This is a genomic window from Oceanimonas baumannii, assembly GCF_002245495.1.
GTDB lineage: Bacteria > Pseudomonadota > Gammaproteobacteria > Enterobacterales > Aeromonadaceae > Oceanimonas > Oceanimonas baumannii.
In genome coordinates this window covers 114,121-171,791 of the sequence record NZ_NQJF01000005.1, presented here as the reverse complement: position 1 = coordinate 171,791, position 57,671 = coordinate 114,121, and the positions used below count along the sequence as shown (strand labels likewise).

The 57,671-nt window shown below is 55.1% G+C and carries 49 protein-coding genes and 2 pseudogenes (2 of these 51 only partly in view); 28 read left to right on the top strand and 23 right to left on the bottom strand.

Annotation, left to right across the window (positions count from 1 at the left end):
- Positions 1-2,333, top strand: the 3' portion of a protein-coding gene (gene fdhF, locus B6S09_RS07445; RefSeq protein WP_094277872.1) for a formate dehydrogenase subunit alpha. 532 nt of this gene lie to the left of the window's left edge; 2,333 of the gene's 2,865 nt are visible here — the last part of the coding sequence; its start codon lies beyond the left edge, outside the window; its stop codon occupies positions 2,331-2,333.
- A gap of 31 nt (positions 2,334-2,364) precedes the next feature.
- On the opposite strand, the gene B6S09_RS07440 is transcribed toward fdhF, so the two are convergent.
- Complete coding sequence (locus B6S09_RS07440) at positions 2,365-3,483, bottom strand: FAD-dependent oxidoreductase (RefSeq protein ID WP_094277871.1); 1,119 nt, start codon at positions 3,481-3,483, stop codon at positions 2,365-2,367.
- A 104-nt stretch (positions 3,484-3,587) separates the two neighbouring features.
- On the opposite strand from B6S09_RS07440, the gene B6S09_RS07435 reads away from it, so the two are divergent.
- Entirely contained in the window at positions 3,588-4,478 is an 891-nt protein-coding gene (locus B6S09_RS07435; RefSeq protein ID WP_094277870.1) for a LysR family transcriptional regulator, read from the top strand.
- Positions 4,479-4,563: 85 nt separating this feature from the next.
- Here the strand turns inward: B6S09_RS07435 and B6S09_RS07430 are convergent, their stop codons facing one another.
- A complete protein-coding gene (locus B6S09_RS07430) occupies positions 4,564-5,376 on the bottom strand; it encodes a helix-turn-helix domain-containing protein (protein ID WP_094277869.1) in 813 nt (270 codons plus the stop codon).
- A gap of 190 nt (positions 5,377-5,566) precedes the next feature.
- Between B6S09_RS07430 and B6S09_RS07425 the strand changes: the two genes are divergently transcribed.
- A complete protein-coding gene (locus B6S09_RS07425) occupies positions 5,567-6,964 on the top strand; it encodes an aspartate ammonia-lyase (RefSeq protein ID WP_094277868.1) in 1,398 nt (465 codons plus the stop codon).
- Positions 6,965-6,994: 30 nt separating this feature from the next.
- Here the strand turns inward: B6S09_RS07425 and cuyB are convergent, their stop codons facing one another.
- Positions 6,995-7,705: a cysteate racemase gene (gene cuyB, locus B6S09_RS07420; RefSeq protein WP_094277867.1), complete on the bottom strand. Its 711-nt coding sequence runs from the start codon at positions 7,703-7,705 to the stop codon at positions 6,995-6,997.
- A gap of 275 nt (positions 7,706-7,980) precedes the next feature.
- On the opposite strand from cuyB, the gene B6S09_RS07415 reads away from it, so the two are divergent.
- The 5 genes from B6S09_RS07415 (at position 7,981) to B6S09_RS07395 (ending at position 15,090) form a co-directional block, all read left to right on the top strand.
- Positions 7,981-8,898 carry a LysR substrate-binding domain-containing protein gene (locus B6S09_RS07415; RefSeq protein ID WP_094277866.1) on the top strand — a complete coding sequence of 306 codons (918 nt, stop codon included), beginning with the start codon at positions 7,981-7,983 and terminating at the stop codon, positions 8,896-8,898.
- Positions 8,895-10,589 carry a transporter substrate-binding domain-containing protein gene (locus B6S09_RS07410; protein ID WP_228213378.1) on the top strand — a complete coding sequence of 565 codons (1,695 nt, stop codon included), beginning with the start codon at positions 8,895-8,897 and terminating at the stop codon, positions 10,587-10,589. Before B6S09_RS07415 ends, B6S09_RS07410 begins: the two co-directional genes overlap by 4 nt.
- Positions 10,586-12,007 (top strand): sigma-54-dependent transcriptional regulator, encoded by a 1,422-nt coding sequence (locus B6S09_RS07405; protein ID WP_208321707.1) that lies wholly within the window; start codon positions 10,586-10,588, stop codon positions 12,005-12,007. Before B6S09_RS07410 ends, B6S09_RS07405 begins: the two co-directional genes overlap by 4 nt.
- Before the next feature lie 310 nt (positions 12,008-12,317).
- A complete protein-coding gene (locus B6S09_RS07400; protein ID WP_094277864.1) occupies positions 12,318-13,595 on the top strand; it encodes a dicarboxylate/amino acid:cation symporter in 1,278 nt (425 codons plus the stop codon).
- A 343-nt stretch (positions 13,596-13,938) separates the two neighbouring features.
- A complete protein-coding gene (locus B6S09_RS07395) occupies positions 13,939-15,090 on the top strand; it encodes a BCCT family transporter (RefSeq protein WP_094277863.1) in 1,152 nt (383 codons plus the stop codon).
- Positions 15,091-15,410: 320 nt separating this feature from the next.
- Here B6S09_RS07395 and gbcB read toward each other — a convergent pair whose 3' ends face one another.
- A complete protein-coding gene (gene gbcB, locus B6S09_RS07390; protein ID WP_094277862.1) occupies positions 15,411-16,517 on the bottom strand; it encodes a glycine betaine monooxygenase reductase subunit in 1,107 nt (368 codons plus the stop codon).
- A gap of 292 nt (positions 16,518-16,809) precedes the next feature.
- On the opposite strand from gbcB, the gene gbca reads away from it, so the two are divergent.
- Positions 16,810-18,081 (top strand): glycine betaine monooxygenase oxygenase subunit, encoded by a 1,272-nt coding sequence (gbca, locus tag B6S09_RS07385; protein WP_094277861.1) that lies wholly within the window; start codon positions 16,810-16,812, stop codon positions 18,079-18,081.
- A gap of 1,223 nt (positions 18,082-19,304) precedes the next feature.
- Here gbca and B6S09_RS07380 read toward each other — a convergent pair.
- The gene (locus tag B6S09_RS07380) at positions 19,305-19,526 is read right to left on the bottom strand and encodes a hypothetical protein (RefSeq protein WP_134113970.1); all 222 of its coding nucleotides are present in this window, start codon (positions 19,524-19,526) and stop codon (positions 19,305-19,307) included.
- Between the two features lie 298 nt (positions 19,527-19,824).
- Between B6S09_RS07380 and B6S09_RS07375 the strand changes: the two genes are divergently transcribed.
- Entirely contained in the window at positions 19,825-21,408 is a 1,584-nt protein-coding gene (locus B6S09_RS07375; RefSeq protein WP_166670287.1) for a BCCT family transporter, read from the top strand.
- A 468-nt stretch (positions 21,409-21,876) separates the two neighbouring features.
- Complete coding sequence (gene gbdR, locus B6S09_RS07370; RefSeq protein ID WP_094277859.1) at positions 21,877-22,929, top strand: choline metabolism transcriptional regulator GbdR; 1,053 nt, start codon at positions 21,877-21,879, stop codon at positions 22,927-22,929.
- A gap of 627 nt (positions 22,930-23,556) precedes the next feature.
- Here the strand turns inward: gbdR and B6S09_RS07365 are convergent.
- Positions 23,557-23,847, bottom strand: a complete 291-nt coding sequence (locus tag B6S09_RS07365; protein ID WP_094277858.1) for a GIY-YIG nuclease family protein — start codon at positions 23,845-23,847, stop codon at positions 23,557-23,559.
- A gap of 852 nt (positions 23,848-24,699) precedes the next feature.
- Between B6S09_RS07365 and B6S09_RS07360 the strand changes: the two genes are divergently transcribed.
- From B6S09_RS07360 to B6S09_RS07320, 9 genes are all read left to right on the top strand, one after another.
- Positions 24,700-25,680, top strand: a complete 981-nt coding sequence (locus B6S09_RS07360; protein ID WP_094277857.1) for a dipeptidase — start codon at positions 24,700-24,702, stop codon at positions 25,678-25,680.
- 28 nt (positions 25,681-25,708) lie between these two features.
- The gene (locus tag B6S09_RS07355) at positions 25,709-26,239 is read left to right on the top strand and encodes a 4-vinyl reductase (protein WP_094277856.1); all 531 of its coding nucleotides are present in this window, start codon (positions 25,709-25,711) and stop codon (positions 26,237-26,239) included.
- Between the two features lie 297 nt (positions 26,240-26,536).
- On the top strand, positions 26,537-28,600 hold the full coding sequence (dgcA, locus tag B6S09_RS07350; protein WP_094277855.1) for a dimethylglycine demethylation protein DgcA: 2,064 nt from the start codon (positions 26,537-26,539) through the stop codon (positions 28,598-28,600).
- 45 nt (positions 28,601-28,645) lie between these two features.
- Positions 28,646-30,586, top strand: a complete 1,941-nt coding sequence (locus B6S09_RS07345; protein ID WP_094277854.1) for a (Fe-S)-binding protein — start codon at positions 28,646-28,648, stop codon at positions 30,584-30,586.
- Positions 30,579-31,796: an electron transfer flavoprotein subunit alpha gene (gene etfA, locus B6S09_RS07340; protein ID WP_094277853.1), complete on the top strand. Its 1,218-nt coding sequence runs from the start codon at positions 30,579-30,581 to the stop codon at positions 31,794-31,796. Before B6S09_RS07345 ends, etfA begins: the two co-directional genes overlap by 8 nt.
- Positions 31,786-32,565 carry an electron transfer flavoprotein subunit beta gene (gene etfB / locus B6S09_RS07335; protein ID WP_094277852.1) on the top strand — a complete coding sequence of 260 codons (780 nt, stop codon included), beginning with the start codon at positions 31,786-31,788 and terminating at the stop codon, positions 32,563-32,565. The genes etfA and etfB overlap by 11 nt, the downstream gene beginning before the upstream one ends.
- A gap of 152 nt (positions 32,566-32,717) precedes the next feature.
- On the top strand, positions 32,718-32,876 hold the full coding sequence (locus tag B6S09_RS07330) for a YqaE/Pmp3 family membrane protein (protein WP_094277851.1): 159 nt from the start codon (positions 32,718-32,720) through the stop codon (positions 32,874-32,876).
- Between the two features lie 24 nt (positions 32,877-32,900).
- Complete coding sequence (locus B6S09_RS07325) at positions 32,901-33,668, top strand: NAD(P)-binding domain-containing protein (protein WP_094277850.1); 768 nt, start codon at positions 32,901-32,903, stop codon at positions 33,666-33,668.
- Positions 33,669-34,110: 442 nt separating this feature from the next.
- On the top strand, positions 34,111-34,461 hold the full coding sequence (locus tag B6S09_RS07320; RefSeq protein ID WP_094277849.1) for a DUF4112 domain-containing protein: 351 nt from the start codon (positions 34,111-34,113) through the stop codon (positions 34,459-34,461).
- Here the strand turns inward: B6S09_RS07320 and B6S09_RS07315 are convergent.
- The 4 genes from B6S09_RS07315 to B6S09_RS07300 all read right to left on the bottom strand — a co-directional run bounded on the left by B6S09_RS07315 (position 34,454) and on the right by B6S09_RS07300 (position 37,728).
- Positions 34,454-34,804, bottom strand: a complete 351-nt coding sequence (locus tag B6S09_RS07315) for a DOPA 4,5-dioxygenase family protein (RefSeq protein ID WP_094277848.1) — start codon at positions 34,802-34,804, stop codon at positions 34,454-34,456. The two genes, B6S09_RS07320 and B6S09_RS07315, sit on opposite strands and share 8 nt — an antisense overlap.
- Before the next feature lie 177 nt (positions 34,805-34,981).
- Positions 34,982-35,464, bottom strand: coding sequence for a methylated-DNA--[protein]-cysteine S-methyltransferase (locus tag B6S09_RS07310; protein ID WP_094277847.1), 483 nt, complete (start codon positions 35,462-35,464; stop codon positions 34,982-34,984).
- Complete coding sequence (locus tag B6S09_RS07305) at positions 35,461-36,822, bottom strand: DNA-3-methyladenine glycosylase 2 family protein (RefSeq protein WP_208321706.1); 1,362 nt, start codon at positions 36,820-36,822, stop codon at positions 35,461-35,463. Before B6S09_RS07305 ends, B6S09_RS07310 begins: the two co-directional genes overlap by 4 nt.
- A 96-nt stretch (positions 36,823-36,918) precedes the next feature.
- Entirely contained in the window at positions 36,919-37,728 is an 810-nt protein-coding gene (locus B6S09_RS07300; protein ID WP_094277845.1) for an AraC family transcriptional regulator, read from the bottom strand.
- A 134-nt stretch (positions 37,729-37,862) separates the two neighbouring features.
- Here B6S09_RS07300 and B6S09_RS07295 point away from each other — a divergent pair, with 134 nt between their 5' ends.
- Complete coding sequence (locus B6S09_RS07295) at positions 37,863-38,750, top strand: DMT family transporter (RefSeq protein WP_243832803.1); 888 nt, start codon at positions 37,863-37,865, stop codon at positions 38,748-38,750.
- An 18-nt stretch (positions 38,751-38,768) separates the two neighbouring features.
- On the opposite strand, the gene B6S09_RS07290 is transcribed toward B6S09_RS07295, so the two are convergent.
- The 8 genes from B6S09_RS07290 to B6S09_RS07250 all read right to left on the bottom strand — a co-directional run bounded on the left by B6S09_RS07290 (position 38,769) and on the right by B6S09_RS07250 (position 43,857).
- Complete coding sequence (locus B6S09_RS07290; protein ID WP_094277843.1) at positions 38,769-39,287, bottom strand: GrpB family protein; 519 nt, start codon at positions 39,285-39,287, stop codon at positions 38,769-38,771.
- 64 nt (positions 39,288-39,351) lie between these two features.
- Positions 39,352-40,134: an alpha/beta fold hydrolase gene (locus B6S09_RS07285; RefSeq protein ID WP_094277842.1), complete on the bottom strand. Its 783-nt coding sequence runs from the start codon at positions 40,132-40,134 to the stop codon at positions 39,352-39,354.
- A gap of 25 nt (positions 40,135-40,159) precedes the next feature.
- A complete protein-coding gene (locus B6S09_RS07280; protein ID WP_094277841.1) occupies positions 40,160-40,669 on the bottom strand; it encodes a GNAT family N-acetyltransferase in 510 nt (169 codons plus the stop codon).
- A 608-nt stretch (positions 40,670-41,277) separates the two neighbouring features.
- Entirely contained in the window at positions 41,278-41,730 is a 453-nt protein-coding gene (locus B6S09_RS07270; protein WP_094277840.1) for a carboxymuconolactone decarboxylase family protein, read from the bottom strand.
- A gap of 46 nt (positions 41,731-41,776) precedes the next feature.
- On the bottom strand, positions 41,777-41,893 hold the full coding sequence (locus B6S09_RS18785) for a DUF1294 domain-containing protein (RefSeq protein ID WP_094277839.1): 117 nt from the start codon (positions 41,891-41,893) through the stop codon (positions 41,777-41,779).
- A gap of 50 nt (positions 41,894-41,943) precedes the next feature.
- Positions 41,944-42,537 carry a DUF4304 domain-containing protein gene (locus tag B6S09_RS07260; RefSeq protein WP_134113969.1) on the bottom strand — a complete coding sequence of 198 codons (594 nt, stop codon included), beginning with the start codon at positions 42,535-42,537 and terminating at the stop codon, positions 41,944-41,946.
- An 89-nt stretch (positions 42,538-42,626) separates the two neighbouring features.
- Positions 42,627-43,022, bottom strand: coding sequence for a hypothetical protein (locus B6S09_RS07255; protein ID WP_094277837.1), 396 nt, complete (start codon positions 43,020-43,022; stop codon positions 42,627-42,629).
- A gap of 115 nt (positions 43,023-43,137) precedes the next feature.
- Complete coding sequence (locus B6S09_RS07250) at positions 43,138-43,857, bottom strand: hypothetical protein (RefSeq protein WP_094277836.1); 720 nt, start codon at positions 43,855-43,857, stop codon at positions 43,138-43,140.
- 150 nt (positions 43,858-44,007) lie between these two features.
- Between B6S09_RS07250 and B6S09_RS07245 the strand changes: the two are divergent.
- A pseudogene (locus B6S09_RS07245) lies at positions 44,008-45,181 on the top strand (IS4 family transposase).
- Positions 45,182-45,258: 77 nt separating this feature from the next.
- Here B6S09_RS07245 and B6S09_RS07240 read toward each other — a convergent pair.
- The gene (locus B6S09_RS07240) at positions 45,259-45,933 is read right to left on the bottom strand and encodes an HNH endonuclease (RefSeq protein WP_243832802.1); all 675 of its coding nucleotides are present in this window, start codon (positions 45,931-45,933) and stop codon (positions 45,259-45,261) included.
- Positions 45,934-46,112: 179 nt separating this feature from the next.
- On the opposite strand from B6S09_RS07240, the pseudogene B6S09_RS18645 reads away from it, so the two are divergent.
- Positions 46,113-46,285 (top strand): annotated as a pseudogene (locus B6S09_RS18645) (IS4 family transposase); the annotation flags it as partial.
- Between the two features lie 101 nt (positions 46,286-46,386).
- On the opposite strand, the gene B6S09_RS07235 reads toward B6S09_RS18645, so the two are convergent.
- From B6S09_RS07235 to B6S09_RS07215, 4 genes are all read right to left on the bottom strand, one after another.
- Positions 46,387-48,255: an AAA family ATPase gene (locus B6S09_RS07235; protein ID WP_134113968.1), complete on the bottom strand. Its 1,869-nt coding sequence runs from the start codon at positions 48,253-48,255 to the stop codon at positions 46,387-46,389.
- Positions 48,252-48,752, bottom strand: coding sequence for an ABC-three component system middle component 2 (locus B6S09_RS07230; RefSeq protein ID WP_134113967.1), 501 nt, complete (start codon positions 48,750-48,752; stop codon positions 48,252-48,254). Before B6S09_RS07230 ends, B6S09_RS07235 begins: the two co-directional genes overlap by 4 nt.
- Positions 48,745-49,848 carry an ABC-three component system protein gene (locus B6S09_RS07225; RefSeq protein ID WP_094277833.1) on the bottom strand — a complete coding sequence of 368 codons (1,104 nt, stop codon included), beginning with the start codon at positions 49,846-49,848 and terminating at the stop codon, positions 48,745-48,747. The genes B6S09_RS07230 and B6S09_RS07225 overlap by 8 nt, the downstream gene beginning before the upstream one ends.
- Before the next feature lie 1,067 nt (positions 49,849-50,915).
- The gene (locus tag B6S09_RS07215) at positions 50,916-52,295 is read right to left on the bottom strand and encodes a DEAD/DEAH box helicase (protein ID WP_094277831.1); all 1,380 of its coding nucleotides are present in this window, start codon (positions 52,293-52,295) and stop codon (positions 50,916-50,918) included.
- 397 nt (positions 52,296-52,692) lie between these two features.
- Between B6S09_RS07215 and B6S09_RS07210 the strand changes: the two genes are divergently transcribed.
- From B6S09_RS07210 to gcvA, 5 genes are all read left to right on the top strand, one after another.
- Positions 52,693-53,724 carry a sensor domain-containing diguanylate cyclase gene (locus B6S09_RS07210; protein WP_094277830.1) on the top strand — a complete coding sequence of 344 codons (1,032 nt, stop codon included), beginning with the start codon at positions 52,693-52,695 and terminating at the stop codon, positions 53,722-53,724.
- 172 nt (positions 53,725-53,896) lie between these two features.
- The gene (locus tag B6S09_RS07205; protein WP_243832801.1) at positions 53,897-54,175 is read left to right on the top strand and encodes an ankyrin repeat domain-containing protein; all 279 of its coding nucleotides are present in this window, start codon (positions 53,897-53,899) and stop codon (positions 54,173-54,175) included.
- A complete protein-coding gene (locus B6S09_RS07200) occupies positions 54,172-55,362 on the top strand; it encodes a cyanate transporter (RefSeq protein ID WP_094277829.1) in 1,191 nt (396 codons plus the stop codon). The genes B6S09_RS07205 and B6S09_RS07200 overlap by 4 nt, the downstream gene beginning before the upstream one ends.
- 207 nt (positions 55,363-55,569) lie before the next feature.
- Complete coding sequence (gene dddP / locus B6S09_RS07195; RefSeq protein WP_208321705.1) at positions 55,570-56,916, top strand: dimethylsulfonioproprionate lyase DddP; 1,347 nt, start codon at positions 55,570-55,572, stop codon at positions 56,914-56,916.
- Positions 56,917-57,117: 201 nt separating this feature from the next.
- On the top strand, positions 57,118-57,671 hold the 5' portion of the coding sequence (gene gcvA, locus B6S09_RS07190) for a transcriptional regulator GcvA (protein ID WP_094277828.1). It continues 385 nt past the right edge of the window; the window shows 554 of its 939 coding nt (coding positions 1-554); it begins with the start codon at positions 57,118-57,120; its stop codon lies off the right edge, out of view.

Here is a 57,671-nt window from a genome sequence, read left to right as displayed (position 1 = left end):
CCTGCGCCGAGGTGCAGGGCACCTTCGCCCTGACCCTGGAAGGCCGGGGTTTCGACTCCAAGGTGTCCACCGGGCGGGACAACGACTTTTTGAGCTCCGACTGCGTGTCCTGCGGTGCCTGTGTGCAGGCCTGCCCGACCGCCACCCTTACTGAAAAATCGGTGATCGAGCAAGGCCAGCCGGAGCACAGTGTGATCACCACCTGCGCCTATTGCGGCGTAGGCTGTTCGTTCAAGGCGGAGATGAAGGGTGATCAGCTGGTGCGCATGACCCCCTGGAAAGGTGGCCAGGCCAACCACGGTCATGCCTGTGTGAAGGGACGCTTTGCCTTTGGTTATGCCACCCACAAGGATCGGCTGACCAAACCCATGATCCGGGACGCCATTGACCAGCCCTGGCGTGAGGTGGAATGGGAGGAGGCCATCGGCTTTGCCGCCCGCCGCCTGCGCGAGGTACAGCAGCAGCATGGTACGCACAGTGTGGGCGGTATCACCTCGTCCCGTTGTACCAATGAAGAAACCTATCTGGTGCAGAAGCTGGTGCGGGCTGCGCTCGGCACCAACAATACCGACACCTGCGCCCGGGTCTGCCACAGCCCCACCGGCTATGGCCTGAAGATGACCCTGGGCGAATCGGCGGGCACCCAGGACTTCGACTCCGTGCTGCAGTCCGACTGCATTCTGGTGATCGGTGCCAATCCCACCGATGCCCACCCGGTGTTCGGATCCTTGCTGCGCAAGCGGCTGCGCCAGGGGGCTCAGCTGATAGTGGCGGATCCGCGTCATATCGACTTGCTGGATACCCCGCATACCGCTGAGCCGTTGCATCTGCCTCTTCGCCCCGGTGCCAACGTGGCCCTGGTGAATGCCCTGGCCCACGTGATCGTGACCGAAGGGCTGGAAGACAAGGAGTTTATTGCCGGACGCTGTTCCCCCGAGGAATATGCGGCCTGGCGCGAGTTTATTGCCGATCCGGGCCATGCCCCCGAGGTGATGAGCGCGGTGATTGGTGCCCCGGCCGAGCGTATTCGTGACGCTGCCCGGCTTTATGCCGGTGCCGGCAACGGTGCCATCTATTACGGCCTGGGCGTGACCGAACACAGCCAGGGCTCCACCACGGTGATGGGTATTGCCAACCTGGCCATGGCCACCGGTAACATCGGCCGGCCCGGGGTAGGGGTGAATCCGCTGCGGGGTCAGAACAACGTGCAGGGCTCCTGCGACATGGGCTCCTTCCCCCATGAGCTGCCGGGCTACCAGCCGGTGACCGATGCCGCGGTGCGGGCCAGCTTTGAGCAGGCCTGGGGTGTTGAGCTGCACGGCGAGCCGGGGTTGCGCATTCCGGGGATGTTTGACGCCGCCATTGAAGGGCGTTTCAAGGCCATGTATGTACAGGGTGAGGACATTGCCCAGTCGGATCCGAACACTCAGCATGTGGAAGCGGCGCTGCGTTCCCTCGACTTGCTGATTGTGCAGGATATTTTCCTCAACGAAACCGCCAAGTTCGCCCATGTGATCCTGCCCGGCAGTACCTTCCTCGAGAAAAACGGTACCTTTACCAATGCCGAGCGGCGCATTAACCGGGTACGCAAGGTCATGCCCCCGCTGGCGGGCAAGGAAGACTGGCAGGTGACCCAGGAACTTGCACAGGCCCTGGGTTACCCCATGCACTATGAGCATCCGTCGGAGATCATGGCGGAGATTGCTTCGGTGACACCGTCCTTTGCCGGGGTCAGTTACCCCAGACTGGAAGAGCTGGGCAGCATTCAGTGGCCCTGTAATGACCAGCATCCTTCCGGCATGCCGGTGATGCACGGCGACAGCTTCCCCATCGGACTGGGTCGCATGGTGGTGACTGAGTTTATGCCGACCAGCGAAAAGGTGAGCGAGGCGTTTCCGCTGCTGCTGACCACAGGTCGCATTCTCAGTCAGTACAATGTGGGGGCCCAGACCCGGCGCACCGAGAACAACGTCTGGCATGGGGAAGATGTGCTGGAAATTCATCCGCACGACGCCGCTGCCCGCGGTATCCAAGATGGTCAGCCGGTGACCATTGCCAGCCGCACCGGTAATACGGTGCTTCGGGCAGAGCACAGCCAGCGCATGCAGCCCGGGGTGGTGTACACTACCTTCCACTTCCCGCACAGCGGGGCGAACGTGATCACCACCGACAACTCGGACTGGGCTACCAACTGCCCGGAATACAAGGTGACGGCGGTGCAGGTGAGCGGTACCAGTGACCGGGCCCTGTCGGACTGGCAGCGCCGGTTCGAGGCCTTCACCGAGCAGCAACTGGCCTTTGCGGGACAGGGGCAGACGGTTGAGGAGCACTGAATAAGAAACGCCGGCGAAAGCCGGCGTTTTTTTATTCCTGGACGGTCAGTCCTTGCATCCAGAACTGGCTTAGCTGCTCGGCGGACAACGGCGATGCGGTCGGGCTGGCCCCGGCATCACCAAAAATCTGCTGTGCCACTTGTCTGCCAACGGTCTGGGCCGCCGAGGTTTTGATGGTACGTCGTTGGTAAAATGTGGTCAGAATATGTTCCGGCTCATGTTCTTGTTCCAGAAGCAGGGCAAGGTGCCAGGCATCTTCCAGCGCCTGAGCGGCGCCCTGTCCTGAGGTCGGTAATGACGCATGGGCAGCATCCCCGATGATGACGACATTGCCGTGATGCCAGCGGGGAAGCGGGTCAATATCATGCACAAAAATACGGTTCAGTGAGGCCGGCTCACAGCCATTCAGCACATGTTGTACCGGCCCGGACCAATGCCGGAAACGCTGGTGAAGTTCATGGTACCAGGCAGAAAGGGGACGTTCTTTGTCCAGCTCTGCACGCCATGCTCCTGCCCAGTAACACCAGTCGCCCTTAACAGGCACAATGCCAAAGCGCTCACTGGCACTGCGGTAGTCATGAATAGCGTTATCAGTCAGGGTTTGCTGCACCTTACTGATGCCAATAATGTTAACAAAGCCCTGGTAGCGGGGGGGCACGTCATCCTGGTATAGCGCCCGGCGTACTACCGAGTTCATGCGCCCATCAGCACCGACCACCAGATCGAACTCCTGCCGTAATGCCTCAATGCTGTGTGTGGTGACAGGGCTGTCAAAGTGGATGGTTACTCCCACTGCGTCCAGCGCCCTGGCCAGTATGTTCATCAGATCACGGCGCAATATGGTGATGGTAGGGAAGCCACTCAGCAGGTTGACTTCTTCAATATCAAACTCGGCCATCCGGCTTCCGGACTGATCAAACTGGCGCATAAAACGGGGTGCACCACCCATGTGCTCAAGCTCTTGTTTCAGCCCCATCTGCTGTAAAACAAACATGGCATTCGGCCATAAGGTGACACCGGCACCGATGGTCGAGATGCTGCTGTGGCGTTCATACAGGCTTACCTGACAGCCCCGCTGTCTGGCAAGAAGTGCCAGAGCCATTCCGGCTACGCCAGCTCCGACAATGGCAATACGTCTGATGTTGTTCATCTGTTCTACCTCGCTTATCACGTCAGGCAGAAAGTCTTACAAAACTATTTTTCAGGATAAACCTGCTATTGTTGCGTTATCAATCCCATTTTGTGAGTTAATAAATGATTGACAGAGTCGAACTGCAGTGGCTGCTTAGCTTCCAGGCCGTATATGAACAACTGAGTTTTAAGCTGGCGGCAGAGCAACTGCAACTGCCTGCATCCAATGTCAGTCGCCATGTTGCCTTGCTGGAAAAGCAGCTGGGCCTGCGGTTACTGGAGCGCACTACCCGCAGGATGATCGCCACCGCAGCCGGCAGGCAGCTTTATCAGTCCGTCAGGCCGCTGACACAGGCAATGAATGATGCGCTGGAAGATGTGTCTCAGTACGGTGATACGCTGTCTGGCCATCTCAAAATTATCATGCCCGATCTTCCCTTTCTGGCCGGTATCATTGCCGATTTTTGCCTGCAACATCCTCAGATACAGTTGAGCTGTGATACTCATTTAAACCCTTCTGAAGGGCTGCTGGAGGGCTTTGATCTGGTGCTACGCTTTGGCCGGGGCCCGCTGGAAGATTCTGGCTGGGTGGCCAGGGAAATCCTGCGCTGGCCCAGTGTGGTGGTGGCCGCACCGCAGCTGCTTCAAGGCCAGCCCGTGCCGGTATCATTGGATGAGCTGAGCCGCGCTCCCTGTATTACCACCTTATCGGTGCTGCAGGGGTTGCCCTGGCGGTTCAAGCATGAGCAGACGGTTCAGGTGCAGTCCGGCTACAAGGTTAACAGTGGCCACATGGCCAAAGCGGCCGCCCTTAAGGGGCTTGGCTTTGCCATTTTACCGGCTCATGCCTGTCAGTCAGAGATAGCTAACGGCGAACTGGTTCATATTGAGCTGGACAGTGAGCCGGAGGATCTGGTGCTGTATGCGTTTTATTCGGGCAGAAAATACCCGCTGGAAAAAGTGAAAGTGTTTCTGGAGCACCTTCAATCGCGAATCGGGGAGCTGACTGCCTGAGGCAAGGAAGGCAAGGTGCAAAACCGTTTTCTGCAAAGGAATTATGGGATGAGGCGGGCCGCTGTGATAGCGGCCCGGATGCCTGTCAGAAATAGTGCCGGGCCCGAAAATGGTGCTCACCCGGAGCCATTTCGTTGTTGATGGCATTGAGAATGGAGCCGGAGATCTGACCGCTGTCGGCGTCAAAGGTGCTGCACAGGGCCAGGGTATGGCGAATATCCACGCGCCGGCCCAGGTATTCCAGCACCACCCGGGTGCAGCTGGGAATGCGCTCGCCGCTGGCGGAGGCCCCCAGGCGCAGACCGCTGATCCGGCCGACACGGCTTTTAAAGGTCGGGATCAAAATGGTCTGGGTAATCTGATTGCCGGTGAGCGACTCGTAATCCACCAGAAAAATACGGTCTGCCAGCAGGTGGGCCATGCCCAGATATTTGCTGTGATACACCCGCTCTCCCGGTGCCTGCTGCAGGCGCTCGGTGCGCTGGTAATAGACGCTGTCTCCCTGGCGCTCCAGGCACAGCAGGTTGCGTAGAATCTTGCCCGGAAACGCCATGGAGTAGTGGTATTCAAAGTAATAGCCAAGATACTTCTCCAGCCCCCGTGAGTTGCTCTGCAGCAGGCTCAGGTGGCTTTCTTCCGGACGTTCTGCCTGGGTTTCCTGCGGCTTGGGGCGTACCTGGATTAACAGTTCGAACTGGCTGTGGGGCATCAGTATTTCATGCTCTTCCACCCCAAAAAAATCACACAACCGGCGCAGGCTGTGGGCCGATGGTTTGTAACGGCCGCTCAGATAACGGTTGAACTGGGGCCGGTTGATCCCGAGCCGGCGACAAACCTCGGCCACCGATTTGTAGTAACTGCAGAGCAGGCGCAGGTTTTTGGCAAAATCTTGGTGCATAGGGGCTCCCTGAAACTGCGGTCAGTGTACCTAAAGTCATTTTTCTGCAACAGAGTGCACCAGTCTCTTTTTGGTGTACTCAGTGCGCCATTCAGCGCCAGTTTGAGACAGTGCGTCAAATTTTCAGCCGCCGCGTGCCTTGCTGTAATAGGGCTCTGTAACAGTAGATTTCCGACAGAGCAGGTAAACCATGCAAACACGTATCGAGAAGGATTTATTGGGTGAGCAGCCGGTACCGGCACAGGCCTGGTATGGTATTCAAACCCAGCGGGCACAGCAGAATTTCACCATTACCGGCGTGCCTATCAGCCACTTTCCCGAGCTGATCCGTTCTCTGGCCATGGTCAAGGCGGCCGCTGCCCGGGCCAACCGGGATCTGGGTCAGCTGGAGTCACATAAGGCCGAGGCCATTGACGCTGCCTGCGCCGATATCATCGAGGGTGCCCTGCACGACCAGTTTGTGGTGGATCTCATTCAGGGCGGGGCGGGCACTTCCACCAACATGAATGCCAACGAAGTGATCGCCAACCTGGCGCTGAGCAAACTGGGTCATGACCGGGGAGAATACAGACACCTGCATCCCAACAACGACGTGAACTGCTCCCAGTCCACCAACGACGCTTATCCCACGGCGGCGCGTCTGGCCATTGTGTTTGCCGCCCAGCCGCTCAAGCAGGCCATTGCCGGCTTGCAGCAAAGCCTGGCCGACAAGGCCGGCGAATTTGCCCACATTCTCAAAATGGGCCGCACCCAGATGCAGGACGCCGTGCCCATGACCCTGGGCCAGGAGTTTGAGGCCTTTGCCGTGAATCTGGGTGAAGAAGAAGCCCGCATCGACGATGCCTGCCGGCTGCTGTGCGAGGTTAACCTGGGCGGTACCGCCATCGGTACCGGCATTAATGCCCACCCCGATTATGCGGTGCTGGCGGTGAATCACCTGGCCGAGGTGTCCGGTCAGCCGGTGAGCCTGGCGCATAACCTGGTGGAAGCCACCTCCGATATGGGTGCCTTTGTGACTTTCTCCAGCGTGCTCAAGCGACTGGCGGTAAAGCTGTCCAAACTGAGCAACGATCTGCGTCTGTTGTCCAGCGGTCCGCGCACCGGCCTGGGAGAAATCCGGCTGCCGGCCATGCAGCCCGGTTCATCCATCATGCCGGGCAAGGTGAATCCGGTGATCCCCGAGGCGATGAACCAGACTGCGTTTCAGGTGATGGGTGCCGATCTGGCGGTGACCCTGGCGGCCGAGGCCGGCCAGCTGCAGCTGAATGCCATGGAGCCGCTGATCATCTATAACCTGCTGAACTCCAGCTGTATGCTGGGAGAGGCCATTCACATGCTGGATACCCGCTGTGTACGTGGCATTGAGGCCAATGAAGCCCAGTGCGCCGCGCATCTGCATAACAGCATAGGCATTATTACCGCCCTGGTGCCTCACATTGGCTACGACAATGCCAGCCGTATTGCCAACCAGGCGCTGACCAGCGGGGCGACCGTGGCCGAGCTGGTGCGCCAGGAACAGCTGCTCAGTGAAGAGCGTCTGGCGGCCGTGCTCAGCCCGGCCTCCATGGTGACGCCCTGTGTTGCCTGAGGCAGTCTGAAAACCGTGGCGGCGTGATAATTACGCCGCTACAGCCAATTTCTGCTGCTGGTGCCATTGCACACAGGCGGCGGCCAGGGCCTTGGTGGCGTCCACACCCAGGTGAGCATGGGCCGAGCCAAGGGTGTCCAGCGCAAAGGGAATCTCGGTGCAGCCGAGGATCACCCGCTCTACGCCCAGCTGCAGCATGGCGGCCATACAGTCGTCCAGCATGCGGGCGCCTTGCTCAACAGCACCGGACTTCACCAGATAAATGCCTTCCATCACCCGGCGTTGCAGATCGGCGGGCGGGGTGGTCAGCTCAATGCCGTATTCCGCCAGTTCCCGGCCATAAAAGCCGGCCTTGAGGGTGCCGTCGGTGGCCAGCAGGCCAACGGAGCGGACCTGCTCCCGTGCCAGCATGTCGGCGCAAACGCGGGCAATATGCAAAATGGGTACGCTGCTTTCCCGGGCCAGTGGTTCATACCAGTAATGGGCGGTATTGCAGGGGATCGCGATACAGCCGGCGCCGCCGTTGATCAAGGTGTTTAACCCCTGCAGCAGTGCCTCCAGCGGAGACTCCTTGTCTTCCAGCAGGCAGGCGGTGCGGTCCGGGATTTGCGGCACGGAATGGACCAGCAGCGGCAGATGATCCTGATCCTGGGTGGCCGGGGTCTGGTTGATGATTTTGGTGACAAAGTCGACGGTGGCCAGCGGCCCCATGCCGCCCAGTATACCGATAAGGGAACTCATTAGGATGTCTCCAGGCTGTTTTCTGGCAGCCTAAAACAGCCGGGAATGGCACCGACAATGCCGTTTGAGTACGCCCTATGCCTATTCTGTATAACAGGCCCTCAGGGGCTTGAAGATCAAGGAGATAAGCACACTATACCGATTTATTATGGGCAGGCATGTAATTGGCATGGCGCAACATGGTCCTGAAAAACGGCGTCACTGGATGATATAATGCTGCGAAGAAAGGTCAGCAGATGACCACCCGCAGTTATTGGTGATCCGGGGACGGGGACATGAACATAGAAACAAAATGGCTGGAAGATTTTCTTTCCCTGGCCCACAGCCAGAGCTTTTCCCGCTCTGCCCGGGAACGACACATGACTCAGCCTGCTTTCAGCCGGCGAATCCGGGCACTGGAAGACGCATTGGGCTGCGAGCTGGTAGATCGCTCCAGCACGCCAGTACAGCTTACCGATGAAGGTAAGCTGTTTCGCATCACCGCCCGTAACCTGGTCACCCAGCTGAGCGACAGCATCAGCCATTTACGCTCCATGAAACAACGGGGCGGCTATAGTCTCGATTTTGCCGTGTCGCACACCCTGTCACTCTCCCTGTTTCCAGCCTTTCTGCATTCGTTTCGCCGGGAGCTGGAGGGGATCAGCACCCGCCAGCTGGTGGCCAATGTGGATGACAGTGTGCAGGCGCTGAAAAACGGCATCTGTGATTTTCTGCTGGCCTTTGAAGACCCTACTCTGGCACCAGCACAGTTTCACCGCTTTGAGCTGCAAACGGAACAGCTGGTGCCGGTGTGCCGGGCAGACGAAGAAGGTAAACCGGTGTTCAATCTGGAGGCGGCCGGGCCGGTTACCCTGCCTTACCTGGGCTACCCGAAAGACATTTTCCTCGGGCGCTGTGTGGAGCGGTTGCTGCGCGACCAGCCACGTTCGCTCCGGCTGCAGCAGGCATTTGAGTCCTCTCTGGCCGACAGTCTGAAGGTCATGGCCATGCAGGGCATGGGCATTGCCTGGGTGCCAAGCTTTGCCATCCGGGAAGAGCTGCGCCAGGGGTTTCTGGTTATCTGCGGTGGCAGTCGCTGGCAGCTGCCGCTGAATGTATGCCTTTATCGTTGTCGCCGGCCCCTGTCTGATACCGCCGAGGCCTTCTGGCAGGTATGCGAACGCAGTTATGGCCGGCCGGAGCCCATGGCGTGACGTGGACTGTAAGGGTGCATCCGCTCCTTGTTGTGTTTGTACTGTGGGGGCTGAGTCTGAACGCTGCCATGGCGGCAGATCTGCAGGAAGACGCCGTCATCCGGGTGGGGGGCGACCACTATTATCCTCCCTACGAGTTTATCAACCAGGACGGCGAGCCCGACGGTTACAATGTGGAGCTGACCCGTGCCATTGCGGACGTAATGGGCATGGAGGTCGATATTCAGCTGGGTGACTGGAACCAGATGCGTCAGGCGCTGGAGGAAGGGGAGCTGGATGCGTTGCAGGGCATGGTGTCTTCCAGCGAACGGGCCGGTCAATACAGGTTTTCCCCGTCTCATGCCATTGTGCACCAGTCGATTTTTGCCCGTAAAGGCACTGAAAAAGCCATCGGACTGGCCGGGTTGCGGGGCAAGGAAGTGATCGTGCAACAGGGGGGGATAATGCACGATCATCTGGTGAACAGCGATGTGGGGGCCAGGCTGGTGCTGGTAAATACCCATGCCTCCGGGCTGCGGCTGCTGGCGTCGGGTAAGCATGATTATGCTCTGGTCGCCAATTTACCGGGGCTGTATCTGGGGCGCGAGCTGGCACTTTCCAATATCGAGCCGGTGGGTCAGCCTTTCCGGTCGCAGCGCTATGGTTATGCGGTCCTGAAAGGGAATGAGGATCTGCTGGCGCGATTCAGCGAAGGGCTGGCGATTCTCAAAAATACCGGGCGTTATCAGCAGATTTACGATAAATGGCTGGGGCCGCTGGAGCAGGGGGGCTGGCCCTGGAAAAATATCGGACTGGCTGCGGGCCTGGTGTCGGCAGTGTTACTGGTGGTACTGGGAGGCATTGTCATATGGAATCGTATGCTGGCCCGGGAAGTGACCCGGCGCAGTGAGGCGCTGCAGTTGCAGCATCAGCAGCTGATCCAGGCCGATAAAATGTCTTCCCTGGGCATACTGGTGTCCGGCGTGGCCCATGAAATTAACAACCCCAGCAGCCTGCTGCTGTTAAATGTGCCGGTGCTGAAGGACGCCTTCCAGGACATGGAAGCGTTGCTGGAAGAACAATATCGGGAGCAGGGCGACTTTTATCTGGCCGGGCTGCCCTACAGCCGTATGCGTGAAGAGCTGCCCGCCATGCTGGATGACATGCAGGCCAGCGCCGGACGCATCCGGCGCATTGTGGACGATTTACGGGACTTTGCCCGTCAGGGGCCGGCTGAGCTGAGCGAAACCGTGGATCTCAACCGGCTGGTGGCTACGGTGATCCGTCTGGTCGATAACACCATTCGCAAGTCCAGCTATAAGGTTAACGTGCACTATGAGCCGGATCTGCCTTGTTTCAGAGGCAATGCACAACGTATTGAGCAGGTGGTGATCAATCTGCTGGTCAATGCCTGCCAGGCCCTGACCAGTCCGGAGCAGGGACTGTGTATTGCCACCGGATACCGGGCCGCGAGCAATGAGCTGACGCTCGACATTACCGATCAGGGATGCGGCATTGAGCCGCACAATTTGTCCCGTCTGAAAGACCCGTTTTTTACGACCAAGCGTGAGCAGGGGGGCATCGGGCTGGGTTTGTCGGTGTCTGCCGGCATTGTGCAGGATCATGGCGGCCGGCTGGAATATGAGTCCGAGCCGGGCAAGGGAACCCGCGCTATCCTGATCCTTCCTGCGATTAAAGGAACTTCATCGTGATCAAGAACAATCTCTATCCCGGTTTCGGCGTTCTGCTGGTGGATGATGAGGCCCCGTTTCTGCGCAGCCTCAGCATCGCCCTGGAACGGCGGGGCGGGATTAACCATATCTATCGTTGCGAAGACAGCCGGGAAGTGATGGGCATCATTGCCCGGGAGCCCATAGGGCTGGTGTTGCTGGATCTGACCATGCCACACCTGTCGGGGGAGGCGCTGCTGCAGCAGATAGTGGAGGAATATCCCGGGATTGCGGTGATTATTGTCAGTGGGCTGAATCAGCTGGAAACGGCGGTCAACTGTATTCGTCTCGGGGCTGATGACTATTTCGTCAAAACCACGGAAGAAGACCGCCTGATCGGGGGCATTCGCCGGGCCATTGCCAGTCAGGAAATTCGGCTGGAAAATCAGGAAATGCGCCGGCGCTTTCTTACCGATACGCTGGAGCGGCCCGAGGTATTTTCCGGCATCATTACCCAAGACAAGGGCATGCGCTCGGTGTTTCAGTATCTGGAAGCGATTTCAGTCAGCAGCCAGCCGGTCTTGATCTGCGGTGAGAGCGGGGTAGGGAAAGAGCTGATAGCTCACGCCATTCATACGCTGGGTAACCGTAACGGGCCCGTGGTCAGTGTGAATGTGGCGGGCCTGGATGACAATGTGTTTGCCGACACCCTGTTCGGCCACCACAAAGGGGCGTTCACCGGGGCCGACCGGGCCCGGGCCGGTATGATAGAGCAGGCTGCTGGCGGCACCCTGTTTCTGGACGAAATCGGTGATTTGAGCCTGATCTCTCAGGTTAAGTTGCTGCGGCTGCTGCAGGAGGGTGAGTACTACCCTCTGGGCAGCGACAGGCCCAGGCGTATTCGTGCCAGGGTGGTGGTCGCCACTCATCAGGATCTGGCCCGCAAACAGCAGGAAGGCAGCTTCCGTAAGGATCTCTACTACCGGCTGCGAACTCATCAGGTGGATATTCCGCCGCTGCGCCAGCGTAAGGAGGACATTCCCCTGTTGCTGGAGCATTTTCTCGCCGAGGCGGCGGCGGAGCTCGGAAAAGCGGTACCCACCGTGCCCGGAGAGCTGTCGGTGTTGCTGGCCAATTATGCATTCCCGGGCAACGTGCGGGAATTGCGGGCACTGGCGTTTGATGCCATGAGTCGGCACAAGTCGAAAATGTTGTCGATGGAGGTATTCCGGCAGGCCCTGGGGCAGCAGGTTGCGCCGCTGGTGCAGGAAGACGAGGCCGGCCCCGATCCTTTCCGCCAGATGCAGACTTTGCCCAGGCTGAATGAAGTGGGGGATCTGCTGGTGGTTGAAGCCATGCGTCGCTCGCAGGGAAACCAGTCCCTTGCTGCCCGTTTGCTGGGCATTTCCCAGCCGGCTCTGAGCAAACGACTGAAAAAATCGGCAGTCGACGAAGCCTGATAACCCCTATAACCCGGGTGATGGGTTATAACCCGGGTTTCTTTTTTATCTCATTGAAAATAATGCCTTTTAATTTCTCTGGTGGTTTTTGTTATAACTTTGGTTATACCCCTTCTTCATTGTTTCGTCATTTTACATTCATTAAAAATTAATTATAAAACAGTTGCTTAATTGTTTTTTGAGAGGGTGGCATGGTGCTTGCTTTTACGGTGTCAGGAATTGGCGAGTGAACGCCAGATACCGATGGCCCGGACCTTGACTCTGATCGTGTCCGGCTGCACTCCTCGACATCAAAAACAAGGAACCGATGATGGAACAAACAATGGCAAAACAGGGCCGTTCCGGCTTTTGGAGCGGACTGGCACTCTGGAAAAAGATTATGGTAGGCATGGTGCTGGGCGTGATCGCCGGCACCGTGATGGGCCCGGATGCCGAGGTGTTAAAGCCGATTGGCACACTGTTTATTAACGCAATTAAAATGCTGATCGTACCACTGGTATTCTGCTCTCTGGTGGTGGGCGTGACCTCCATGCAGGATACCAGCAAAATGGGGCGTATTGGCCTTAAGTCGGTTGTCCTCTATCTGGCCACCACGGCTGTGGCCATCAGTATTGGTCTGGCGCTGGCGTTGCTGTTTACTCCGGGTGCTGGCATGAACATGACCATCACCGAGCCGGTAACGGCGAAAGAAGCCCCTTCCATGGTGGATACCCTGCTGGCACTGATCCCGCAGAATCCCATCGGTGCCATGGCGGCAGGCAACATTCTGCAGATTATTGTCTTTGCGCTGGGGCTGGGTATTGCCCTGACCCTGTGTGGCGAGAAGGCGAAGCCGGCTGTGCAACTGTTTGAAAGCCTGGCTGAAGGCATGTACAAGCTGACCGAAATCATCATGAAACTGGCCCCTTACGGTGTGTTCGGTCTGATGGCCTGGGTATCGGGCAAATACGGCCTGGAAGTGCTGATGCCGCTGATTAAGGTCATTGCCTTGGTGTACATCGGTTCACTGATCCATGTACTGGTATTCTACAGTGGCATGATTAGCATTCTGGGGCGTCTGAATCCGGTTCGTTACCTGAAAGGGCTGATCAACCCGGCGGCGGTGGCTTACACCACCACCAGCAGCTCAGGTACACTGCCGGCCACCATCAAGGCTGCCCGTGAAGAAATGGGGGTATCCCAGGGTGTGTCCAGCTTTGTACTGCCGCTGGGGGCCACCATTAATATGGATGGCACGGCGCTGTATCAGGGCATCTGTGCGGTATTTGTGGCGCAGGCTTTCGGTGTTGATCTGTCTGCTGCCGATTATGTTCTGATCATCATGACGGCCACCCTGGGCTCCATTGGTACTGCAGGTGTGCCTGGTGCCGGTCTGATCATGCTGTCACTGGTGCTGACCACTGTGGGTCTGCCGCTGGAAGGCCTGGCCATTGTGGCGGGTATTGACCGTATCCTGGATATGGCCCGGACCAGTGTGAACGTGTGTGGTGATCTGATGGTGTCCGTGCTGATCGGCAAGAGCGAAAAAGAGCTGGACGAAACCGTGTATAACCGCACCACGCCGGCAGGTGAGACGGTGCAGGGATAATGTCCCCCTTGTTGCAGTAACCCATAACGGGACGGAGGCCAACTCCGTCCCGTTTTTTATTGTCAGTCCCCATACTCTTCCGGCTGGCAGCCGCGTATTCGCGGTCTGTTACACAGACCCTGCCGGCTTTCCTCTCAAAAACCTTTTCCCGGGCCCTGATTTCCCTCTTGTCGCGGATAGGTACGCCTCGGGTCGCAATGGGAACATTCCGATCCTGTCCTGCCTCTACAGTGATATGTTAATTGAACGTTCAATTAATGAGGGGCGAAATAAGAAACACATACAGGGTTACCATGCGTTTGAGCATGCATTGATTGATGGAACCAACAAAAGAGGATTCTCCATGGATATGGTGTTGTCTGTTGCTATTGTGCTGACACTGGCCGCGTCGGCCTGGGTATTGCTGCGTTACGGTCGGGTGCGTTGCCGGGGCGAAATGCCCACCTCCCTGTTTACCTTTATTGCCATTCTGTTTACCTCGGGCCTGGATGTGGGCCTGGTGATGTTTCCGCTGACCGAATTTCCCGTTTATGCCAGTGAACCGGAATATGGCTTTGCCAATCCGCTGGCTATCGAGTTCGGCTTCTGGGGCTTTCTGGTCTGGGCCTTTTACTTTCTGACGACCTTTTACTTCGTGCTGGTTGAGCCCAAGGTACGCTTGTTTGAGCTGCCGTTGATCAAGTTCATCAACAACCTGGTGATCATTGGTACCTGTGCCTTCACCGGCTATCTGTTCCTGAGTTACCTGCCAGATTACATTGACGGCATTCCGGCCGCCCTGCGCTACGGTCTGGTGGCCCTGGTGGTGCTGTGTGCCGTCTGGTCGAGCTCGGACGTGCGTTATGTGAAGTTTCTGAGTGTGGCGTCAACCTGGTTGTTTGTGGTGCTGATTGGTTTTATGTGGTGGAATTCGGGCTCTGGACCGGTGGAGCTGGGAAGTACCGTAGCCGGCATCGGTGAATATTTTGCCAACATTCATGAGTTTGTTACTCCTATTACCGACTATCATGCTTTTTACCTGTTCTGGTGGTTCTCCTGGAGCATTATGATCGGCCAGTTTGTGGCCCGCTTTTCCGGTGGTCTGCTGGCCTGGCAGTTGTGCATTGCCATGCTGGTGGTGCCTTCCATTCCCATTGCCATCTGGTTCTCGGTACTGTACCTGCACTTCAGCCACACCATTGCCATTGGCGGGCCGCTGAAGCTGGGGATGGTGGTAGTCGGGGTGATCTTTGTAATCAACTCGCTCGACTCGCTTATCCGCTTGTATACCACCAACCTTAATCTGGAGCCTGACCGGGTTGGCTTGCCGCGCTATGTGGCCAGCAACTGGATACTGATGTTTGGCCTGGTTCTGTTGTTTCAGTTCACGCCGCTTAAGATTGAATGGATAGGCCTGGTGGTGATTGGCTTGTATGCCCTGATTGCCGTTTTGCTGTGGCAGCGGCGTCACCAGCCCCTGGTGATTGCTGCACCGGCAGCGGCCAGAAACGGCTAGCCGGACCTTCACCGATGGAACCAAGGGCCGCACATGCGGCCCTTTCTGTTTTAATCCTGCCTGTTATGCTCGTTGCCGTTATCCGGCATCTGTGCTCAGTCCCCCTTACCCTGGTTGACCCTGACAGGCGGAAGGGCAGTGGTGCTTGTGATGGCGGAGAGCCGGGCATGGTACTGCACCGCCGGCCGCAATTACCCCAATAATGGGGGGGAAGGGATAAAAAAGCGGCAGCGTGAAGACGCAAAAAAGCCTGAGCCAATATAGCCGGCTCAGGCAAAATGGGCGGACCTGTAAGTCCCTTCGAACAGGTTTAGCCGTACTTAAAACGCCACATCCACATCACCCTCGGGCACGCTGCAGCAGCTCAGCACATAACCGTCGGCAATATCTTCGTCGGTAATGCCGCCATTGTGCTCCATGCTGACCTGCCCTTTGGTAACTTTAACTTTGCAGGTGCCGCAAATGCCCATGCCGCAGGCCTTGGGAATGTGCAGGCCCACCTGGGCGGCGGCGCTGTGCAGGGTTTCGCCGGGTAAAATGCTGGCCTGTAAATCGCTTTCCAGGAAAGAGATACTTAACCGATCCTCGGTGCGCTCCAGCTCCTCTGCCAGCTCTGATGCTTCCTGTGCCAGCTGCTCGACGTCTTCGATGACCTCAACCGGTGTCGCACCGAAGCTTTCTTCGTGATAGTGCTCCATGTCGAATCCGGCATCCTGCAGCAGGTTGCGTACCGCCTTCATATAAGGGGCCGGACCGCAGCAAAACACTTCCCGCTCCATAAAGTCGGGGGAAAGCTGGGCCAGCATGGTGCGGTTCAGGAAGCCCCGGTATCCGCTCCAGGTTTCGCCGATATCAGTACGCTCACAAATCAGGCTCAGCTGAATATTGGGTAACCGTGAGTCCATGTGCTGCAGTTCACGGTGAAACACCAGATCTTTAGGGGTGCGGGCACTGTGTACAAACTGAATATCCACCTCGGCATTGGTATCAAACCACCAGCGCAGCATCGACATCACCGGAGTAATGCCGACGCCACCGGAGAGCAGCAATACCTTCTCGTTGGGAAAGTCGATGCAGTTGAAATTACCCACAGGGCCATGAACGGCCAGGGCGTCGCCTTCCTTCAGGTTGTCGTGCAGCCAGTTTGATACCACGCCACCCGGTACCCGCTTGACGGTGATGGAGAAGCTGTAGGGAACCGAGGGTGAAGAAGCGATGGTGTAACTGCGCATGACCGTCTGTTCGTCAATTTCCAGCTCCAGGGTAACGAACTGGCCGGGTTTGAAGAAAAACAGCAGCGGGTTTTCTGCGGTAAAGCAGAAAGTGCGTACATCCCAGGTTTCCTGAATCACGCGCACACAGCGCACCGGGTGGCGACCATTACTCCAGGTCTGAGTATTAATGGGGGATAAGAAGTCCTGATTCATCGCTGTTCTCCGATGCGCGTTGAATGAATAACCCGTTTCTTTATGCGGCTCATTTTTGATGAGAACGGACCAGCAGAATTGCCTGAAAACGACATGGATATATCCGTTCCCCCCGCCTGGAGACGGGGGCATCCCTGTCCTGGCCGGGCAGGTCGGAAACAGGCGTGGCAGGCGTCGCTTTCAGGCAATCCGGATCGCATAACCTTGGTAACAATGAGGTCAACTGTGACCACCGGCAGTGAGCCGTCAGTGGGATTTTACGCACTTGATAAATATGAAGGAGGCAAGACAGATGGAGCAGATCAACACCACCCTGATAGGTAGCCAGCTTGGCGATACTGTTCAGTTGCTGCGTCAGCGTCGGCCGGGCTATTCCCTTCCTCAGGCCTGTTACAATAGCCCGGAAGTGTTTGCCGCCGACATGGAGCAGATTTTCTGCAAGGAATGGCTGTATGTGGGGCTGACCTGTGAGATTCCCCAGCCGGGCAATTTTATTACCCTGGAAGTGGGTAATAACCCCATAACTATCGTGCGTAACAAGCAGATGGAGGTGCAGGCGTTTCATAATGTGTGCCGGCACCGGGGATCGCGTATTTGCCTGCCCAAGCAGGGCAAGGTTGCCAAGATGGTCTGTCCTTATCACCAGTGGACTTATGAACTGGATGGTGAGTTGCTCTATGCCGGGAATGATATGGGAGATCAGTTCAATAAAGCGGATTTCCCCCTGAAAAAAGTGCATACCAAAACCGCCGGCGGCTATATCTTTATCAGCCTGGCCGACGAGCCGCCTGCTATTGACGATTTTCTTGCTGAGCTGGCCCGTTATCTGGAGCCCTACGATCTGGAGAATGCCAAGGTGGCGGTGCAGTCCGAAATTCTGGAAGACGCCAACTGGAAGCTGGTGATTGAGAACAACCGCGAGTGTTATCACTGTGCCGGCTCACATCCGGAACTGCTTAATACCTTGCTGGAGTGGGACGATACCACCGATCCTCGCGCCAGCGATGCCTTCAAGGCTCACGTTGCGCGCAAAGCGGAAGAGTGGGATGCCGAAGGTATTCCGCATGAACACGTTTCTTTCGGTTTGCGCAACCGCATGGTGCGTATGCCGCTGGCCGAAGGCAAAGTGGCCATGACCATTGATGGCAGCCCGGCCTGTGCAAAAACGCTGGGTCGGGTGCAGAACCGGGATCTGGGATCATTGCGGATTCTGCATCTGCCCAATTCCTGGAACCATGGCCAGGGTGACCACCTGATCACTTTCCAGGTCATTCCGGTGGGCCCTCAGAAGACCAAAGTGATCACCAAATGGGTGGTACACAAGGATGCAGTGGAAGGTGTGGATTACGATGTTGAAAAACTGCGCCGGGTATGGGACGCCACCAATGCCCAGGACCGGGCTCTGGCCGAGGAGAACCAGCGCGGCATTAACTCCATGGCGTATGAGCCGGGCCCGTATTCGCCCACCTATGAATTCGGGGTGGTCAACTTTGTTGACTGGTATGCAGATACTTTTGTGGCCAATGCCGAGGGACAGCGGCTGTCGGTGAAACTGCCGGAGTAAGCAGACTTCGTATCAGCAGAAAGGGGAGCCAGTGGCTCCCCTTTTTTGTTTTGCCGCTACCGCGAATGAATGTTATCCCGATGCAGGCGGGGCCACACCTTGATGCAGGTTGGACACTGTAGTCCCCCGGATCTTCGCTTTTGCGGAGATGACCAAGGTTTGGAAAGTCGCCGTCGCTCCCGCGAAGGCGGGGCCCATACGGATCTGCAGACAACGCTGGGGATTCAGGTTAGTGCACTATGCTCTGGATGCCCGTACGCACGGGCATGACAAGAGTGGTTCCGTTGCTCCCGCGAAGGCGGGAGCCCAGTGCAGATCTGCAGACAACGCTGGGGATTCAGGTCAGCGCACCATGCCCTGGACGTCCGTACGCACGGGCATGACAAATAGGTCGTCGCTCCCGCGAAGGCGGGAGCCCAGTGCGGTTCTGCAGACAACGCTGGGGATTCAGGTCAGTGCACTATGCCCTGGATACCCGTACGTACGAGCATGACAAGAGTGGCTCCGTCGCTCCCGCGAAGGCGGGAGTCCAGTGCAGATCTGCAGACAACGCTGGGGATTCAGGTCAGCGCACCATGCCCTGGATGCCCGTCTGCACGGGCATGACAAGAGTGGTTCCGTCGCTCCCGCGCAGGCGGGAGCCCAGTGCGGATCTGCAGACAACGCTGGGGATTCAGGTCAGTGCACTATGCTCTGGATGCCCGTACGCACTGGCATGACAAGAGTGGTTCCGTCGCTCCCGCGAAGGCGGGAGCCTAGTGCAGATCTGCAGACAACGCTGGGGATTCAGGTCAGTGCACCATGCCCTGGATGTCCGTACGCACGTGCATGACAAATAGGTCGTCGCTCCCGCGAAGGCGGGAGCCCAGTGCGGATCTGCAGACAACGCTGGGGATTCAGGTCAGTGCACTATGCTCTGGATGCCCGTACGCACGGGCATGACAAATAGGTCGTCGCTCCCGCGCAGGCGGGAGCCCAGTGCAGATCTGCAGACAACGCTGGGGATTCAGGTCAGTGCACTATGCTCTGGATGCCCGTACGCACGGGCATGACAAGAGTGGTTCCGTCGCTCCCGCGAAGGCGGGAGCCCAGTGCGGATCTGCAGACAACGCTGGGGATTCAGGTCAGTGCACTATGCCCTGGATGCCCGTACGCACGGGCATGACGGGGTTAAGTTTTGTTATCTTCGCGAAGGCGGGAGCCCAGGCAGGGGGCCTGACTTTCTACCTCAAACTCTTCTCCACCAACGCCAGTACGTCCGGGTGCAGCAGGGCCCGCTGGGCCAGCAGAACCTCCAATCGTTCCCGCCACAGAGCGCCCTCGGGGCCGCTCAGTGTATCTGCCAGCAGGGCAGAGCAATCGGCCAGCCGCACCGGGGGCGTCAGGCCCCAGGCTTGCAGCCGGGAGAGGAAATCCTGCTGGTCAATAAGATCGCTGATCATCATGGTTCAGGCCCTTTCAATTGACAAAAGCTCAGGCTAATACCGGTCGGGAATAACGGCAAGAGCAGTTGCGACATGCTGTCGCAATGAAAACAGAGTGTGACGTTCGGGACGGGACTGGTTAATTAGATGTCGCATTGGGGAAGTTTTAATCAGCCGTTAGCTGTTGTTATAGGAACCGGTAGTGCACCGTTTATGCCTTTACGGGCGGGCGGTAATACCTGCAGTCGCGACCTGACCACGGGAGCAAGGTGGTCAAATCGCGTCTGATTTATAACTAATCCGACGGAGATCTCTTGCTATGGTTGGCAAAGACGGAATTTTGAAAGGAATGAGTCCGGCGGCAACGATCAGCTCCATGTTGATCGTTACCCTGTTTGTTTTGGGCGGTGCCCTTTACCCGGATTCTGCTGCCGGTTTGTTTGATACCGTATCAGGCGGCATATTGTCTAATTTCAAGTGGTACTACATCGCCATTGTGGCACTGATGCTGGTGTTCTGCGTGGTGCTGGCCTGCAGCCGGTTTGGCCGGCTGCGTCTGGGCAGTGATGACTCCCGGCCGGAATATGGCCTGTTTTCCTGGTTTGCCATGTTGTTCAGTGCCGGCATGGGGATAGGTCTGGTGTTCTGGTCTATCGCCGAACCTATTTACCACTTTCAGAGCAACCCCTTTATCACTGAGGGACTGACGCCGGAAGCAGCAGAAGTGGCGATGCGACTGACCTTCTTCCACTGGGGCCTGCATCCCTGGGCGATTTATGTGGTGGTCGGGCTGGCGCTGGCATATTTTTCCTACCGGCAGAATTTGCCGCTGACTATCCGCTCGGCATTGTATCCGCTGATTGGTCAGCGTATTTATGGCTGGATGGGACATACCGCCGATACCCTGGCGGTATTCGGCACCGTGTTTGGTGTGGCCACATCCCTGGGCCTGGGGGTCAGCCAGATTAACACCGGCCTGAACCACCTGTTTGGTATTGAAGTGAATATCACCAATCAGCTGGTGCTGATTCTGGTTATCTCTGCTATTGCCACTGTGTCGGTATTGTCCGGTATCGGCCGGGGGGTGAAGTGGCTGTCAGAGATTAATATCTGGCTGACAGTGGCAATCCTGCTGTTTTTGCTGGTGTACGGTCCGACCCGCTACCTGCTTCAAAGTTATGTGCAGGGCGTGGGGGATTACCTGGCTCATGTTGTTCCGCTCAGCACCTGGACCGACGCCAGCAAAGACGGTCAGTGGCAATCATGGTGGACAGTATTTTACTGGGCCTGGTGGATGTCCTGGTCTCCGTTTGTCGGCATGTTTATTGCGCGTATTTCCAAGGGCCGGACCATCCGCGAGTTTATCTGCGGTGTATTACTGGTGCCAACGCTGCTGGGCATGCTGTGGCTGACCTTGTTTGGAGGCTCGGCCCTTTACCTGGAGCTGACTCAGACCGTGACCAATGCGGCAGGTGAAGTAACAGCGGCCATCGGCCAGGCCGGAGTGGTAACGGCGGTCACCGAAAACGTGACCACTGCGCTCTATGCCACACTGACGCTGCTGGACGACGGCGCTATGGGTTACCTGGCCTCGGTACTTGCAACGGTGCTGGTTGCGCTGTATTTCATCACTTCGGCCGACTCCGGTACCCTGGTGGTCACGACTATTCTGTCGATGGGGAATGAGCATCCGCCCCGTAGCCAGCGAGTGCTGTGGGGCATGGCGGTCGCTGCCGTGGCGGCTATTCTGATGCTGGCGGGCGGGCTTAAGGCCTTGCAAACCGCCGCTATTATTGCCGCTTTTCCGTTTTCAGCGGTGATCATGATAATGATGTGGGGGCTGTTCCGGGCGTTACATCAGGAAATGCCGGTTGAAGAACCGGTGACTGTACCGGTGAAGTAGCTTCTGCCTGCCGGTTCTGCACGATAAGGGAGCAAGGCGCTGCACCGGTGCGCTGTAATGGGGAACCTTGATGTAGCCGTTTTGTTTCATAGTAAACCTTATTGTTAACATTTATCTCTTTCAGCCTAAAAAAGCCGTCCCGAAGGGCGGCTTTTTTATTGTTTGGTTGAGTGAATACTTATGGCATGAAAGTTGCCCGTAACTCTACTTAACTCCATGTGGTAACGGAATTTTAAAGGGAGGGGCAAGGCATGAAGGGGCTTAATTTGTTACTTATGAGCCGAGTCACAATGTGTTTACATTTTTACGGTGGCATCGACGTTAAAGATACTTAATAACGTCCTGTTGTTATATATTGTTTAAATGTTTGCATAACTGATGTAAATGATGTCGTCGTGATAACGCTGGGTTGTCAGCAACAGTTCGGAGGTAACTCCTCTGACTGCAGCGGAGGCAGGAGGAAGAGCAATGAGTCAGGTACAACGTGTCGGTTTTTTGCTGGTGGAAAACTTCACCATGATTTCCCTGGCGTCGGCCATTGAGCCGTTGCGTATGGCCAACCAGCTGTCGGGGAAAGCCTTGTACGAATGGGTGATGCTGACGGAAACCGGCGCACCGGTACGGGCCAGTGACGGTGTTCAGGTTACGCCGGATCATGCCATTCACGACTGTGGTCATCTTGACATGATGCTGTTGTGCGGTGGGGTCGGGGTTGCTAATGCCCGCAGCCGCCCACTACGCAGCTGGTTGCAGCAGCTGGCTCATCGCAAGGTCAAGCTGGGGGCCGTCTGTACCGGCAGCTTCTTACTGGCTGATGCCGGTGTGCTGGAAGGCTATCGCTGCACCATTCACTGGGAATACATGGCCGCTTTTCAGGAGGCCTTTCCCCGTCAGGAAACCAGTAATGCCCTTTATTGTATCGACCGTGACCGGCTGACCAGCAGTGGCGGTACCGCGCCCATCGACATGATGATGCACCTGATTGAAAAAGAGCACTCCAGCGCTCTCAGTACCGCCATTTGCGATATGTTCCTGTGCGAGCGCATTCGCGATGGTCAGGAAGAGCAGAAAGTGTTACTGCGTCACCTGGTAGGGCCGGCCCAGCCCAAACTGGCAGAGGTCGTTGCGCTGATGGAAGCGAATCTGGAAGAGCCCATTACTCTCGACGAACTGGCCCATTATGTAGGGCTGTCACGGCGGCAGGTTGAACGGCTGTTTCAGCGTCATGTGAAGTGCTCACCGTCGCGTTATTACCTGAACCTGCGTCTGAAGCGGGCCCGCCAGTTGCTGCGCCAGACGTCACTGGCGATCATTGATATTGCCACGGCCTGTGGGTTTGTATCCATGCCCCATTTCAGCAAATGCTACCGGGAATGCTTCGGCGTGCCACCCCGGGACGATCGCTCGGGGCGTCCTGCACCGGCGGTGGTACAGGCCACGCCGGATTTGTCCGACATTACACTTAACCAGTGTTTTGACACCGCCCGTGGGGAGCCAACGTTCGCCTCGGTGACGCTCTGATAGTGGCTTGTTTGGTCATGCCCGTGCAGAAACGTCATCCCCGCGAAGGCGGGGGCGACGAGGGAAGTGCTGGGCGGACGTTTGTGTGCTAGTGCGACGTTTTCCCCGTCATGCCCGTGCAGACGGGCATCCAGAGCATAGTGCGCTGACCAGAATCCCTAATGTTGCCTGCAGATCCGCACTGGGCTCCCGCCTGCGCGGGAGCGACGAGGGGGATACGGGGCGACGTTTGTGTGCCGGAGCGACGATTTCCCGTCATGCCCGTGCAGACGGGCATCCAGAGCATAGTGCGCTGACCAGAATCCCTAATGATGTCTGCAGATCCGCACTGGGCTCTCGCCTGCGCGGGAGCGACGAGAGGGATGCGGGGGCGGACGTTTGTGTGCCGGAGCGACGATTTCCCGTCATGCCCGTGCAGACGGGCATCCAGAGCATAGTGCGCTGACCAGAATCCCTAATGTTGCCTGCAGAACCGCACTGGGCTCCCGCCTTCGCGGGAGCGACGAGGGGGATGCGGGGGCGGTTTGTGTGCCGGAGCGACGTCTTCCTTGTCATGCCCGTGCAGACGGGCATCCAGTGCACTATGCTCTGGCATTGAGTACTACGGCAGGCTGCAGAAATGGCAGCTCAAATAATCTCCTCCCACAAATCCCGCCAGCCGGGGTTCTGTACTTCAATCAGTCGTATTTTCCAGGCCCGCTTCCATTTCTTGAGCTGCTTCTCGCGCGTGATGGCAGAATACATATCGTCGTGAAGCTCAAAGTAAACCAGCCAGTGCAGCCCGTAACGGGCTGAGAACCCTTCCACGGCTCGTTGCCGATGCTGCCAAATCCGCTGCACCAGATTGCTGGTGACCCCGATATAAAGCGTGCCGTTACGCTGGTTGGTCAGCATATAGACCGCCGGCTGTTTATGCATGGCGATGACCCGATATAAAGAGGGTGCTTTCCAGTTTAGCTGGTGGATGGAGGGAATATCCTCTTTCCGTCATGCCCGTGCAGAAACGTCATCCCCGCGAAGGCGGGGGCGGGCATCCAGGGCATGGAACACTGAGCTGAATCCCTAATGTTGCCTGCAGAACCGCACTGGGCTCCCGCCTTTGCGGGAGCGACGAGGGGTATGCGGGGCGACGTTTGTGTGCCGGAGCGACGTCTTCCTTGTCATGCCCGTGCAGACGGGCATCCAGGGCATGGGGCACTGACCAGAATCCCTAATGATGTCTGCAGATCCGCACTGGGCTCTCGCCTGCGCGGGAGCGACGAGGGGTATGCGGGGGCGGACGTTTGTGTGCTAGTGCGACGTTTTCCCTGTCATGCCCGTGCAGGCGGGCATCCAGGGCATGGTGCACTGACCAGAATCCCTAATGTTGCCTGCAGAACCGCACTGGGCTCCCGCCTTCGCGGGAGCGACGAGGGGGGTGCGGGGGCGGACGTTTGTGTGCCGGAGCGACGCTTTCCCGTCATGCCCGTGCAGACGGGCATCCAGGGCATGGAACACTGAGCTGAATCCCTAATGTTGTCTGCAGATCCGCACTGGGCTCCCGGCTCCACGGAAGCGACGAGGGAGGGCGGGGACGGGTATCCAGCGCATGCAGCACACCACGCTGACTCCGCAGAAATGCACGGCTTTCCGTATTCCATATAAACCATGACGTTTTTGAGTATGCCTCCGTCGTTTTCAGCCACAGCGCACGGTGGCGTGCGGGCTAGACTGCCTCTGAATTCGGTGAGTCAGACATCACCGTGTAACAGATGCAAGGAAGGTCCGGCTATGCAAAACGCAGCAGAATTACACAACCAGGCCATCGTTATCGACGGTCTTATTATCGCCAACTGGGGGCGGGAACTGTTTGAAGACATGCGCCGTGGCGGCCTGACTGCCGCCAACTGCACTGTGTCGGTATGGGAAGGGTTTCAGGCCACGGTGAACAACATCGCCGCCTTTAACCGCCATTACCAGGAACACGCCGACCTGATCCGCCCGGTACGTACCACCGCCGACATTCTGGCCGCCAAGGAAGAAGGCCGCACCGGCATTATCCTTGGCTTCCAGAACGCCCATGCGTTTGAAGATCAGCTGGGTTATGTGGAAATCTTCAAGCAACTTGGCGTAGGCATCGTGCAAATGGCCTACAACACCCAGAACCTGGTAGGCACTGGCTGTTACGAGCGCGACGGTGGTCTGTCAGGGTTCGGTCGTGAAGTTGTGGCCGAGATGAACCGGGTTGGCATGATGTGCGACCTGTCTCATGTGGGTGCCAAGACCTCAGAAGAAGTGATCCTCGAGTCCAAAAAGCCGGTGTGCTACTCCCATTGCCTGCCCGCCGGACTGAAGGATCACCCGCGTAACAAGTCGGACCAGGAGTTGCGCTTTATTGCCGAGCACGGCGGCTTTGTGGGGGTGACCATGTTTGCGCCCTTCCTGAAAAAGGGCATTGAGTCCACCGTGGATGACTATGTTGAAGCCATTGGCTATGTGCTGGATCTGGTGGGTGAAGACGCCATCGGCATCGGTACCGATTTTACCCAGGGCCACGATCAGGACTTCTTCGAATGGCTGACCCACGACAAAGGTTACGCCCGCCGGCTGACCCGCTTTGGCGAAATCATCAACCCGGAAGGCATCCGCACTATTGGTGAGTTCCCGAACCTGACCGAGGCGTTGCTGCGTAATGGCTATTCCCCGCGTCTGATTGAAAAAATAATGGGTGGTAACTGGGTCCGCGTTCTCAAGGACGTCTGGGGCGAATAACACAGCAAGGAAGCAAGGGAGAATCACAATGTCAGTACATGCACCTGAAATGCCGATAGAAGTGGACACCGATACCGGTGTCTGGACCACCGACGCCCTGCCCATGCTGTATGTGCCGCGTCACTTTTTCGTTAATAACCACATGGCCATTGAGGAAGAGCTGGGCCCTGAGCGCTATGCCGAGATCCTGTATAAGGCGGGCTACAAGTCGGCCTGGCACTGGTGTGAAAAAGAGGCCGAGTGTCACGGCATCAGTGGTGAGGCGGTGTTTGAGCATTATATGAAACGCCTGTCCCAGCGGGGCTGGGGTCTGTTCACCATTGAGCAGCTCGATATTGCTGCCGGCACCGCCCGGGTTCGCCTGGACCATTCAGCCTTCGTTTATCAGTACGGCAAGGTAGAGCGCATGGTGGATTACATGTTCACCGGCTGGTTTGCCGGCGCCATGGATCAGATTGCTCAAAGCCTGGGCTATCCGGTGCGCACTCAGGCCCGTCAGGTGCAAGGCGCGTCCCAGAGTGGGTGCGATTACGGTCTGTTTGAGGTGAGCCCGCTGTAAGGCTTCTGGCCCGAGCCGCCTGGGGCATGGACTCCCGCCTGCGCGGGAGTGACGGAAGGGGCGCGGGAGTGACGAGAGGGGACGTGGGAGTGACACCCTAGCCGTCATGCCCGCGAAGGCGGGCATCCAGGGCGGAATGCACGGGTTCAGGCTCTGGGGTTGCCCGTATGGACTCCCGCCTGCGCGGGAGTGACGGAAGGGGCGCGGGAGTGACAAACAATAGCAGGCGCTCACAGGAGCGGTTTTAATTTTCAGCGGGCCGGTTCAAGGCACGCAGCAGTACAAGAGGATTCCAGGATGGGACAGTTCGACGCCTTGTTTCAACCCATGAACATCAACAAGCTCACCATTCGTAACCGGGTGGTGAGCACGGCGCATGCCGAAGTGCATGCCACCGACGGTGGCATGACCACCGATCGCTATGTGAAATATTATGAGGAAAAGGCCAAGGGTGGCCTGGGTCTGGCCATTTGTGGCGGCTCCAGCGTGGTGTCGATCGACAGTCCCCAGGCCTGGTGGAGTTCGGTTAACCTGACCACCGACCGTATTATTCCCTATTTCAAGAATCTGTCTGATGCCATGCACAAGCACGGCGCCAAGATCATGATTCAGATTACCCACATGGGACGCCGGTCCCGCTGGGATGGCTACAACTGGACCACTCTGCTGTCGCCCTCCGGCATCCGTGAGCCGGTGCATCGTGCCACCTGTAAAACCATTGAGCCGGAAGACATTCAGCGCATTATCGGCGACTTCGCCCAGGCTGCACGCCGGGCCAAGGAAGGTGGTCTGGACGGGGTGGAAGTGTCTGCCGTACACCAGCATCTGATCGATCAGTTCTGGAGCCCGCGGGTCAACAAGCGCACCGATGAATGGGGCGGCAGCTTTGAAAACCGCATGCGCTTCGGTCTGGAAGTGCTCAAGGCCATTCGTGCCGAAGTGGGCCCCGACTTTGCTGTGGGCATGCGCATCTGTGGTGACGAATTTCATCCCGATGGCCTCAGTCACGACGACATGAAGCAGATCGCCAAATACTACGACGACACCGGCATGGTGGATTTCTTTGGCGTGATCGGCTCCGGTTGCGACACCCACAACAGTCTGGCCAACGTGATCCCGAACATGAGCTATCCGCCCGAGCCCTTCCTGCATCTGGCGGCGGGCATCAAGGAAGTGGTCACCGTGCCGGTGATCCACGCGCAGAACATCAAGGATCCCACACAGGCCCAGCGCATTATTGAAGGCGGCTATGTTGATTTTGTGGGCATGACCCGGGCGCATATGGCCGATCCGCATCTGATTGCCAAGATAAAACTGGGTCAGGTGGATCAGATCCGCCAGTGCGTTGGTGCCAACTACTGTATTGACCGTCAGTATCAGGGGCTGGACGTGCTCTGCATTCAGGCACCGGCCACCTCCCGCGAATACATGGGTATGCCTCATATTATTGAGAAAACCGACGGCCCTATCCGTAAGGTGGTGGTGGTTGGGGGCGGCCCCGGCGGCATGGAAGCGGCCCGGGTGGCGGCCGAGCGTGGCCATAATGTGGTGCTGTTTGAGAAAGCTCCCGAACTGGGTGGTCAGATCACCCTGGCGGCCAAGGCCCCGCAGCGGGATCAAATTGCCGGTATTACCCGTTGGTATGCCCTGGAGCTGGCCCGTCTCAAGGTGGATCTGCGTCTGAACACCGCTGCCGACTTACCTGCCATCATGGCCGAGCAGCCCGATGCCGTGATCCTGGCCGTAGGCGGAACCCCCTTCCTGGAGCAGGTTCCTGAGTGGGGCGCCGACGAAGGCCTGGTGGTAAGCAGCTGGGATATCCTGTCCGGCAAGGTTGAGCCGGGCAAGAACGTGCTGGTATACGACACCATCTGCGAATTCTCCGGTATGTCGGCGGCCGATTATCTGGCCTCCAAGGGCAGCCTGGTGGAGCTGGTGACCGACGACATCAAGCCCGGCGCGGCCATTGGTGGTACTACCTTCCCCACCTATTACCGTTCGCTGTATGAGCGTGAGGTGATCATGACCTCCGATCTGGCGTTGCACAAGGTGTACCGCGAGGGCGACAAGCTGGTGGCGGTGCTGGAAAACGAATACACCTTCCAGAAAGAGGAGCGGGTGGTGGATCAGGTGGTGGTGGAGAACGGCATTCGTCCCGACGAGCGCCTCTACTACGAGCTGAAGGGCGATGCCGTGAACAAGGGCCAGATTGATCTGGAGGCCCTCTATGACGGCAAGCCCCAGCCGGCGCTGGCCCAGCACGGCCAGGGTTACCTGCTGTATCGCCTGGGTGACTGCGTGTCTCAGCGCAACACCCACGCCGCCATCTACGACGCCCTGCGTCTGTGTAAAGACTTCTGAGTCAGGGGCCGGGGGTAACAACCCCGGCCCTGTGAGGTGCCCGCTATGTTCGAGCCTGTGATCCCTTATTTGTTAACGCTGGCCTTTGCCCTGGCCGCCATCGGTGCCCTGCGCCGGGTGCGGCTGTGGCGTCGGGGCCAGACCAGCCCCGTGCCCTTCTGGCAAGGGCTGGCCGCCATGCCGCGTCGCTATCTGGTGGATCTGCACCATGTAGTGGCGCGCGACAAGTATATGTCCAATACCCATGTGGCCACCGGCGGCGGCTTTGTACTGGCGCTGGTACTGGTGGTGCTGGTGCACGGCCTGGGCCTGCACAGCGCCTGGCTGGTGTGGCCGCTGCTGGGAGCCAGCCTGCTGATGACCGTTGGTGCCCTGTTTGTCTGGCATCGCCGGCGCAAGCCTGCCAGTGAACTGCCCAACTCCCGGCTGTCGCGCGGCCCCTGGCAGCGCTTGCCGAAAAGTCTGCTGGCGTTCTCGCTGGGCTTTTTTATTGCCACCCTGCCGGCCACCGGCATTTTCCCCGCAGGCACCGGCAGCACCCTGCTGGGCCTGGTATTACTGGCGGTATGCGCCTGGGGCCTGGGTGAGCTGGTGTTTGGCATGGCCTGGGGCGGACCCATGAAGCACGCCTTTGCCGGTGCCCTGCACCTGGCCTTTCATCGTCGTCCGGCCCGCTTTGGCGGCGGTCGCGATACCGGCCTGAAAGCGCTCGACCTGAGTGCCGACAAGCTGGGCGTGGAGAAGGTGACCGACTTTAAATGGAACCAGCTGCTCGGCTTCGACGCCTGTGTGCAGTGCGGCCGCTGCGAAAGCAAATGTCCGGCCTATGCCGCCGGCCAGCCACTCAACCCCAAAAAGCTCATTCAGGACATGGTGATCAGCCTCGCCGCTCAGGAAGAAGTGGGTTACCGCGGCAGCCCCCATCCGGGCCAGGAAAACGCCGCCCGCACCGGTTGCCCCGACAAGCCGCTGGTGGAAAGCATGCTCGACAGCCAGACGCTGTGGTCGTGCACCACCTGCCGTGCCTGTGTGGAAGAGTGCCCGATGATGATTGAGCACGTGGATGCCGTGGTAGACATGCGTCGTTATCTGACTCTGGAGCGGGGCCAGACCCCGGGCAAGGGCCAGGAAGTGCTGGAAAACCTGATCGCCACCGACAACCCGGGCGGCCTGGCACCGTCCAGCCGCAGTCACTGGGCGGCGGATCTCAGTATTCCGCTGATGAAAGAAGTTGGCGAAGTCGATGTGCTGCTGTGGGTGGGTGACGGTGCCTTCGACATGCGCAACCAGCGTACACTGCGAGCCCTGGTGAAGCTGCTGCGCGCCGGTGGCGTGGACTTTGCCTACCTCGGCAACGAGGAGCTGGACTCGGGCGATCTGGCCCGCCGGCTGGGCGATGAAGCCACTTTCCAGCGGTTGGCGAAAGTCAATATTCAGACCCTCGGCAAGTACCGCTTTAACCGCATGGTAACTGCCGATCCGCATTCGTTGCAGAGCCTCGGCACCGAATATGCCGAGCTGGGTGGTGACTATACCGTGCTGCACCACAGCGAGCTGCTGGCCGAGCTGCACCAGCAGGGCAAGCTGGCATTCAGCAATGGTCAGAGTGGCACGCTCACCTACCATGACCCCTGTTATCTGGGCCGTTACAACGGTGTTTATGACGCGCCCCGCTACCTGCTTGACCAGCTGGGCTTTGCCCGCACCGAGATGGATCGCAGCGGTTTCCGTTCCCGTTGCTGCGGTGGTGGGGGTGGTGCGCCGGTCACCGATATTCCCGGTGAGCGCCGCATTGCTGACATGCGCATGGACGACGCCCGGGCGGTGGACGCCGGGCTGATGGCGGTAGCCTGTCCGCAGTGCACCCTGATGATGGAAGGGGTAGTGGAGCCGCGGCCCGAGGTGAAAGACATTGCCGAGCTGCTGCTGGACGCTCTGGTTCAGCCTGCCACCCAGCCGCGCGAGAAGGAGGAAGCCCATGTCTGACATTATTCGCAAGGATCCGCGTCTGGCCTGGATTGCCCGTAACCGGTTACATCCGCGCCACACCGAGCTGAGCGGCCAGCCTCAGCGTGGCCCCACCGGGTTGCTGCGCAAGAACCCGCGCCCTCAGTGGCAATACGGCCCCAGCGGTTTGCGCCGGCTGGACCGCCTTAACATGCATAGTGCCGCCGGGGTGACCTCTCTGGTACGCAAGGCCAGCGAGCAAGCGGCACTGCCGCTGCACCAGGTAGACAATCCGCAGCATTACATTGCGGTCTGGCTGCCGCTGTCCGGCGGCCGCCTCACGGCCCATGGCAAGGACGTGCTGGGCCTGGCCCAGCAACTGGCTGCGGTTCAGCATCAGACCACTGCGGTGCTCGGGCTGGTGTGTGGTGAGCTGAAAGAAAGCATCGATGAAGCGGGCGTCGACCGGTTGCTGCAACTGGACGGGGTGGACGGCTATCAGCCGGAAGCCTGGGCCGAGTTGTGCCTGCAGGCCGACAGCGACTATCAGCCGTTGCACTGGCTGCTGCCCGATGCCGGCGAGTCGGCGGAACTGGGCCGGCGGCTGGCGGTAGCCCTGGGTGAACGCCCGGCTACCGGGGTGTGGAAATGGGAAGGCGAGCAGATTATTGCCCGCAGCGGTGCCGGCCACCAGGACATTGTCCGGCCGCTGTGCCGGGTTATGCTGGCACTGGAAGAGTGTGCCATGCCCTGCACCGAATACCGTTATGAAGCGCTGCCGGTCAGTCTGGAAGTGGAAACCCTGCCCGCCGCCCGGGTACAGGATCAGGGCCGGGTGGCGGTGGATCCTGCCGACATCCCCCTGGCTGAGGCCGAGTTTATTCTGTCTGCCGGCAACGGCGTGCACGACTGGGAGCAGTTTCATCAGGCTGCCACCCTGTTGGGGGCAGCTGAAGGTGCCAGCCGGGTGGCGGTGGACGACGGCTTTATGCCACGTAACCGTCAGGTGGGTGCGACCGGTACCTGGGTGAGTGCCCGGGTTTATATCGCCGTGGGGATTTCCGGTGCCGTGCAGCATTTACAAGGCATTGGCAAGGTGGAAAAGGTGGTGGCCATTAACCAGGATGCCGACTGCGATATGGTCAAGCGGGCCGGGTTGAGCGCCATTGGCGACAGCGGTGAAATTCTGGCGGCGCTGGTGGCCCTGGCCTCAGCCCAGCCGGCGGGGGAGGTAAGTGATGCAGCCTGAGAAGATAAATATTGCGGTGCTGGTCAGTGAAGGCCGGCATCCGGTGTCGGGTCGTGCCCGTCGCGCCCTGCAGGATGCCTGCGCTCTGGAGCTGGCCTTTGCTCTGGGGGGAGAGCTGGACGTGATCCATGCCGGCGATCCGCAACATCCGGCCCTGCACGACTACCTGGGCATGGGGCTGGAGAAACTGACCGTGCTGCGTCAGGCTCCGGATGACGACGCTCTGGCCGTGCTGGCCCCTTATCTGGACGAGCTGCAGCCCGATTTGCTGCTGACCGGCATTCACGCTGAGCAGGGAGAAGGCTCGGGCATGCTGCCTTATCTGCTGGCCGAGCATCTGGGCTGGCCACTGGTCACCGGCATTGCCGCCATCGAAGCCATTGAAGGCGATCAGGTCACCCTGCTGCAGGCGTTGCCGAGAGGCCAGCGCCGGCGCATTACCACGCAGCTGCCACTGGTGGCCAGTGTGGATGAAGCCGCCGCCAGCCCCCGTCAGCTTGCCTTTGCCCGGGCCCGGCGCGGTGAAATTGACGAGCAGCAACCGGGTGCTTCACGGCGCGATGCTGACAGCAACCGCTGGCAATGGCAGGACGCCAAACCCAGGCCCAAACGCCTGAAAGTGGCCCGCGCCAAAACTGCCGCTGACCGTTTTAAACAGGCCACCGCCAAGGCCCAGGGAGGCAAGGGACAGATTATCCGCAACGACCCCCAGGCCGCCGCCCAGGCCATTTACGACCTGCTGGTGGAGGAGGGGGTACTGCGCAAATAGAAGTTTGTCTTGGGGAAGACACGATAACCACGCCGGCCATGCCGGCGTTTTTTATTGTAGGACGATAAATGACCGGTCTTTCGTGACGGGCGCTTTGTCTTGCAACGGCTCTGGGTTACCCTGCTTCTGACACTTTTTAAAAGGATCCCGTTATGGATTTAATCAGAATACTTATTGCCATCCTGTTGCCGCCGTTAGGCGTACTGCTGCAGGTGGGCCTTGGCAAGCATTTCTGGATTAACATCATCCTGACCCTGCTCGGCTACATACCGGGCATTGTGCATGCGGTGTGGGTGATAGCCAAAAAATAAGCTGACGGATTCGAGGAGCAAGGCATGGGAACACCCGCACTTGGCATGTTAGGCGTTGGCCACCTGGCAACCTATACGGTGAAGGGGCTGCGTAATGGGGGAGACACCCGGCGCATTATCCTGAGCCCGCGCAATGCACAGGCAGCAAGCCTGCTGGCCGAACAGTGTCAGTGCGAGGTTGCCGGCTCCAATCAGGCGGTGGTAGACGGCAGCGAGATCATAGTGCTGGCGGTACGGCCCGAGAGTCTGGCGCAGCTGCTGGAGGGACTGATCTTCAGGCCTGGCCAGCGGGTGATTTCAGTGATGGCCGGCGTGTCGTTACAGCAGTTGCGGCAATATCCGGCCTTGCAGGCAGTCACCCTGGTGCGTGCCCTGCCGCCGGCCAGTGTAGAGGTCGGAGCCGGACCTGTGCCGCTTTTCCCGGCGGACGAGACTGTCGTCACCCTGTTTGGTGCCATGGGCAAAGTGATTGTGCTGGAGTCGGAAGCCCTGTTTGATGTGGCTCTGGCCCATGGTTGCCTGCATGGCTGGAGTTACTTTCTGGTGCAGCAGCTGATTGACTGGAGCCGGGAGCAGGGCATGAGCAAAGAGGCTGCCAGGCAAATGGTGGTACATTCCATTGGCAGTGCGCTGGCACTTGCTGAATCCCGCCCCGAACTCGACTACGGCGACATTGGCAACGGCATTGCCACGCCCGGCACTTTTACCCTGAAAGGCATTGAGCAGATCCGCGCAGCCAATGGCCTGCAAGCCTGGTGTGATGCGATGGAGACGGTCAGCAAACCGGAATAACACCGGGAAAAGTATCTCATCCCGTTATACCGTTCTTCCCAAGAAGGAACGTCATTCCCGCCCTCTTAATGGTCACTCCCGCCCTCTTAATGGTCATTCCCGCGAAGGCGGGAATCCAGAGCAGGCAACACCAAACCTGCTCTATACCTCGTCATCCCATGGAGACGGGAACCCATTCCTCAGATGGTGCTATTGGCTGAAAGCATGCACTTCTGCCCTGGGCTCCCGCTTCCGCGGGAGCGACGGAGAATGGCCAGATACGTCTTAATAGCCACTTCCGCCCTCTTAATAGTCATTCCCGGCCTCTTAATGGTCATTCCCGCGAAGGCGGGAATCCAGGGCAGGCAACACCAAACCTGATCCCGGGCACTCTCCACAAGGCTACAAATTCATTCCAAACAAGGTCAAACTAGCCGCATTACATCATCCAGATCCAAAATCCATGCCCACCCAAACTCCCAACCAGCAAGAAACCCGCGCAAAACTCGACCGCCTGGCCTGGCTGCTGGACAGCGCCATTCGCCTGCCCGGCGGTTTACGCATTGGTCTGGATGGCATGATGGGGCTGATACCCGGGGTAGGGGATCTGGCTGGCGCCCTGTTCTCAAGCTATATCTTGCTGCAGGCCGCGCGCATGAAAGTGCCCGTCAGTGTGCTGGCCCGTATGGCCTTTAACATACTGCTGGAGCTGGTTATCGGCAGTATTCCGGTACTGGGCGATCTGTTCGATTTTTTCTTCAAGGCCAACCGGCGTAATGTGCGATTGATGGAAAAATATCTGGCGGCTAACTGAACATACGCAAGTCCAGCTCTTCTGCCTCACCCAGCCAGTAGGCATGCGTGGTGTGATCTGCCAGGTCGTCACCGGTATCGGCATGCACCAGCACACTCAGATCGCCCCGGTTCTGCTCCAGCCAGTGAATAAAGCGGTCAAAGTCGGCATCGGTGAACTTGATCTGACAACTCCACTGGGGGTGCGGCCCCACCGGTTTTTGATGAATGCGGCCGACCTCCAGTGAAAACAACGCTGCAATGCGCTGGCACAGTGAGGTGGCAAACATCAGTGTGTCGGCATCAAAATAAACATGGGCATGATAGGCATCGTGCAGATTAACGGGTTTTCTTGCTGTGGTCATATCATTCATTCTTAATGGTGAAAGGGGATAGCTGGGGTCACGCCAAGCCGCTGGGGTGGCATTTATGGGGGCAGCGCATGGTCAATACAGGTTCTCTGGTCACGTCCAGAAACACTCAATGCTCGGTTGTTTAACCCGTCCCGAATTTGAAAGGAGGAAGATATACAGTCCCCTCTGCTATTCTTCAAGCGCTTGCTCAAGGTTCAACAATTTTTTCTTTCGTTCTACACCACCGGCATATCCGGTCAACTTGCCATTTTTTCCGATAACTCGATGGCATGGAACAATCACTGATATGGGGTTTTTACCATTTGCCAGACCAACAGCACGCACCGCTTTGGGGTTGCCCACTGCATTTGCAAGCTCCTGATAGCTCCATGTTTTACCGTATGGAATGGTAGTAAGGGCTTGCCATACCTGCATTTGAAACGGTGTCCCTTTTGCTGCAAGTGGCAACGAAAAATCGTTCCTGTTACCGCAGAAATACTCGCTCAGTTGTGTGGCAGCGGTCAGAAGTATGGGGTCGTGTTCATCAAACTTACCCAAGTTTTCAGGCTGTGTGGTTTGCGTTTCAAACCATGCTCCAAGCAATCCTTCCTGGTTTGCTTGAATCGTCATTTTTCCAAGCGGGGTATCAATGATTGTGTAGACAGTGTTCATGCGTGGCTCCAACAATGAAAAGTGGCGTAACTCCCCCATGGAGACACGCTGTCAGTGGTAATAGCAGGAAACTTCGTTATCGCTTTCTTCACCACCAGATCTCCTGCTAAAAAACAGTTTGGCTCGGATGCCCCTCTAAGGCGTGCATAATTGACGGTCCAAGGGCCAATTCCCTTAATCTGGAGCCATTGCTCGGGCGTGCTTTCAGGATTCTCAGTCACAAAGCGGGCAAAACGTGCCAATGTCTCTTTTCGGCTTTGAGGCATTCGCAGAAAGCTCAAATCCGCTTGGCTCACTTCCTCTGGTGTTGGAAAGTGGCTGACCCCATTGGGCTGCAGAGTGTGAACCAGCAGATTCAGCTGACCCATTGCCGCTTTGATGGAGACCTGCTGCCCTAAAATTGCGCGCACTCCCGCTTCCCAAGTGTTCCAGACCCCCGGGATCCGAATGCCAGTACGTTGAATAAGCTGAGGGGCAACCTGGCTCAGTTGTTGCTCGATGTGCAGGATATCGGTATCTAAATCAAACATCCGCCTTAGCTGATTTACCAGTGGTTTAAGTTGACGGGTGTCCTCCAGGTTAAACTCGACCCTCATCACACCTGTTTTTACCGGATAAATCCTGAACCAGCCCGGGTTATTCGCGAGCGTAAATGAACGCTGGTAGCTTGTATTATCTATGGATTCGATGCCGTTAATCGCCCTGAGCCGATAAAAGTCCAGCATATGTGGCCAATCCAGCGCCCCTTTAAACGCAAGATCGATATAGCTGACCTCCGTGTAAGCTTGTTCGTCCTTACGCACCTGACTTGGCGTTAACCTGATCACCTTCTTAAATGCATCATTGAATCGTCTGATACTCTGAAATCCGCTGGCAAAAGCGATCTCTGAGATCGGCAAAGAACTGGAATGAATAAGCTGTTTGGCAAACATCAATTGGTGATACAGCGCATATTGCTTGGGAGACATGCCTAAATGCCCCTGAAACAATTGCCTGAGATAACGATCGCTAATGCCAAGCCGGTCTGACAACGCCGCCAGACTTGTCGTTTGTAATTCACCACGTTCAATGAGTTGCAAGGCTCTCAGAAAGGTTGTCTCTACCCCTTTCCAGGCCCAAGAGCTTGGCGCGCTGTCCGGACGACACCGCAAACAGGGGCGATAACCCGCCTGCAGCGCCTGGGCTTTATCCAGAAAATACTCAACGTTCTCTTCTCTGGGTAAATTCGCCGGGCATATCGGCCGACAAAATATCCCTGTCGTTTTCACTGCAATATAGAAACGACCATCAAATCGTGCGTCTCTCGCCATTCGAGCGCTTTGGAACTCTTTTAACGCCGAAGGTGATAGCTCTGCCACGCTCATACCCCTGCTATGTAAAGGTCACAGAGCAAGTTTACCCCAATCACTTTGCCAAACTAGCCATTTCCGGAACTCAATAACGCTGGCGATGAACTATGGCCGAGGCAGGGCGGCGGCATTGCCCTGAGCCAGCTGCTGCCTGTACGCCTGTGGCGTGCAGCCGGCATATTTGCGAAACAGGCTGATAAAGGGGGAGGTTTGATGATACCCGAGTGTCAGCGCCACTTCCTTTACCGAAATGGCCTGGCGCAGCAGCTGCAGCCCATGAATAAAACGGTAGCGCTGTCGCCACTCAATAAAACTCATTCCCAGCTGTGACTGGCACAAGCGGGCCAGCGTGCGTTCCGTGGTGCCAAGGGCATCAGCCCAGGCTGCAAAGCGGCGTCCGCCCTCGGGCATGGCTTCCAGCTCGGCGGCGATGGTCTGCAACAGAGGATGATCCGTTACCGGCAGAAAGGGCTGCACTTCCCGGGCCTGGCTCAGTTGATCCAGCAATACGCTCAGCAGCCTTTCGTCTGCGGGGGTCTGTGCCAGCTCTACGCCTCTGAGGTTCAGATCTGCCAAAATGGCCTCGGTTATCGGGCTCAGCTCCAGCAGGCAGGTATGATCAGGCAGCCTGGCGGCCAGTGCGAGCGGCACATTCATGCAGCTGTATTGTACGCAGCGGCGCATGTAACTCTCGTGTTTCACCCCCGGCGGGATCCAGATGCCGCAGTGCGACAGCGACATAAACCGTTGCTCCTCGGCGACCAGCTCCATCAGGCCACCCCGGCTCAACTGCAGCTGTCCCCATTGATGATTATGGATGGGCGTGAGTGTGTCGGGTGAGAAGTGTTGGTAGTAGAAGAAAACCTGACTGCCGTCTCCCGGATGCTGCTCCGGAGGCTGATAGATATTGGCCATTGGTGAATGTCCGAACGCGAATTGACGATGTCTGATAGCAGATATATGTATCACATAAGACGTGAAATAATCAGTGTCGTCTTATCCAGCCCGGTTCATGAATTGAGCCTGGCTCGTCGCTGAGGAGTCCTGTTTTGTATCTGTTTCCCTTATTGGCCGTGGTCATCTGGGCCGGCAACAGTCTGGTCAATAAATTATCTGCCGACGTTATTGCTCCGGAAGCCATCTCCTTCTATCGCTGGGCTTTTGCGCTTCTGGTATTAACGCCTGTGCTGCTGCCGGGTGTGTGGCGGCGTCGTGCCATGATACGCCCTCAGCTTGGCAAACTGGCGGTGCTGGCGGCGCTGGGCATGGTACTGAACCAGAGCCTGGCGTATTTTGCCGCAGCAACCACCAGCGCGACCAATATGGCACTGATCACCTCGCTGGTACCGGTGATCAGTCTGTTGCTGGCGGTGCCATTGCTGGGGGCCCGGCTGTCCAAACTGGCGCTGCTGGGCGCCTTTATTTCTTTTGGCGGTTTGCTGTTTATGCTGGGTAAGGGCAATCTGTCCGGGCTTGCCACCTCGGTTGTGCCTGGCGATCTTCTGCTTCTGCTGGCTGCTGTGGTCTACGCCCTTTACGGCCTGTTGCTGAAACGCTGGTCGCTGCAGCTGCCAACCTGGGATCTGCTGTATATGCAGATCCTGATTGCCGTGGTGCTGCTGTCTCCGCTGCTGCTTATTGCCAGTGACATCAGCATCAGCCAGGCCTCACTGCCGCTGATTGCCTATGCCGGCATCTGTGCCTCCATTCTGGCCCCCTGGGCCTGGATCAGGGCCATTGCCCTGCTGGGAACAGAACGCACCGCCATTTTTATGAACCTGATGCCGGTGTTTACCGCGGTACTGGCATCCACCCTGCTGGATGAGCAGCTGGGGGTGCCCCATTACGTGGGAGGAGCCCTGGTGCTGACCGGTGTCAGTCTGGTGCAGTATCGTGCCAGACGCCCCGGTGTTGAGCTGAAGGCGCAAGCGGGTTAGAAAAGTATCAGGGGAGGGCTAAGTCAGTGTTCCTAAAACCGACTTTACGAAGGGTGACTTTTGTTTACCATAGGCTTCCTGTTCAGTAACCCCAGCGGCCAAAATCGACTGTTTTGACTGCTCATATTCCTTACGAGCATCCGGGTTATTTAACATATACGCCTTATATTGTTCCTGCTTGCTGTGCACTTCGCTTCCATCTTGTATAACATGGATATGAAGATAATATTCTTTTCCATTGTGCAATACAGCGCCATCTTTCCTGGGTCTGCTCGGTGGAAACGGTTGATCACTCACCTGATCCTGAAAGCCCAAACCCATTAAGTGCTCTACGGCAGCATCCAGATCGCCTTCTTTATATAAAACAGACAGATCAATGATCCCTTTGCCACCCACCTTAAACGAGGTCGACCCAAAATGGATCACTTTAAATCGCTCGGTCTGAATGTTATCCATAACGAATTGTGCTACCTCCAGGTACTCGGAAGACCAAGGGGTAAAGCCGGCTTCAATTTTCTTGTACTTTAATATTTGCATAATGTGTTTATTTAGGCTCCGTGGTTTTTGTATCGGGAGGTGGCGGCCAAGTTGGGGAGCATTTTTATTGGTCCTGATGAAGGAATATGCTTTTTATATGGTCTGAAAATTTCTCAGGGTTTTCCTGCGGCAGCATATGGCTTTCACCGGACATTTCTTGCAGTTCGGCCTGGTTGATTAAGGCTGATGTTCTGGCGGTGACCAGCCTGAACAGGGGACGGGTATGTTCACCATAACCCAGTACTACCGGGACGCTGATGTTGGCAACCGTGTCCGGATTTATTACCGGTTGCTCTTGCTGATGCAGCTGATGGGCCAAGGTATGGCGTTTGGCTAGCTGTGCCTCTTTTACCGAACAAGGTTGGCTCTGAAAGTAGCCCTGTTTGTTTCCTGAACCATCTATCAGCGAGGCAACTGCCAGCTCCAGGTTGCCATGGCTAAACTCCTCAAACACCTGGCCAAACATGGCATTCGCATCCTGTTGCCAGGTATTCAGCTCAGATTCCTGCAAGCACCCCGGATAACCCGGCTCATAAAGAAACACGCCTGATACGGGAAAGTCCTGTTTTGCCAGTGCATTCAGCACCACATCTGCACCATAAGACCAGCCGACTATTTTTACTGGTTTATGCCTGGCCAGCTCATTAACTAACGCTGCCAACTCGTCGGCATGAGTGTTTAAACCAAAACCACCGGTGTCGCCTTCATCAAAGTGACGTAAAGTTACTGACACCAGCTCAAAATAAGGCGCAAGAAGCGCCATATGCTTATGCCACATAGCACCATCGGCCAGCGCGCCATGCACCAGAACGAGGTAATCACCATTACCTTGCTGTATATATTTCACTAATCATGTCCTCTGGAGGGCGGCATCAACCGAGTGGGGTTGGCATCCGTTTTGAACGGTTTGCCGGGTGAAAGTTACTGACATTTAATTCATAGGTTGTAAATGTACTGCCGAGCATCTCTGTCTGAAATGTTCTTTGAGAGATGTTACGCAAGAATCTGTATTCCGGGCGAGTATACAACAAATGGATATAAACAACCTCGAGGCCAGCGTCGTTAGCCCAGACCATCAGTGACTTAAAGACCGACTGTCCAATCCCCCAGCATGTCTCATCGAGCACGATGGCTATTTCATGGCCGAGATCAGATGACTGGATGCCACACCAGCCGGCCAACTTTCCATCAAGTTTGATCGCCCTGACAATACAGCCTTCAAGCCTGTCCTGATCCAGTTTGTCGTTAATCCAGCTTTTAACGGAGGCCAGATCAAACGCCTCATGAGCTATAAGGTGTTTGCGAGTGCTCAGCTTGTTTAATATCGGGATCATTGCTTCCGGAGCGATGCTATTGAGAGGGATATACTGAATGTTGCTCATTGGTTAGTATTTCCTTGGCAATTTTAAGCTAAGGGGTAAGTTCAGTGTTGATGTCTACCTGAGAAAGTAGAACCGTTATTAATCGGCTTTTTCGTTTTTTATCGGAGGTATATGGTCAAGACTACTGTTTAGCCGCAAGCTGTTGTAAAAACACCCGATGTAAGTGACTCATTTGAGCGTGGTTGAGGGGCATGTTGGCTTTCTCAGAGACTTCAAAATCGTTCGTCGCGTATCGCGGGAAGCACAAGTTCACGAACGTAAGATGCATTAGACATATTAATAAGCGATTTTACAACACTGACTACATCATGAACTGGCACTAGCTGCCCGTCACCTCGAAGCGCTGCCTCACTTAATGGCACTGAGAGATTATCCTCCGTGTTCAGGTAGCCCAACTGCAAACAGGTAACAGCTAACCCGTCGTTTCGAAAGCTTTCTGGTGTCGCTCGGTCACTCACGTGAAACATCAGTCACTTCATCACCGGCAGAACACAGCCCCTCGACAAAAGCGCGACCAAGGCCTTTGCTTGCCCCAATGACCATCATCTTCATAAACCAACCCCCCTTATTTGTTATTCCAGTAACAACAGTAGTGCCTTTAGTCGTATTTACGTTTTGACAGGGTAACGGCTGGAAACCGCGATGCGATTCCAGGTGTTAATAACAACAGCAAGCCACTCAATAGCAGATATTTCTTCTTTGGAAAGATTTTCTATGGCCTGCTTGTAAACCGCATCCGGTACCTGGCCGACAGAGATTAATGTAATTGCTTCAACAAGTTCCAAGGCGGCTTGTTCTTTTGGGCTAAAATATTCAGTCTCTTTCCATGCGGTAAGTACAGCTACACGATCACCGGACTCTCCACAAGCAAGTGCATCCTGTGTATGCAGCCTGATACAGAAAGCACATTGATTGATCTGAGATGCACGCAGGCGTAAGAGGTGTGAGAAGCCTTCCGTAATACCTGCATTAATCAAAGCTTCGGAGGCAAGTCGGTCAAGCTCAATGACTTTTTGATACAACGCAGGGCCAGACTTACCAAGATTTATTCTTTCGGTCATTCGACCTCCTTATGTTGTACGGCCAATGCCGTTTTTTGTGGACCATTTATGGGTTCCTACATAGCCGGGCGCTTGGCCAGCCTCCCAGTAATGAGAATAGGTGAAGTGTCTTTTCAGATGTTCGCCAATTGCTACTTGGTGCTGTTGGTCGACCCTTTGCCACAGTGGAGTAAGCCCATTTATTTGGCTGAGGTGTTAACTAAAGAGGGGAAGCTACAAGTGTTGCCACCACGATAGCCCCAAATTTTTTGCCCATGATTTAAACCTGGATTTAGCAGCAGGCCTATCTAATAGAATTTGATCATACCTTGCTTTGGCTTCTAACTCATCACCCATAAGTAGTGCCGCAGCGATCGACTGCAAGGATGGTTGTTGTTTCAATTTATCGGATATATCTGCAAGGTTCGAATATTTTTGGAGCCAAGGAAAGCCATGACTAGACATAGCTTCTGAAATTTCGTTGGCTAGATCTGATATGTCTGTTTGATCTGATATCTCCCACCAATAATCCTCACCGTGAACCAATATGCCTAGACGTTCTCTTACAGTGGAATCATACTCTTTTGGCTTTGAGGGTATCTTTAAACCGGACTTTTCAGAAATGGCGTTGTTTATTACTCCTAGATTTACAGCAAACTTTCCATCTTTACCTAGATTTCCCGAACTAGCTTGGATATTGACTATATGCCAGCCATCGTCCAATTCTTTTAAAAACGTTCGGCCACTTTTCTTAAAGCCATTTTCCTTCATGACTTTAGAGAGCCCTTCCTTGACTACTTGATCTATCCTTTTACTGACTTCGTTCACTCTCTCTCCAAAGTACTTAACAGATTAAATAAGAGGGGGGCGGTAACCGGTCCCGACTGCTTGCAGTGGCTGCAATTAATTGTTACGTATTAAAGCTTTATCTTGAACTGACCACAATAAGTTAACGACGCATTGGAAACTGGTGTTTCTTTTAAAGGGAAACCACCTAAAGCCTGCTCATAAATCAGTACAAGTATGTTCGCCCCGCCAATATTATTTTTGATATAAGCTATGTCTGAGGCCGCAACTCCTATGCTGGAGAGGTATTGAAAGTCTAAATCAACGGTTTCGATGAAGTCTTCATCTAAATATGAGTTGATATTCTTTAGCAGTTCATGGGATGGATTTCGATCTTCCCAGGCTGCGTATTCTTCATCAGAAACTGACTCATCTGGTTCTGGCTCCCATTGAGACTGAGAGTAGAGGCAGGCTGCTTCAATATTTTCAAACTCCCCAGAAAATACGTAAACAAACTTTTCTTGCATAGCTTGACGACTCCTTTATATATAACGCTTGGTTCAGGTGCGCCGTAGGTTAGGTGTGTCCATTACACCGGGGGAAGTCCACTATCCGCGTGTAGTAACTTGTTAGGCGCACCCGTTATAATTTAGCTAAATCATCAACTAGCTGCGGATTCTTTGACATAAAGGCGACATACGACTTACCAAGTGGTGTTAGTTTGTAACCATCGCCATCTTCAGACATCAGCCCGTTACTTACTGGATAAGCAATATATTTTATCCAATCCCACTCCAAAAGCCCGTCTCGTACTGCTTCTTTAGCCGAAATAAATATTCGATGGGCATCTTCTTTAGCGATGTATCCGGCGTTATTTGCCATGATAGAAAACAAATTAAATTGGGAACGGAACAGTACCTTGTTTATATCAAAGTATCGTATTGCACATTGAAGTAACGACAGCTCCCTCATCAACAACTCGGTTTTCTCTGGATCGCTGATATTTAGAGCAGATAAATGCGTGTTTATTGCACTATATACATCTTCGCTAAATTCCGTCTTTTGCTGTAGATGTCTCTCTCTTATTGCCTCAATTCCCATATTTTTAGGCAAGCTAACTGAATTGCTCCCTGCTGTCTCAAGGGTCTCTGATGATTGCTTTGCCGCAACGAATTTTGCAGATACGCCAGAAGTTGTAGCCGATACTTCCGAAACGGTATTTCTGGTAAAAAATTTCCGGATCGCCGCTGAAACATCTCCGCGGAATCTAACCCCAATGACTAGAACTACAATTGGCCATGCAACATTTTTAATGAGTTCAACAATCAGTTGTGGTGTCCAGTTACAGATCGGATCTTCCATTTTTTCTCCTGTCGCCTAACGCCGCATTCTAGCGAATCCCCTCATAATTCTCTTCTGAATCAGAGAGGTAGACGCGCGCCCTGCCGTTTGATCTAATTAATTTCGCCAAAAACACATTAGTTCTCAACGCCCCTATGAGGAGAGTGCAGGATGCGCGATGTTCATATCCTACAAGAATTGCTGGCCCAACACTGCCCGGAAATACATAAAAGCGGCTTAATTCACTCATCGCTGCTACTTCTGCTCTTCTGGAAGGAGATACTCTGTCTCTGACCGGGCTGGGCCGTCATATCGCTGGTAAAACCGCTACCAAACATTCCATCAAACGGATTGATCGTCTGCTGGGAAATGCTGGTCTTCATCGAGAACGGTTAGTCTTATACCGCTGGCATGCAAGAAATCTGTGCGGACTCAACCCCATGCCGGTCATCCTTATCGATTGGTCTGATGTTCGTGAGCAACTCCGGCATATGACGCTCAGAGCAGCCATCGTACTCAAAGGCCATTCCATCACGCTCTATGAGCGCGCATTTGCCTGGGAAGATTATAACTCGCCGCGCAGTCACAACCGCTTTTTGCATGAGCTGGCCAGTATCCTGCCGTCGGGGGCCGTCCCTTTACTGATCACCGACGCAGGCTATCGCAATACCTGGTTTCGCGAAGTGGCTTCCTACGGCTGGTACTGGCTGGGGCGAGTACGCGGTGATGTGGCTTTTACTCCAGCCGGTCAGGAGCAGTGGCGCTCCAACAAGACCCTGTATTCCGATGCCAACCAAACACCCCGTTATATCGGGCCAGCAAAGCTGGCCAGAAAATCTCCGATTCGCTGCGACCTGTACTTGTATAAAAGCGATGCCAAGGGAAGAAAAAGCACACTGCGCAACGAGAATATCTCAAAGGCAGCACAGAGCCTTGGCTGTTGGCGACCAACCTTCCGTCAACACTGTTCAGTGCGGCAAAGGTGGTGAGGCTTTATGCCAGAAGGATGCAGATAGAAGAATCATTCCGGGATCTGAAAAGTCCTCAGTACGGATTTGGTCTTCGTCAGAGCCGAACACGTTGTCCACGGCGCTACGATATCCTGCTGCTCATCGCCTTGCTGGCTGAAATCATCTTGTGGTGGTTCGGTCTTGCTGCTCAGCAGGCGGGTTGGCAGCGTCACTTTCAAGCCTACACCATTCGACACAGGGCCGTGCTGTCATCAGTCCGGCTCGGTAAAGAGATCCGCAAGCGGCCACACTATCGTATCACCGAACAGATGCTGTACTGGGCCAGATTGGAGTTAATGCGCCTGGCTCATCACGCGGGGAGCTCCGAATTATGAGGGGATCCTCCAGCATTTGAGTTCAGGCCGCGGCCCATCAGGGACGTCGGCCTGCAACGTATTGTTGGGCACCACAACTACGCGCCAAAGTGGAATTTTCTATGGCAGTTTGGGCAGACAGCAATGGTGTTTTCAACAGTATCTTTGCCGCCCATTGATAGTTGGATTATGTGATGAACCTCTAGGAAAGGTGATCCGTCCTTCGACCGCCTAAAAGGGGCATCCGCGTGACACGACTCACACATTCCTTTCGCCCGCAACAAAACCTCGGCTACAACATCGGGGTTTCTGGCATATGCTGTGGTTACGACAATTACTTGCTTAGGGATCTTATTCGCACCAACTAGCCGATTTTTTCTTTCTGAAGATGACAATTTCAGTGACTTTTCAATAGACTGCTGTAGCTCTTCATTCAGTGTCTCGAGCACAACCGCGCCAGTGTTTCCAAATAATTTTGAGTTCTGCTCGATATGGCACGCCTCATTGTTTCTGATATTTACGCGCTCATACATCCCCAACACACGCTTACCGTCATCAGTTGCGCCCCTTTTCCAATGCTGCTTAATGAAAGTCTTAAAGACACCATGGCTCCGCATTACGGTGATCAAGTAGTGCTTTTTTACTCGGAGAGCGTTTTGCTGACTTAATGATCTAGATATAATCAGCCGCGATTCATCTATATAAACATTCGACTTATTAAGAAACTTCTTTGCCGCAAAGTACGGGAAGGTTTTCGTGGGATCTTCTTTCACATTTCATCCTCCCTTGCTGATGAAGACACTGCCGTTCTAGGTGCCCAACGCCCAACTCTAGCGAATCCCCTCATAATTCTCTTCTGAGTCAGAGAGGTAGACGCGCACTCTGCCGTTTGATCTAATGAATTTCGCCAAAAACACATTAGTTCTCAACGCCCCTATGAGGAGAGTGCAGGATGCGCGATGTTCATATCCTACAAGAATTGCTGGCCCAACACTGCCCGGAAATACATAAAAGCGGCTTAATTCACTCATCGCTGCTACTTCTGCTCTTCTGGAAGGAGATACTCTGTCTCTGACCGGGCTGGGTCGTCATATCGCCGGTAAAACCGCTACCAAACATTCCATCACGTCTCTGCGTTATCGAGGTGTGTCCGTTAAAGCGGGTGAGATCCAAGTCCGACAGCAGCCGCTTGTTATACGGTTCCTACACTATTTTCAATCTTTAAGTTAATTCTTGGTCTTTGTCGGGAAGAAACCATAGCGTCCTGAGTTTTTCTTAGTAAACTGAACAATCTGCTTTCCTGAACTATACTTACTCGGTATGGACTTTTTATTTTCAAAAACAATAATCTGTTTAGTGTTCCAAGCTGACAAGCTATCAAAGAACTTAATATTTACATCCGTACCTCTAAGGTCATCTTCCTCATTCTCAGGCTCTTCATAGGCAAGTAATGGTGAATCAAGTATCGAAAACCCTAAGTGAGGAAGCTCATTCTCTTCTGTATATTTCATCAGTCCGAGAGTGGCTGCAGCGTGCGTAATAGCACGGTATCCTTTGCCATTGCTAATTCTATGTTTCCCATTAATAACAAAATCACCTGTATCCTTATCAAAGTGAACATCATTGGAGTTAGGAAATCCCCATTCTTGCAGAAAGTTCCGTACTTCTTTCGAAAGCTTAAACAAAGCGCTTGTTGGCAACGTCCTTTCGCTTTCGCCCTTGCTTTTGGATTCATTCTTCGGAGCTGAATTTTCTAACTCTTCTTTCTTTTTAGTTAGGAAAATTAATTGTTCATGCTGTTTTATTGACGCATTTACTTGAGATTTAATATTGAAAAGTTCTGAATAATTGGTTCTCTGCTCCACTAACTCAGGGTTCACAATAGCTAATTCTTTAGCCACAGAAGATATTTTATCCCTAATGGCTGGTAACTGTTCAGTAATTGAATCTAACTCTGAATTAAGATTATTCACAGTTAATTTAAGTTCATTACTAAGCCCTTCAATCTTAAATTTTTCTGATACTGCTGCTGCAACAACATTCTGAATTCCCGCATCGCAATCTTGATGAGTTTTATCCTCAGAAACGCGTCTTCCACAGGTAGGACATTTTTCAGATGGTAATGCTTCGAGTAAAATTCCCGTTTCAGAGATACTTTCAAGTCTAGCGATATCTGAAGCATACTGACTTTGTAGCAGATTGAACCGGGATAACATTTCCTTAACTTCATCGATTCTTTTGCCTTTGAGTTCTAACTCTTCTCTTAACGCAGCCCGATTATTGACTAAGCTATTGTATTTTTCCTCATTGGCATCAAGAGTAGAACGTTCTTTTAATATGGTTTCTGATAACCTTTTATCTTGGTCTCTAAGCTCCGTCAATGAATTTTCTAATGTAGATATATCACCTAATGAATTACCTTGTTCTTCTATCAACTCCTTTAATACTTCTATTTTCGCTTCTCTAGATAGAGCTTTTCTTTCAACTTCTGCTGGTAACAATGAGCTATCATCTACCCCCGTAAGAATAAATTTTAGTCTAGACTTATGCTCAGTTTTTTTTGTGTATTGTTCACTAATATATGGTGAGGATTCTTTTTGAATATTGGCTTCATTAACAATAAAAAGATCTAGCGAATTTCTTAAAGTTAAGCTAACCAGTCCATTCTGCGCATTTTTTTTAAGTTTCTTGTTAGATAAATTAACTTTCTCTAGTATGAAAGAAGAAATGCTTTTGATTTTTTTTGTTTCAGTATTAGGTCTTAAAATGACCGGCTCGATATCTAGCGGCTTATTTTTATGCAATCCTTCGAAGCATTCATAATCTCCACCATCTATATTTCTTACAAATGTGAAACACTCTGATTTAGAAAACTCTACACCTAGAATTACTTGAACATAACCTTCGTGTTCAGGAAGCTCTTTCAGGGGCTTTTCTGCACCCAACATAAAGTCAATTCCATCTAAAACGGATGACTTGCCTGTATTTGAAGGGCCATATATTAAATTCAAACCACTTCCAAACTCTATTTCTGCTGATTCCTTTAACGGGCCAGCAAAAACAATAAATCTAATTTCCATTTCAACAATACTCAACCATTTTTCGAAATTGACATTTCTGCTATCTGGAATTCATCTCTCCAGCGATCAAATGCGGAATTGAAAACCTCCGTAAACAACCTATCACCATGATCGTTATACATAATGATAGCCCACTGTGCTCTTTGATTAAGTTCTTTTATATATTCATTTGTTAAGCATTCGATAAAGACACAGGCAAGTTCTGTGGCACGGTAATAGAAACCATCAGGTGTTATCACTTTTTCTACAAGCTTTTTGCTCTCCATAAGAGCAAGACCATTCTCTACTAACGGCCTCCTTACCAAAAGCTCACCACTTCTTTGTACAACATTTGGGTGTAAGCTTGGTGGAGCGTTTGCAATATCTCCGGTATGAACAACAATATGATCCAAAGCCAATATTTGCTGTATATCGAACTTATTATCTAGGTTAACGACTAATATGCATACTGCCCGCACTCCAGTTTCTAGGGCATTATTGAATATGTAGTCTGAATGTAGAACTTCACTCATCGTCATTCAACCATTTCAATTTATCATTATTGGCTAATTGATGGCATATGCCATATCTATCTTTTACCCTGACAGTTTCAAATAGACCATTTGAATCAAGAGGAACTGACTTTGACTCTCTTAAAACAGCCTTAACTTTAACTAAGCCATTTTCATAATCGTCTTCTGCTGCATCTATAACTCCATCAAGCATTTCATTCTGAAGCGCTTCAAATGTGCCTAGTGGAACAGAATCTCGTGCAAAGGTTCTCAACGATTCAGCAAAGTAGAAGTATTCTCTTTGTCTAGTAAAATGATTTTTAAGGTCTGGGAAGCAATCTATCTGAAAGTTTTGTTTTTCAATACCTTTACTATCAGCATAAGCATTATGTAATTGCTCTATATAGCGGGCTTCATTCTTTTGAAAAGCCTCAGGTGGCTTTAAAGGCGTAGGTCGATCTTTTAGGCCACCACCAAACCTTATCGAGTAGTATGGTGTTTCCCTATATTCCTCGATAATTTCATTTACTGGTTTATATTTGAAAATGCCAAAATCAAAACCCAAGACGAAATTTTTAAATTCACCCTCAAGTAAAATTTCTTTTGTTGTTGTTATGCTCTTCGAACACCAGCCATCCCACTCTTCAAAAAGCTTAGCCTTCAACTTATCTGAATTTAATAGTAGTTTTTTGAGCGAGGGGCCACAGTCCTTAGGAGCAAAAAAGTAATAACAATTTGGCTTTGTCAAATTGCCATTGTAAACATGCCACAACAACTTGCCAATTTCAGGGATTGCAGTTCCTGGTGCCAAAGCGTCACCTTTATAGTATTTGCATTGATAATTTTCCCAACTTCCAGAAAATCCATTCTCAGTGTGAAAACAAGCAACATCAACTCCAAAATCATTAGCTCCACCTAAGCGTGTTACAAGGTGATATTTTGATTTTTGAAATGTGCCCCACTCCTCTAAAAAACATTCCCACTCTTCTGCTGAGAAGAGAAATAAGTGCTGCCTAGGAGTTATTAATTTCCCATATGAAACTTGTCGGAAAGACGCTGTGTCGTTTTCACTCTTAGGCTTAGCTAATTCGAGATCATTTAAGTCGAAGTCTAGCACTGAAAAAACTTCCTTTTTCTAGGCATGGTTCCCACGCATTATTTTTACAATTTGAATGTTCAGGCAATCACGTGATGAGATTTACCCTATAACAGTTGTATGTTGACCCGGCTCAATAACAAGCAACCGAGAGCCTCAGCAGGTTAGGGTTAAGCTTTTGATTTACAAAAAAAGAAATAACCCTAATGGCGGTATTCTTATGCGTGAAAACGAGATGTCTCAATAACTCCGTATGCTGGTCTTGAATGTTTTCGAGAATAGCTTATAAATCACTGGTTTATAATGGAAAAAAGTTATCTGCTTGCTGCCAATCGAGAACTCCGATGAGTGTAAGCAGGAATAAATAGGGTACAAAGCAGGGCAAGATTACGAAATTTCCAGTTCCGGCAGGTAGTCAGTATGGTGATTTTTCCGCTTTTGTTTGCGTTGAAAACTGTGATGTCAGCTTCAGGGCATTGAATGCCATATGGCAGACGGTGGTCATTGGGCGATGCTGTCATGCACAGGAATATTGTTCTTAAAGTCACCATACTGGCGCAGCCAGTTGAGACGATCTTGCCCTTCCTGCAGCAGGGATCCGGTCTGTTGTATAAAAAGCAGGTTTTAGGGAAATGCTACCGCCCATCACTGTGCTGAGGCGTAAGCGCATGCCTGAGTTACTCGTTTGAGGCATATTCTGTCGCACGGGTGTAAAAAGGCAATGCAAAAAGCGAGTTTTGCGGAGTGGGTGCACGAATTTGGTGGTGCTTGTGCTGGGTTGCCGTCTTTGTTTGTACTGGGATGGGGGAGAGTGTGGCGGTGCCTGGGGTGTAGTAAGGTGTCGTCTGCACTGGGTTCCCGCCTTCGTGGGAATGACGGGAGAAGGTGCGGGAGCGGCGGATGGGGCGAAAGCGACGGGGGATGGGGTGGTAGTGTTCGGGGGGAGGGGTAGGCGTCGTCTGTGCTGGGCTCCCGCCTTCGCGGGAGCGACAAGGAAAGGGGTAGGAGCGACGAGGAAAGGTGCGGGAACGACAACAAAACACGACCGTGATAAAAAAGCCGGCCAATTGGCCGGCTTTTGCACTTAATTACCGCGAGTAGCGCTCTGCGCGTTTGCCACGCAGTTTCTTTTTCTTGGGTCCGGCTTTTTCGGTGCCGGTCTTTTTCAGGCGTACCGGGCTGGGGCTGCGCTTTTTGTCGCCGTCAATGCGGTTGGTTTTGCCCTTGGCGCGGCCTTCACCGTTGCCTTCCAGTTCAATGATGGTGGCAGTGGCCTTGTTGGAGCGGCCGGAGAGCACCTTGCGGGAGATCTTTTTCAGCAGTTCATCCCGGTTGGAGACTTCATAGCCCGGCTTGTTAATGCGTTTGATGGGCGCGCCAATCAGCTTCTCAATGCGGGCCAGGGTTTGCTCTTCTTCCCGGCTTACCAGGGAGATGGCCTTGCCCGGGGCACCGGCGCGGCCGGTGCGGCCAATGCGGTGCACATAGTCTTCCGGCAGGTAGGGCAGGTTGAAGTTCACCACCTGCTCCAGGCCCTGAATGTCCAGGCCGCGGGCGGCTACTTCGGTGGCAATCAGCACCTGCAGCTTGGCGGATTTAAAGTCGGCAATGGCCCGGCGGCGGCTGCCCTGGCTTTTGTCGCCGTGGCACACCGCTGCCTCAATTTTGTTCTTTTTCAGCCCGGCCTGCAGGCGGTCGGCCTGCTCCTTGGTGCTGGTGAACACCAGCACCTGAAACCAGTTCTGCTCTGCCAGCAACTGCTCAAACAGCTCAATTTTGCGGCCTTCTTCCACCGGATACACCGCATGGCGCACGGTGTCGGCGGTGCTGTTCACCCGGGTAACGCGAATTTGCTGATGGTTGTGCAGCACCTTATGGGCCAGCTCGTTCACTGCCGGCGAGGTGGTGGCGGAAAACAGCAGGGTCTGGCGCTTGGGCGCGGTCAGCTGCATCAGCTTGAGCACGTCGTTGATAAAGCCCATGTCGAGCATGCGGTCGGCTTCATCCAGCACCACAAATTCCACATCGGTCAGGGCCACATTGCCTAGGGTAATGTGCTCCATCAGCCGGCCGGGGGTGGCAATCACCAGATCGGTGCCGGCGCGCAGCTTGTTGGCCTGGCCGCCCATTTTCACGCCGCCATAGAGCGCGGTCACGCTCAGGGCCAGGTACTTGGCATAGGCGGTAATGTTGTCGGCCAGCTGCTCGGCCAGCTCCCGGGTGGGGGTGAGGATCAGCGCGCGCGGGCGGCGCTCTACCGTGGCCTTGGGGTTGTCGAGCATGCGCTGCAGCACGGGAATGGCAAAGGCGGCGGTTTTGCCGGTGCCGGTCTGCGCGGTTACCTGCAGATCCCTGCCGCGGCGGGCGGGCACTATGGCCTGGGTTTGTACCGGGGTCATTTCACTGTAGCCACAGTCTACGAGTGCCTGTTGCAGCTCGGGGGCCAGATCCAGAGATGAAAATTGCATAAGAGTTCCTCTGTAGAGTCGCTACAGTCAAAAAATCGAGGGTGGAATATACGTTATTTTGCCTTCGGGGGAGAGGGTTAATTGTGGTTTTTGCTTGTTTTTTGCGCTTTTTGACTGTTCGTAAGCGGCGAACGGCGTTTCGAGTGAAAGCAGGAAGAGTAAGTAATTCAATGATGGGGGCTTTTGCATGAAGGGTGCCCCGGTTTACGGGGCCTTCTCGACAGCACTCCGGCCACCTGGCGCACGTCTTGTTTTTTAAGTATTTGCGCCAGTTTTCGACGCTTATCAATGGAACCTGCCATTGACAGCAGATAAGCTTACCCGATTCGGCACATTTGAATCCATTTGTGCCGTACACGGCAAACGACCGAACAGGAATAAGGTATAGGGTGTCGGCATGATAGAAAGTACGGAAGCGGGTTACCTGGTCAGTCCGTATCTGGCCTGGGGTGCAGTGGTCACGCTGCTGGTGCTGGCCGGGGGCTGGGTGTGGTCTCTTTGGCGTTATCAACGGGCGGAAGACCGCCATGATGGCGTGGAGCAGAATGTACGCGAACGGGCAGACTCCTTTCGTTATCTGGTAGAAACCGCCCATGAGGGCATAGTGGTGGTGCAGAACCGGCGGCTGGTTTATCTGAATCCGCGGATGTGCGAGATGACCGGTTACAGCGAGGCTGAGCTGCGCGCGCTGCCCACCTTTATGCCGCTCATTCATCCCTCAGCTCGTGAGGTGATGCTGGCCAATCACCTGCGCCGGCTGGCGGGCGATCCGTCTCCTCAACGCTATGAAAGCCTGTTTCTGAAAAAAGATGGCACCAGCTATCCCATTGAATTGAGCGGGGTCGCCATTGTCTGGCAGGGCGAGCCGGCCACGCTGAACATGGTGACCGACATTTCGGCGCGCAAGGTGGCCGAAGAGAAAATGCAGTATCTGGCCCACCACGACAGCCTCACCGGCCTGCCCAACCGCTATACGCTGCACGAACGCCTGAAACAGGCCATTGCCCTGGCCCGGCGTACCGGGGTGCCGCTGGCCGTGCTGTTTATCGATCTTAATGGTTTCAAGAAGGTCAACGACGACCATGGCCACGAGGCGGGAGACTGCCTGCTGCAACAGGTGGCCGGGCGCATCAGGCCCCTGCTGCGGGATTCAGATACCCTGGCGCGCATGGGCGGAGATGAGTTTGTGATTCTGCTGACCCAGATAAAGCAGCCAGAAGATGTGGCGCAAATTACCGCGCGCATTGAGGCGGCCATGGCGCCAGTGTTTCAAATTAACGACCAGGCCCTGCGCTGCAGCTTCAGCATGGGGACGGCATTGTTCCCGCAAGACGGCACCACGGTGCAGGCCCTGCTGAACCGGGCCGATCACCAGATGTACGCCCATAAGAACCGCCATTATCAGCGCGAGGCGCTGCCCCAGAGCTGAAACACAAAGCATCCTTGCGGGTACGGTGGCTGCCGAGTTATTCGCAATTCCAATAGACTCCATTCAAATATTTAATTTTTCAATAAGCCGGCGGGCTTCTACCATGCCGCAATGGGGTTACCCCTTTCACCAGATTGACGCGGTGGCCGCACTCGCCGCTTGGGAGATATCCATGTCGCTTGCACGTTTTTCCATTCATGGTTTTTTGTTGGGGGCCTTGCTGATGTCACTGATGACCCATGCCGCCGGCGGCGAGCCGGAACAACAGCTGAGGGCAGCTGCCATTAATGGCGATGCCCCGCGCATTACCGCGTTGCTGAACGCCGGCGCCCAGCTTGAAAGCCGGGACGACAACGGTCGCACTGCGCTGATGCTGGCCACCCGCCACAACCAGGTGGATGCGGCGCAAGTGCTGATGGCCTTTTATTGCTTAACCGGAATGTATAGATGACCTCACAATCACGCTCTCTTGCTGCTGGGCAGGGCGCCATGCTGCTGCTGGTGGTGCTTGTTGGCCTGAACCTGCGGCCCTTTATTACCGGGCCCGGTCCGGTAATGGAGATGATTCGCTTCAGCACCGGCCTCAGCTATGTGGGTATGTCGCTGATCACCCTGCTGCCCTTTTTGCTGATGGGCGTGGGCGCTTTTGCGTCGCCCCATCTGCAGGCCAGATGGGGTACCCGCCGGGGGCTGCTGACAGCGCTGGCGTTGCTGATGCTGGGCTCGGCCTTGCGGCTGGTGGTGCCGAACGGTGTCGCATTGCTGTTTACCTCTTTGGTCTGTGGTATGGGCGTGGCCTTTGTGCAGTCGGTGTTTCCCGGCATCATCAAGCAGCAGTTTGCGGGGCGCATGGCCATGGTTACCGGCCTGTATTCGGCAATGATCATGGGCGGCGGTGCCATTGGTGCCCAGCTTACGCCCTGGCTGGCGGGCACCGGGCATCACTGGCAACAGGCCCTGGCCTGGCTGGCTCTGCCGGTGGTTCTGGCCTGGCTGTGCGCGCGAAAGGTGCTGCTGGAGCAAGGGGGAAGCCGGCCCGAGCAGGGTCTGGCCGGGCGTCTGCTGTCCCGGCCTCGCACCTGGCAGCTGATGCTGTGTTTTGGCTTTGTGAACGCCGGCTACTCCACCATGGTGACCTGGCTGGCCCCCTACTATCAGCAGCTGGGCTGGACGGCTGCCAGCAGCGCGGCTCTGGTGTCGGTGATGGCGGTGGCCCAGGCGGTGTCGGCGGTGGGCATTACCCTGCTGGCCCGGGGCCAGGATCGCCGGCCCTGGCTGTGGCTGACCCTGTTGTTGCAACTGGCGGGCTTTGCCGGCCTGCTGCTGCAACCCGAGCTGGCCCCCTGGCTGTGGGTGGCAGTGTGTGGCATGGGCCTGGGCGGCAATTTCTCCATGTCGCTGGTCACCGCTCTGGATCATCTTCCGGTGCCCCAGCAGGCGGGGGTGCTGACTGCACTCATGCAGGGTGGCGGCTTTTTGCTGGCGGCATTGGGGCCCTTGGCGGTGTCGCTGCTGCTGGAAAGCACCGGTACCTTTGCTGCCGGCTGGATCCTGCACCTGGGGCTGGTGAGCGTGGTGCTGTTAACCACCTTGCGCTTTAACCCGCGCCGCTACGCCCAGGCCATGGCCAGCGGCTAAAGTCGGCTTAAGTCACTCCGCCTGACTGCTATTGTGGAGCCGGGCGGAGCCTTTTCCCCATGCGTAAAGCTCATGCGAGCCTGACTTTTTGTCGCTTTTTCTCCTGTTACAGTTGTGACACTTTATTAACATTCCCGTTTCTTCGGAAAGGAATGGCTGCGCGCAAAGGCGCACATGGGCAAGTGTCACTAACATCAGGGGTAAACCATGAACAGTGCTGGCATGTTTTCGTCGGTATCTTCCAACAGAAAGATTGATCCTTCCCGTCGCCGGGGCCAGTTTAAGCCGGATGGCTCCCTTAACGATAACGACAGGGTTGAGATAGGCCCCACCGAGCTGGCCTTTGCCGAATGGGAAGCGCTGGGCATTACACCGCCCACCCTGGAGCGCATGCGTGAATACCGGCTGCAGCGGATTGTGGCCGAGCTGCAAAAGCGCGATCTGGCCGGGGTGCTGCTGTTTGACCCGCTGAATATTCGTTACGCTACCGACACCACCAACATGCAGCTGTGGATCACCCACAACCATGCCCGCGCCTGCTTTGTGTCGGCGGCGGGTCATGTGATTTTGTGGGACTTTCATAACTGTGAGCACTTGTCGGCCCATTTGCCGCTGGTGAAAGAGGTGCGGGGCGGGGCGGCCTTTTTCTATTTTGAAACCGGCAACAAAACCGAGCAGCACGCAGCCCGTTTTGCCGCCGAAGTGCAGTCGGTGCTGCGGGAGCATGGCGGCAGTAACAACCGGCTGGCGGTCGACAAGATTGAAATGGCCGGCTTTACCCAGTTGCAGCGCCTTGGCATTGAAATGAGCGACGGCCAGGAAGTGATGGAGCTGGCCCGCGCTGTTAAAAACGAAGATGAGATCAACGCCATGCGTTGTTCCATTGCCTCTACCGAAATTGCCATGAAGCTGATGCAGCAGGCGTCGGTGCCCGGCGTGACCGAAAACGATATCTGGTCCATTCTGCATGCGGAAAACATTCGCCGGGGTGGCGAGTGGATCGAATGCCGCATTTTGTCTTCCGGCCCCCGCACCAACCCCTGGTTTCAGGAGTGTGGTCCGCGGGTGGTGCAGGCTGGGGAGCTGCTGGCCTTCGACAGCGACTTGATCGGCCCTTACGGCATTTGCGCCGATATTTCCCGTACCTGGCTGATTGGCGACGGCGAACCCACGGCGGAGCAAAAGCACCTGTATCGTGTGGCCTATGACCATATTCAGCACAATATGAGCATTCTGAAGCCGGGCATGAGCTTTCGGGAAGTGACCGAAGCCGGCCTGCTGCTGCCGGAACCCTACCGGGCCCAGCGTTATGGCGTAATGATGCACGGGGTGGGGCTGTGCGATGAATATCCTTGCATCCGTTACCCGGAAGATCTGGAATGCCATGGTTACGACGGTGTACTGGAGCCGGGCATGACCTTGTGTGTAGAGGCCTATGTGGGGGCCGTGGGCGGCAAGGAAGGGGTGAAGCTGGAAGACCAGGTGCTGATCACCGAAAACGGCGTGGAAAACCTGACCCGCTATCCCTTTGAGTCGGCGCTGCTGTCCGACTGAGTCGCAGGGCACAGGCCCGCATCACTAACCTTTCGCTCCCGCGTTCAGCGGGAGCACATTAGTCATATTTTCGGCGAAGATGAGCGCGATCACGTTCGTGCTTTCCGGCTATTTGATAAATCTGGCCGGCCATCAGAATAATGATAGAGTGCGCCGTAAAAGGGACAGGAGTCGTCCGTCCGACAGACGTCAGGAGTGACCATGAAAATTAAGCCACTGCCGCCGATGAACAGCCTTATTGTGTTCGAGGCGGCGGCCCGCCATCTCAGCTTTACCCTGGCCGCCAATGAACTGAGTGTGACCCAGGGGGCGATCAGCCGGCAGATCCGTCAGCTGGAAGAATACCTCGGCAAGGATCTGTTTGTGCGGGCCAACCGTAATATTTCTCTTACGCCAACGGGCATGCAGTATTATCAGACCATTTACCGGGCGCTGCTGGATGTGGCCAGCGCTACCGGTGAAATCAAGAAATGGCAGGGAGAGCAACAAATTACCGTGGCCACCACCAATGCCATGGCGGCGTTGTGGCTGTTGCCCAAGGTGGCGGTGTTTCAGCAGCAGCATGGTGAAGTGGATTTACGTATTCTGGCATCGGATCAGGTGACCGACTTTCGCCGGCTGGACTGTGACATTGCGTTGTTTTATTGCCGCCTGCCACCGGCCGAAATGCAGGTAACCGAGTTGTTCCCCGAAGAGGTGTTTCCGGTGTGCAGCCCGGCTTATCTGGAGCGTAACAACAATGGGGCCTCACCTGA

Excerpts from the sequence above, each read along its gene's own strand:
- B6S09_RS07440 (WP_094277871.1), bottom strand. The coding sequence starts at position 3,483 with ATGAACAACATCAGACGTATTGCCATTGTCGGAGCTGGCGTAGCCGGA.
- B6S09_RS07435 (WP_094277870.1), top strand. The coding sequence starts at position 3,588 with ATGATTGACAGAGTCGAACTGCAGTGGCTGCTTAGCTTCCAGGCCGTA.
- B6S09_RS07430 (WP_094277869.1), bottom strand. The coding sequence starts at position 5,376 with ATGCACCAAGATTTTGCCAAAAACCTGCGCCTGCTCTGCAGTTACTAC.
- B6S09_RS07425 (WP_094277868.1), top strand. The coding sequence starts at position 5,567 with ATGCAAACACGTATCGAGAAGGATTTATTGGGTGAGCAGCCGGTACCG.
- cuyB (WP_094277867.1), bottom strand. The coding sequence starts at position 7,705 with ATGAGTTCCCTTATCGGTATACTGGGCGGCATGGGGCCGCTGGCCACC.
- B6S09_RS07415 (WP_094277866.1), top strand. The coding sequence starts at position 7,981 with ATGAACATAGAAACAAAATGGCTGGAAGATTTTCTTTCCCTGGCCCAC.
- B6S09_RS07400 (WP_094277864.1), top strand. The coding sequence starts at position 12,318 with ATGGAACAAACAATGGCAAAACAGGGCCGTTCCGGCTTTTGGAGCGGA.
- B6S09_RS07395 (WP_094277863.1), top strand. The coding sequence starts at position 13,939 with ATGGATATGGTGTTGTCTGTTGCTATTGTGCTGACACTGGCCGCGTCG.
- gbcB (WP_094277862.1), bottom strand. The coding sequence starts at position 16,517 with ATGAATCAGGACTTCTTATCCCCCATTAATACTCAGACCTGGAGTAAT.
- gbca (WP_094277861.1), top strand. The coding sequence starts at position 16,810 with ATGGAGCAGATCAACACCACCCTGATAGGTAGCCAGCTTGGCGATACT.
- B6S09_RS07380 (WP_134113970.1), bottom strand. The coding sequence starts at position 19,526 with ATGATGATCAGCGATCTTATTGACCAGCAGGATTTCCTCTCCCGGCTG.
- B6S09_RS07375 (WP_166670287.1), top strand. The coding sequence starts at position 19,825 with ATGGTTGGCAAAGACGGAATTTTGAAAGGAATGAGTCCGGCGGCAACG.
- gbdR (WP_094277859.1), top strand. The coding sequence starts at position 21,877 with ATGAGTCAGGTACAACGTGTCGGTTTTTTGCTGGTGGAAAACTTCACC.
- B6S09_RS07365 (WP_094277858.1), bottom strand. The coding sequence starts at position 23,847 with ATGCATAAACAGCCGGCGGTCTATATGCTGACCAACCAGCGTAACGGC.
- B6S09_RS07360 (WP_094277857.1), top strand. The coding sequence starts at position 24,700 with ATGCAAAACGCAGCAGAATTACACAACCAGGCCATCGTTATCGACGGT.
- B6S09_RS07355 (WP_094277856.1), top strand. The coding sequence starts at position 25,709 with ATGTCAGTACATGCACCTGAAATGCCGATAGAAGTGGACACCGATACC.
- dgcA (WP_094277855.1), top strand. The coding sequence starts at position 26,537 with ATGGGACAGTTCGACGCCTTGTTTCAACCCATGAACATCAACAAGCTC.
- B6S09_RS07345 (WP_094277854.1), top strand. The coding sequence starts at position 28,646 with ATGTTCGAGCCTGTGATCCCTTATTTGTTAACGCTGGCCTTTGCCCTG.
- etfA (WP_094277853.1), top strand. The coding sequence starts at position 30,579 with ATGTCTGACATTATTCGCAAGGATCCGCGTCTGGCCTGGATTGCCCGT.
- etfB (WP_094277852.1), top strand. The coding sequence starts at position 31,786 with ATGCAGCCTGAGAAGATAAATATTGCGGTGCTGGTCAGTGAAGGCCGG.
- B6S09_RS07330 (WP_094277851.1), top strand. The coding sequence starts at position 32,718 with ATGGATTTAATCAGAATACTTATTGCCATCCTGTTGCCGCCGTTAGGC.
- B6S09_RS07325 (WP_094277850.1), top strand. The coding sequence starts at position 32,901 with ATGGGAACACCCGCACTTGGCATGTTAGGCGTTGGCCACCTGGCAACC.
- B6S09_RS07320 (WP_094277849.1), top strand. The coding sequence starts at position 34,111 with ATGCCCACCCAAACTCCCAACCAGCAAGAAACCCGCGCAAAACTCGAC.
- B6S09_RS07315 (WP_094277848.1), bottom strand. The coding sequence starts at position 34,804 with ATGACCACAGCAAGAAAACCCGTTAATCTGCACGATGCCTATCATGCC.
- B6S09_RS07310 (WP_094277847.1), bottom strand. The coding sequence starts at position 35,464 with ATGAACACTGTCTACACAATCATTGATACCCCGCTTGGAAAAATGACG.
- B6S09_RS07300 (WP_094277845.1), bottom strand. The coding sequence starts at position 37,728 with ATGGCCAATATCTATCAGCCTCCGGAGCAGCATCCGGGAGACGGCAGT.
- B6S09_RS07290 (WP_094277843.1), bottom strand. The coding sequence starts at position 39,287 with ATGCAAATATTAAAGTACAAGAAAATTGAAGCCGGCTTTACCCCTTGG.
- B6S09_RS07280 (WP_094277841.1), bottom strand. The coding sequence starts at position 40,669 with ATGAGCAACATTCAGTATATCCCTCTCAATAGCATCGCTCCGGAAGCA.
- B6S09_RS07270 (WP_094277840.1), bottom strand. The coding sequence starts at position 41,730 with ATGACCGAAAGAATAAATCTTGGTAAGTCTGGCCCTGCGTTGTATCAA.
- B6S09_RS07255 (WP_094277837.1), bottom strand. The coding sequence starts at position 43,022 with ATGCAAGAAAAGTTTGTTTACGTATTTTCTGGGGAGTTTGAAAATATT.
- B6S09_RS07250 (WP_094277836.1), bottom strand. The coding sequence starts at position 43,857 with ATGGAAGATCCGATCTGTAACTGGACACCACAACTGATTGTTGAACTC.
- B6S09_RS07230 (WP_134113967.1), bottom strand. The coding sequence starts at position 48,752 with ATGAGTGAAGTTCTACATTCAGACTACATATTCAATAATGCCCTAGAA.
- B6S09_RS07215 (WP_094277831.1), bottom strand. The coding sequence starts at position 52,295 with ATGCAATTTTCATCTCTGGATCTGGCCCCCGAGCTGCAACAGGCACTC.
- B6S09_RS07210 (WP_094277830.1), top strand. The coding sequence starts at position 52,693 with ATGATAGAAAGTACGGAAGCGGGTTACCTGGTCAGTCCGTATCTGGCC.
- B6S09_RS07205 (WP_243832801.1), top strand. The coding sequence starts at position 53,897 with ATGTCGCTTGCACGTTTTTCCATTCATGGTTTTTTGTTGGGGGCCTTG.
- B6S09_RS07200 (WP_094277829.1), top strand. The coding sequence starts at position 54,172 with ATGACCTCACAATCACGCTCTCTTGCTGCTGGGCAGGGCGCCATGCTG.
- dddP (WP_208321705.1), top strand. The coding sequence starts at position 55,570 with ATGAACAGTGCTGGCATGTTTTCGTCGGTATCTTCCAACAGAAAGATT.